At 64.1% G+C, this 57,671-nt stretch carries 49 protein-coding genes; 25 read left to right on the top strand and 24 right to left on the bottom strand.

The genetic code is table 11. The features are described from left to right. Positions 1–22 precede the first annotated feature (22 nt). The 4 genes from NKH63_RS21680 to NKH63_RS21665 all read right to left on the bottom strand — a co-directional run bounded on the left by NKH63_RS21680 (position 23) and on the right by NKH63_RS21665 (position 3,031). Positions 23–703 (bottom strand): GNAT family N-acetyltransferase, encoded by a 681-nt coding sequence (locus NKH63_RS21680; RefSeq protein WP_352918692.1) that lies wholly within the window; start codon positions 701–703, stop codon positions 23–25. Continuing rightward, entirely contained in the window at positions 700–1,143 is a 444-nt protein-coding gene (locus NKH63_RS21675; RefSeq protein WP_352918690.1) for a MarR family winged helix-turn-helix transcriptional regulator, read from the bottom strand. Before NKH63_RS21675 ends, NKH63_RS21680 begins: the two co-directional genes overlap by 4 nt. Before the next feature lie 185 nt (positions 1,144–1,328). After that, entirely contained in the window at positions 1,329–2,090 is a 762-nt protein-coding gene (locus tag NKH63_RS21670) for an ABC transporter permease (protein ID WP_023718882.1), read from the bottom strand. 14 nt (positions 2,091–2,104) lie between these two features. Further along, positions 2,105–3,031 carry an ABC transporter ATP-binding protein gene (locus tag NKH63_RS21665; RefSeq protein WP_023718883.1) on the bottom strand — a complete coding sequence of 309 codons (927 nt, stop codon included), beginning with the start codon at positions 3,029–3,031 and terminating at the stop codon, positions 2,105–2,107. Positions 3,032–3,294: 263 nt separating this feature from the next. On the opposite strand from NKH63_RS21665, the gene NKH63_RS21660 reads away from it, so the two are divergent. The 3 genes from NKH63_RS21660 to NKH63_RS21650 all read left to right on the top strand — a co-directional run bounded on the left by NKH63_RS21660 (position 3,295) and on the right by NKH63_RS21650 (position 8,305). Continuing rightward, positions 3,295–4,668, top strand: a complete 1,374-nt coding sequence (locus NKH63_RS21660; RefSeq protein ID WP_023718884.1) for a cytochrome ubiquinol oxidase subunit I — start codon at positions 3,295–3,297, stop codon at positions 4,666–4,668. Then, positions 4,665–5,669, top strand: a complete 1,005-nt coding sequence (locus NKH63_RS21655) for a cytochrome d ubiquinol oxidase subunit II (RefSeq protein ID WP_352481386.1) — start codon at positions 4,665–4,667, stop codon at positions 5,667–5,669. The genes NKH63_RS21660 and NKH63_RS21655 overlap by 4 nt, the downstream gene beginning before the upstream one ends. A 101-nt stretch (positions 5,670–5,770) precedes the next feature. After that, the gene (locus NKH63_RS21650) at positions 5,771–8,305 is read left to right on the top strand and encodes a mechanosensitive ion channel family protein (protein WP_352815865.1); all 2,535 of its coding nucleotides are present in this window, start codon (positions 5,771–5,773) and stop codon (positions 8,303–8,305) included. 227 nt (positions 8,306–8,532) lie between these two features. Here NKH63_RS21650 and msrA read toward each other — a convergent pair whose 3' ends face one another. From msrA to NKH63_RS21630, 4 genes are all read right to left on the bottom strand, one after another. Continuing rightward, positions 8,533–9,261, bottom strand: coding sequence for a peptide-methionine (S)-S-oxide reductase MsrA (msrA, locus tag NKH63_RS21645; RefSeq protein ID WP_352640360.1), 729 nt, complete (start codon positions 9,259–9,261; stop codon positions 8,533–8,535). 77 nt (positions 9,262–9,338) lie between these two features. Further along, on the bottom strand, positions 9,339–9,647 hold the full coding sequence (locus NKH63_RS21640) for a hypothetical protein (protein WP_352640359.1): 309 nt from the start codon (positions 9,645–9,647) through the stop codon (positions 9,339–9,341). A 79-nt stretch (positions 9,648–9,726) separates the two neighbouring features. Next, positions 9,727–10,437 (bottom strand): DUF1223 domain-containing protein, encoded by a 711-nt coding sequence (locus NKH63_RS21635; RefSeq protein ID WP_352640358.1) that lies wholly within the window; start codon positions 10,435–10,437, stop codon positions 9,727–9,729. A gap of 349 nt (positions 10,438–10,786) precedes the next feature. After that, on the bottom strand, positions 10,787–11,839 hold the full coding sequence (locus tag NKH63_RS21630) for a TadE/TadG family type IV pilus assembly protein (RefSeq protein ID WP_352481391.1): 1,053 nt from the start codon (positions 11,837–11,839) through the stop codon (positions 10,787–10,789). A 156-nt stretch (positions 11,840–11,995) separates the two neighbouring features. Between NKH63_RS21630 and lepA the strand changes: the two genes are divergently transcribed. The 6 genes from lepA to NKH63_RS21600 all read left to right on the top strand — a co-directional run bounded on the left by lepA (position 11,996) and on the right by NKH63_RS21600 (position 21,090). Next, on the top strand, positions 11,996–13,801 hold the full coding sequence (lepA, locus tag NKH63_RS21625) for a translation elongation factor 4 (protein WP_352640357.1): 1,806 nt from the start codon (positions 11,996–11,998) through the stop codon (positions 13,799–13,801). A gap of 173 nt (positions 13,802–13,974) precedes the next feature. Next, entirely contained in the window at positions 13,975–14,499 is a 525-nt protein-coding gene (locus NKH63_RS21620) for a hypothetical protein (RefSeq protein WP_352481393.1), read from the top strand. A gap of 279 nt (positions 14,500–14,778) precedes the next feature. After that, entirely contained in the window at positions 14,779–15,153 is a 375-nt protein-coding gene (locus NKH63_RS21615) for a hypothetical protein (RefSeq protein WP_502896353.1), read from the top strand. 526 nt (positions 15,154–15,679) lie between these two features. Next, a complete protein-coding gene (locus tag NKH63_RS21610) occupies positions 15,680–16,303 on the top strand; it encodes a CDGSH iron-sulfur domain-containing protein (protein ID WP_352640356.1) in 624 nt (207 codons plus the stop codon). A gap of 297 nt (positions 16,304–16,600) precedes the next feature. Then, positions 16,601–18,628, top strand: coding sequence for a hydantoinase/oxoprolinase N-terminal domain-containing protein (locus NKH63_RS21605; RefSeq protein WP_352918688.1), 2,028 nt, complete (start codon positions 16,601–16,603; stop codon positions 18,626–18,628). Between the two features lie 290 nt (positions 18,629–18,918). Continuing rightward, complete coding sequence (locus NKH63_RS21600) at positions 18,919–21,090, top strand: malate synthase G (protein WP_352918686.1); 2,172 nt, start codon at positions 18,919–18,921, stop codon at positions 21,088–21,090. A gap of 201 nt (positions 21,091–21,291) precedes the next feature. On the opposite strand, the gene NKH63_RS21595 is transcribed toward NKH63_RS21600, so the two are convergent. From NKH63_RS21595 to NKH63_RS21570, 6 genes are all read right to left on the bottom strand, one after another. Next, positions 21,292–21,579, bottom strand: a complete 288-nt coding sequence (locus NKH63_RS21595; RefSeq protein ID WP_352515833.1) for a GNAT family N-acetyltransferase — start codon at positions 21,577–21,579, stop codon at positions 21,292–21,294. Further along, a complete protein-coding gene (locus tag NKH63_RS21590; RefSeq protein WP_352495471.1) occupies positions 21,483–21,806 on the bottom strand; it encodes a hypothetical protein in 324 nt (107 codons plus the stop codon). The genes NKH63_RS21595 and NKH63_RS21590 overlap by 97 nt, the downstream gene beginning before the upstream one ends. A gap of 92 nt (positions 21,807–21,898) precedes the next feature. Beyond that, positions 21,899–23,431 carry a YifB family Mg chelatase-like AAA ATPase gene (locus tag NKH63_RS21585; RefSeq protein ID WP_352495454.1) on the bottom strand — a complete coding sequence of 511 codons (1,533 nt, stop codon included), beginning with the start codon at positions 23,429–23,431 and terminating at the stop codon, positions 21,899–21,901. A 160-nt stretch (positions 23,432–23,591) separates the two neighbouring features. Beyond that, entirely contained in the window at positions 23,592–24,533 is a 942-nt protein-coding gene (gene gshB / locus NKH63_RS21580) for a glutathione synthase (RefSeq protein WP_352640352.1), read from the bottom strand. 216 nt (positions 24,534–24,749) lie between these two features. Continuing rightward, positions 24,750–25,124: a GtrA family protein gene (locus NKH63_RS21575; RefSeq protein WP_352918684.1), complete on the bottom strand. Its 375-nt coding sequence runs from the start codon at positions 25,122–25,124 to the stop codon at positions 24,750–24,752. 7 nt (positions 25,125–25,131) lie between these two features. Continuing rightward, a complete protein-coding gene (locus tag NKH63_RS21570; protein WP_352495457.1) occupies positions 25,132–26,139 on the bottom strand; it encodes a glycosyltransferase in 1,008 nt (335 codons plus the stop codon). 130 nt (positions 26,140–26,269) lie between these two features. Between NKH63_RS21570 and NKH63_RS21565 the strand changes: the two genes are divergently transcribed. From NKH63_RS21565 to NKH63_RS21540, 6 genes are all read left to right on the top strand, one after another. After that, complete coding sequence (locus NKH63_RS21565) at positions 26,270–28,156, top strand: GtrA family protein (protein ID WP_352918682.1); 1,887 nt, start codon at positions 26,270–26,272, stop codon at positions 28,154–28,156. Positions 28,157–28,201: 45 nt separating this feature from the next. Beyond that, a complete protein-coding gene (locus tag NKH63_RS21560; protein ID WP_352789065.1) occupies positions 28,202–28,969 on the top strand; it encodes an SDR family NAD(P)-dependent oxidoreductase in 768 nt (255 codons plus the stop codon). Beyond that, entirely contained in the window at positions 28,969–29,919 is a 951-nt protein-coding gene (locus NKH63_RS21555; protein WP_031193988.1) for a 2-dehydro-3-deoxygalactonokinase, read from the top strand. Before NKH63_RS21560 ends, NKH63_RS21555 begins: the two co-directional genes overlap by 1 nt. After that, positions 29,916–30,554, top strand: coding sequence for a 2-dehydro-3-deoxy-6-phosphogalactonate aldolase (locus NKH63_RS21550; RefSeq protein WP_023718905.1), 639 nt, complete (start codon positions 29,916–29,918; stop codon positions 30,552–30,554). The genes NKH63_RS21555 and NKH63_RS21550 overlap by 4 nt, the downstream gene beginning before the upstream one ends. After that, positions 30,554–31,435, top strand: coding sequence for an SMP-30/gluconolactonase/LRE family protein (locus tag NKH63_RS21545; RefSeq protein ID WP_352481401.1), 882 nt, complete (start codon positions 30,554–30,556; stop codon positions 31,433–31,435). The genes NKH63_RS21550 and NKH63_RS21545 overlap by 1 nt, the downstream gene beginning before the upstream one ends. A gap of 159 nt (positions 31,436–31,594) precedes the next feature. Further along, entirely contained in the window at positions 31,595–32,653 is a 1,059-nt protein-coding gene (locus tag NKH63_RS21540; RefSeq protein ID WP_352918680.1) for a D-alanine--D-alanine ligase family protein, read from the top strand. On the opposite strand, the gene NKH63_RS21535 is transcribed toward NKH63_RS21540, so the two are convergent. The 6 genes from NKH63_RS21535 to dnaK all read right to left on the bottom strand — a co-directional run bounded on the left by NKH63_RS21535 (position 32,650) and on the right by dnaK (position 38,310). Continuing rightward, positions 32,650–32,937 (bottom strand): DUF1330 domain-containing protein, encoded by a 288-nt coding sequence (locus NKH63_RS21535; protein WP_023718908.1) that lies wholly within the window; start codon positions 32,935–32,937, stop codon positions 32,650–32,652. The two genes, NKH63_RS21540 and NKH63_RS21535, sit on opposite strands and share 4 nt — an antisense overlap. A gap of 23 nt (positions 32,938–32,960) precedes the next feature. After that, positions 32,961–33,674 (bottom strand): orotidine-5'-phosphate decarboxylase, encoded by a 714-nt coding sequence (gene pyrF, locus NKH63_RS21530; RefSeq protein WP_023718909.1) that lies wholly within the window; start codon positions 33,672–33,674, stop codon positions 32,961–32,963. Then, entirely contained in the window at positions 33,671–34,267 is a 597-nt protein-coding gene (locus tag NKH63_RS21525) for an NADPH-dependent FMN reductase (protein WP_352918678.1), read from the bottom strand. The genes pyrF and NKH63_RS21525 overlap by 4 nt, the downstream gene beginning before the upstream one ends. A gap of 61 nt (positions 34,268–34,328) precedes the next feature. Continuing rightward, complete coding sequence (pmtA, locus tag NKH63_RS21520; RefSeq protein WP_352481404.1) at positions 34,329–34,934, bottom strand: phospholipid N-methyltransferase PmtA; 606 nt, start codon at positions 34,932–34,934, stop codon at positions 34,329–34,331. Between the two features lie 116 nt (positions 34,935–35,050). Further along, a complete protein-coding gene (dnaJ, locus tag NKH63_RS21515; RefSeq protein ID WP_023679852.1) occupies positions 35,051–36,181 on the bottom strand; it encodes a molecular chaperone DnaJ in 1,131 nt (376 codons plus the stop codon). Between the two features lie 212 nt (positions 36,182–36,393). Continuing rightward, positions 36,394–38,310: a molecular chaperone DnaK gene (dnaK, locus tag NKH63_RS21510; protein ID WP_023718912.1), complete on the bottom strand. Its 1,917-nt coding sequence runs from the start codon at positions 38,308–38,310 to the stop codon at positions 36,394–36,396. A 321-nt stretch (positions 38,311–38,631) separates the two neighbouring features. Here dnaK and NKH63_RS21505 point away from each other — a divergent pair, with 321 nt between their 5' ends. The 4 genes from NKH63_RS21505 to NKH63_RS21490 all read left to right on the top strand — a co-directional run bounded on the left by NKH63_RS21505 (position 38,632) and on the right by NKH63_RS21490 (position 47,073). After that, on the top strand, positions 38,632–40,839 hold the full coding sequence (locus NKH63_RS21505; protein WP_502896352.1) for a hypothetical protein: 2,208 nt from the start codon (positions 38,632–38,634) through the stop codon (positions 40,837–40,839). Between the two features lie 10 nt (positions 40,840–40,849). Further along, positions 40,850–44,602 carry a DUF7929 domain-containing protein gene (locus NKH63_RS21500; protein ID WP_352856667.1) on the top strand — a complete coding sequence of 1,251 codons (3,753 nt, stop codon included), beginning with the start codon at positions 40,850–40,852 and terminating at the stop codon, positions 44,600–44,602. 230 nt (positions 44,603–44,832) lie between these two features. Further along, positions 44,833–45,510, top strand: coding sequence for a ribulose-phosphate 3-epimerase (gene rpe / locus NKH63_RS21495; RefSeq protein WP_023718915.1), 678 nt, complete (start codon positions 44,833–44,835; stop codon positions 45,508–45,510). 39 nt (positions 45,511–45,549) lie between these two features. Further along, the gene (locus tag NKH63_RS21490; protein ID WP_352549622.1) at positions 45,550–47,073 is read left to right on the top strand and encodes a malonate--CoA ligase; all 1,524 of its coding nucleotides are present in this window, start codon (positions 45,550–45,552) and stop codon (positions 47,071–47,073) included. A 2-nt stretch (positions 47,074–47,075) separates the two neighbouring features. Here the strand turns inward: NKH63_RS21490 and nagA are convergent, their stop codons facing one another. From nagA to NKH63_RS21470, 4 genes are read right to left on the bottom strand one after another with little or no spacing between them, the layout of a single operon-like run. Further along, on the bottom strand, positions 47,076–48,248 hold the full coding sequence (nagA, locus tag NKH63_RS21485; RefSeq protein ID WP_023718916.1) for an N-acetylglucosamine-6-phosphate deacetylase: 1,173 nt from the start codon (positions 48,246–48,248) through the stop codon (positions 47,076–47,078). Continuing rightward, positions 48,245–49,276 (bottom strand): SIS domain-containing protein, encoded by a 1,032-nt coding sequence (locus NKH63_RS21480; protein WP_352495468.1) that lies wholly within the window; start codon positions 49,274–49,276, stop codon positions 48,245–48,247. Before NKH63_RS21480 ends, nagA begins: the two co-directional genes overlap by 4 nt. Beyond that, complete coding sequence (locus NKH63_RS21475) at positions 49,273–50,055, bottom strand: GntR family transcriptional regulator (RefSeq protein WP_023718918.1); 783 nt, start codon at positions 50,053–50,055, stop codon at positions 49,273–49,275. The genes NKH63_RS21480 and NKH63_RS21475 overlap by 4 nt, the downstream gene beginning before the upstream one ends. Further along, positions 50,052–50,933, bottom strand: coding sequence for a glucosamine kinase nucleotide-binding domain-containing protein (locus NKH63_RS21470; RefSeq protein ID WP_023718919.1), 882 nt, complete (start codon positions 50,931–50,933; stop codon positions 50,052–50,054). The genes NKH63_RS21475 and NKH63_RS21470 overlap by 4 nt, the downstream gene beginning before the upstream one ends. Before the next feature lie 199 nt (positions 50,934–51,132). Between NKH63_RS21470 and NKH63_RS21465 the strand changes: the two genes are divergently transcribed. The 6 genes from NKH63_RS21465 (at position 51,133) to NKH63_RS21440 (ending at position 57,441) form a co-directional block, all read left to right on the top strand. Continuing rightward, entirely contained in the window at positions 51,133–52,092 is a 960-nt protein-coding gene (locus NKH63_RS21465; protein ID WP_352918673.1) for an N-acetylmuramic acid 6-phosphate etherase, read from the top strand. Positions 52,093–52,094: 2 nt separating this feature from the next. After that, entirely contained in the window at positions 52,095–53,354 is a 1,260-nt protein-coding gene (locus NKH63_RS21460) for an ABC transporter substrate-binding protein (RefSeq protein WP_023718921.1), read from the top strand. Between the two features lie 239 nt (positions 53,355–53,593). Further along, the gene (locus NKH63_RS21455; protein ID WP_023718922.1) at positions 53,594–54,517 is read left to right on the top strand and encodes a carbohydrate ABC transporter permease; all 924 of its coding nucleotides are present in this window, start codon (positions 53,594–53,596) and stop codon (positions 54,515–54,517) included. Positions 54,518–54,529: 12 nt separating this feature from the next. Then, positions 54,530–55,369 carry a carbohydrate ABC transporter permease gene (locus tag NKH63_RS21450; RefSeq protein ID WP_023718923.1) on the top strand — a complete coding sequence of 280 codons (840 nt, stop codon included), beginning with the start codon at positions 54,530–54,532 and terminating at the stop codon, positions 55,367–55,369. Next, entirely contained in the window at positions 55,366–56,427 is a 1,062-nt protein-coding gene (locus NKH63_RS21445) for a Gfo/Idh/MocA family protein (protein WP_023718924.1), read from the top strand. Before NKH63_RS21450 ends, NKH63_RS21445 begins: the two co-directional genes overlap by 4 nt. Before the next feature lie 15 nt (positions 56,428–56,442). Next, positions 56,443–57,441, top strand: coding sequence for an ABC transporter ATP-binding protein (locus tag NKH63_RS21440; protein ID WP_023718925.1), 999 nt, complete (start codon positions 56,443–56,445; stop codon positions 57,439–57,441). The last annotated feature ends 230 nt before the right edge of the window (positions 57,442–57,671 follow it).

Genomic DNA, 57,671 nt, shown 5'->3' with positions numbered 1-57,671 from the left:
CTACGCATTATGCGCCGACGAATCATTCGGTGCGCTGAACCACGGCCACATTCATTGTGCTTCGCAACCTGAAGCCAATGGACTCGTAAAGTCTAATGGCCGTGGCGTTGCTGGCATAAGCGTGGAGATAGGGGACTTCGCCGCGCGCCACTATCCGGTTTGCCACGAATATGGACAACAGCTTGCCCAGGCCACCGCCGCGAAATTTCGGATGTGAGCACACTCCGCTGAGTTCGGTATAGCCAGGTTGCTTCATGCGCTCGCCGGCCATTGCTGCAAGTCTGCCCTCGATTTTCACACCCCAAAAATCGCCCAGGCTCAAGGCTTCGAGCGTGAATGGGCCAGGCTTGGTGACCAACGCCAGAGCCAGCATCTCAGCGGCGTCGTCTCGCGTCAGACGTTGCACGCGCCCGTCGGACACGATCTGCAATGGCTGCTCGGCAATCATCTGAACCCCGGCCGCGGTCGAAGTCGCGGAAAGCCCCGTGGGCAGAGCAATGGCGTCCGCTTGAAGCAGGATCACACTCTCGCCCGGGGAGACAAGCTTTTCGAGCGCCCGCAGGCTTTCCGCGTCGTCCGCGCCAGTGGCGGCGAAAGGAACAATCGACGGCCGATATCGCCTGGCGAGGTTGCCACCTTGCGCGAAGGCCTGATGTCGCGTCTGAAGCGCGCTCCAGATCGGGCGGTCAAGCAGGTGTTTCATTGCACGGCATCTCTCGGTTTTGGTGCACGACGGTCGAGAGGAGCCGCGGCGAGGCCGTCCTCGATGGCGGCCAACTGATCGAGAAGCGGCCCCGAAAGATCCGCGCACAGATCCGCGACGGCGTTCTCGATGCGCGGCCAGACCTCGCGCTTTGCGACATCGACCAGCCGCCGGCCGTCCCTGGTGAGGGAGACGATCCTGCGCCGCTGGTCATCGATCGACGGACTGACCTCGAGCAATCCCAACTCGGCGAGAAGCGAGACGCTTCGCGTTACGCCTGGCTGCGCGATGCCAAGGGATTGCGCCAGTTCCCCGACAGGCAGGGGGCCTAGCCTGTCGAGCGCGGCCAGCAGTGGGTACTGGCTCGCCTGAACCGGAACATCCAGCCGGTCGAGCAGGCGCTGCGCCTCCGCTTGCAGTTGCTCGCCTATACGCTTCATCCTGCTGCCCAGGCACAGGAAGCCAAGCGATCGTATGACGTCTTCCACAGGCCAATCCGTCTCACTAGAAACAATAACACGATATATAACAAAACATGAAGGTCAAGGGGCTATCGTCGCAAGGCTGCACTCAGCGCTGTTTCCGTTGATTGATCAGGCTGCTTTGCCTGGCAAGGGCCAGTCGATCAGTTGCGCAGCCGGTAGCCGGTCCTGAAGATCCAGGCGACGATCGCTATGCAGACAAGCAGGAAGACCACCGTCATGCCGAGGCTGACGCCGACCGAAACGTCGGATTTGCCGTAGAAGCTCCAGCGGAAGCCGCTAACCAGGTAGACCACCGGGTTGAACAGCGTCACCGTGCGCCAGATGCCGGGCAGCATGTTGATCGAATAGAAGCTGCCGCCGAGAAAGGTCAGCGGTGTGATGATCAGCAGCGGCACCAGCTGCAGCTGCTCGAAGCTTCTTGCCCAGATGCCGATGATGAAGCCGAACAGGCTGAAGGTCACGGCCGTCAGCACCAGGAAAGCGAGCATCCAGAACGGATGCTCGATCGTCAGCGGCACGAACAGCGAGGCCGTCGCCAGGATGATCAGGCCAAGCACGATCGACTTTGTCGCCGCACCCCCGACATAGGCGATGACGATCTCCAGATAGGACACCGGCGCCGACAGCAATTCGTAGATCGAGCCGACGAATTTCGGGAAGTAGATGGCGAAAGAGGCGTTGGAGATCGACTGCGTCAGCAGCGACAGCATGATCAGCCCCGGCACGATGAAGGCGCCGTAGCTGATGCCGTCGATCTCGGTGATGCGCGAGCCGATGGCCGAGCCGAAGACGACGAAATAGAGCGACGTCGAAATGACCGGCGAAACGATGCTCTGCAGCACAGTGCGAAGGGCGCGCGCCATCTCCACCCGATAGATCGCCCATACCGCATGAAGGTTCATGGCCACGCGCGGGTTCATGCCTGTTTCCTCACCAGATTGACGAAGATCTCCTCGAGCGAGCTGTTTTCCGTATCGATGTCGCGGAACTGGATGCCGGCCGCCTCGAGCTCGCGGATCAGCGAGGCGACGCCCGGCCGTTCGCTCTGGTTGTCATAGGTATAGGTCAGCTGCCCGCCATCGGGCGAAAGCTCCAGCGCGTAGTGCGAAAAAGCATCGGGAACGGTGGCCAACGGGCTTCGCAGTTCCAGCACAAGCCGTTTGCGGCCAAGCTTGCGCATCAGCTCGGCCTTGTCCTCGACCAGCACGATCTCGCCGCGGTTGATGACGCCGACGCGATCGGCCATCGCCTCGGCTTCTTCGATGTAGTGCGTGGTCAGGATGATGGTGACGCCGTCTTCGCGCAGCCGGCGCACCATCGCCCACATGTCCTGGCGCAGCTCGACATCGACGCCGGCGGTCGGTTCGTCGAGGAACAGGATTCGCGGCTCGTGCGACAACGCCTTGGCGATCATCAGCCGGCGTTTCATGCCGCCGGACAGCGTGATCGCCTTGGCGTCCTTCTTGTCCCAGAGCGACAGGTCGCGCAGCACTTTTTCGACGAACGCCTTGTCCGCCGGCTTGCCGAACAGGCCGCGGCTGTAATTGACCGTCGCCCACACGCTCTCGAAGGCATCGATGGTCAGTTCCTGCGGCACCAGCCCGATCAGGCCGCGCGCAGCGCGGTAGTCGCGGTTGATGTCATGGCCGTCGACCGTGACGGTGCCCGACGAGCGGTTGACGATGCCGCAGACGATCGAGATCAGCGTCGTCTTGCCGGCGCCGTTCGGCCCCAGCAGCGCAAATATCTCGCCGCGCACGATATCGAGATTGATCTCCTTCAACGCCTTGAAGCCGGTGGCGTAGGTCTTCGTGACCCCGGAAATCGAGATGATCGGCTGCATGGCTGAAAACGGCTGCTTGAAACAGAGTTGTTGATTTAATCCGCTGAATGTCGGTGCGCAAATCCGGATGTCAATGGCGCTCCTGACAGTTCTGGACATCGAGGTTCGCCGGAATAGGCAACACCCGCCTGGTCGTCCAGCAAAATTCCACGCAAAAGCAGATTAACCGGCACTGCGGCGTTCCGCCTCGCGGCGGGACGCCGCTTTGACCGCCCGGCGCATGAAGCCTATCCTTGTACAAACAAGCAGCAGCTGGAGCCGCCATGGACCCGCTCATCCTGTCGCGCATACAGTTCGGCGCGAACATCTCGTTCCACATCCTGTTCCCGGCGATCACCATCGCGCTCGGCTGGGTGCTGCTGTTCTTCAAGCTCCGCTACAACGCGACAGGCGACTCCGCCTGGATGCGCGCTTATTTCACCTGGGTTAAGGTATTCGCGCTGTCCTTCGCCATGGGCGTGGTTTCCGGCGTCACCATGAGTTTTCAGTTCGGCACCAACTGGCCGGGCTATATGGAGACGGTCGGCAACATCGCCGGCCCGCTGCTGGCTTACGAGATCCTGACGGCCTTTTTCCTCGAGGCGGCGTTCCTCGGCATCATGCTGTTCGGCTTCCGCCGCGTCTCAAACCGCGTCCACACGCTGGCGACGGTGCTGGTAGCCGGCGGCACCACTCTGTCCGCCTTCTGGATCATCGCCCTCAATTCGTGGATGCAGACGCCGGCCGGCTTCGAAATTCGCGATGGTGTTGCGCACGCCACCGACTGGTGGGCCGTTGTCTTCAATCCGTCCATGCCCTACCGGCTCGTTCATATGCTGCTTGCTTCGGGGCTGACCGTCTCGTTCCTGATCGCTGGCCTGTCGGCGCTGCGCTATCTCTACGGCGATCGCTCGGAATCGATGTGGAAGGCGCTGCGCACCGGTGTCTTCGCCGCCGCGATCCTGATCCCGATCCAGATCTTTGCCGGCGACCAGCACGGCCTCAACACGCTTGAACATCAGCCGCAGAAGATCGCCGCCATGGAGGCCAACTGGAACACCGGTCCCAACGTGCCGCTGGTGCTGTTTGCGCTTCCCGACGAAGCGGCCAAGGAGAACAGGTTCGAGCTCACCATTCCCGACGGCGCCAGCCTCATCCTCAGGCACAGCGCCGGCGGCATCGTACCGGGGCTGAACGATTATGCCGGCAACCATCCTCCGGTGTTTCCGGTGTTCTGGGGCTTTCGCATCATGGTCGGCACCGGCCTGTTGATGCTCGTCGTCTCCTGGTCGGCGGCCTTCTTCCTCAAGCGTCGCCACAGCCTGCCTAAGCCGCTGGCGCTGGTCATGGTGCCGATGGCACTGTCCGGCTGGCTGGCGACGCTGGCCGGCTGGTACACCACCGAGATCGGCCGCCAGCCCTGGCTGGTCACCGGCGTGCTGCGTACCGCCGATGCTGTCGGCCCGGTCGCCGGCAGCCATGTCGCGCTGTCGCTCGCGGTCTATCTCATCCTCTACGTGCTGCTGCTGATCGCCTATCTCGGCGTGTTGGTGCATCTGGCATTGAAGGCGGCGAAGGATGGTGACACCTCGCCGCTGCCGGGCGTCATGAACAGGCCGCTGTCGCAGCCGGTTGCGCAACCGGGAGAAACATCATGAGCTTCGACTGGCCGACCCTGTTGCCTCTGATCTTCGCCGGCCTGATGGGCCTAGCCATCCTGATCTACGTCATCCTCGACGGCTTCGATCTCGGCATCGGCATCCTGTTCGCCGCAGCCGAAGACACCGAACAGGATACGATGATCGCCGCCATCGGCCCGTTCTGGGACGCCAACGAGACCTGGCTGGTGCTGGCGGTCGGCCTGCTGCTGGTCGCCTTCCCATTGGCGCACGGCACCATCCTGACCGCGCTCTACATTCCGGTTTTCGTGCTGCTGGTCGGCTTGATCCTGCGCGGCGTCGCCTTCGATTTCCGCGCCAAAGTGCCGGCCGGCAGGAAGCACCGCTGGAACCGCATCTTCTTCCTCGGTTCGGTCATCGCGTCGCTGGCGCAGGGCTATATGCTCGGCGTCTATGTGCTCGGCCTCGACGTCGGCCCTGGCGGCATGGCTTTCGGGGCGCTGGTGGCGCTCTGCCTTGCCGCCGCCTACGCGGCGATGGGCGCGGCCTGGGTCATCTACAAGACGGAAGGCGACTTGCAGAAGAAAGCGGTGCTGTGGCTGCGCACGGCACTGGTGCTGACCGCGCTCGGCATGGTTGCAGTATCACTGGCCACGCCCTTTGCCAGCGCGCGCATCTTCGACAAATGGTTCGTCTGGCCGGCCATGCTCTATTTGTCGCCGTTGCCGATCCTGTCGGCAGTGCTGTTCCTGTGGCTGTGGCGCCAGACCTTTCATCTGCCGAAGCCCGACGATCGCCACGCGCTGCTCCCGTTCCTGACATTGGCCGCGATCTTCACGCTTGGCTTTGCCGGGCTCGCCTGGTCGTTCTACCCCTTCGTCGTGCCCGACCGGCTGACCATCTGGCAGGCTGCTTCGGCACCCGAAAGCCTGGCCGTCATCCTGGTCGGGACAGTCGTCGTGCTGCCGATCATCATCTTCTATTCGTTCTTTGCCTACCGCGTGTTCGGCGGCAAGGCGACGGATCTGACCTATGACTGACCGGCTTCGCCGGCGCCGGCCGAAACAGAATATTCATCTTCAAGCGGAATAACCTTCTCTGGCCGGCCCAGCAGAATCGCCGGCAGAAGAAGGGCAACAGAATGACCCCCTTTTTTGCGGCGAGACAGGATCGGCTGTTGCTGATGCTGATCCGGACGGTCGCGCTGGTCGGCGCACTCGCGCTTGCAGGCCTGCTGCCGGCCATGCCGCAGGCGCATGCGCAGGACGCGGCCAGCTGGACCGGCGTGTGGGACACGAAATGGCGCGGCGGCGGCGCCCAGATCAAGTTCGAGCAGACCGGCGCCGACGTAAAGGGCGTCTACCCGCTTTACAGCGGCCGTATCGAGGCGAAGGCCGAAGGCGACAAGCTTGTCGGCCACTGGTTCGAAGGCGACCGCCAGGGCGCCTTCACCTTCGTCCAGTCGCCTGACGGCGAAAGCTTCATGGGCCGTTTCGATGTCGCCACCGCCGAATGGTGGACAGGCGTGCGCGTCAGCGCCGTCGAGGACGTCCGTGTCGACCAGTCGAGCCCGATGAGCACCATGCGCTCGTTCCTGCAGACGATGAACGAGAGCGGCGCCGACAACGTGCCGCGCGCGACCGGCGGCGGCATGGGTCTTGCCGGTCTGGCAGCGGGCCTCGTCGACGTCACCGAGGCCGACCGCGGCGGCCTCAACATGCCCGATTACACCAAGCTCCTGTTCACCGTCATCGACAACGCGACGTTCCGCCTGTGGAGCCTGCCGCATGATACGATTGCCGGCGACGAGGTGACGGCGACGCTCCCGCAATATGGCACCAGGGTTTCCTTCGATCTCACCTTTCGCCGCAAGAATGGCGAGTGGTCTATCGTCGGGCCGCCACTTGGCCAGCTTCAGGCCAAGCTCGCCGAATTCCAGGAAGCGCGTGGCGAAGCCGTCGACATGGTCGACGATCCGAGCAGGCTCGCCTCGCCACGCGATACGTTCAAGGTACTGTTGAGCGGCCTCACCGAGGCCGGCGATCCGGCACAGGCGGCGCTCGACCTGCGCAACTACAGTCAGGCGGTGCGCGGCGACGAGGCGTTCCTGCTCGAGCGCTATCTCAAAAAGGTCATCGACCGCATCGGCTATGTCTACTGGCAGGAGATCCCCGACGACCCGAAGAGCAACACCCCCTTCATCTATTTCGAGCATCCCGCCGGCAACATCGTCATCGGCCCGGTCGAGACCGAGAAGGGCAAGATCTGGCAGTTCACGCCCGAGACGCTCGCCCACATCCGCGCGCTCTACGCCGACGTGGAAGACGTGCCGGTGGCGCCGGAGTTCGCTGCCTTCGCCAGCACCGACCCGTTCTTCATCGCCCGTGGCCTCGCCCGCGAGATCAGCCCCGGCCTGCTCACCCGCGCCGGACCGATGGAGCACTGGCAGTGGTGGATGCTCGGCCTTGCCGCAGTGGCCGGCATCGTTTTCGGCTTCATCGCCAATGCGCTGATTTCCTTGATTGTGCGAAGGACGGACAGCTCGGCCTTCTTCCGCATCGTCGAATGGGCGGTGCGTTCGATCGTGCTTGGGTTCTTCCTGCTGTTGACGCTGCGCCCGCTCGGTCTGCCGCAAGTGGTCGCCGCCCCGGTCAAGGCAATCGCCTGGAGCCTGATCGTGATCGGTGCCGTGCCGGTGGTCTGGCACCTGATCGGCAAGGTCGCCGAACACTATCGTGGACTGTGGCAAGTGCCCGGCTACCACGACACGCTGATTTCGCTGTCCACCGGCGTCGCGCGCGTCGCCGTGCTGGTCGTCGCCTTCCTGCTGTTGGCCGAAGTGCTCGCCATTCCCTACGAAGGCGTCATTGCTGGTCTCGGCATCGGCGGTCTGGCGGTGGCGCTGGCGGCGCAGCCGACGCTGCAGAACTTCCTCTCCGGCCTGACGCTCTATGCCGATCGGCCGGTCAGCGTCGGCGACTTCTGCAAGTTCGGCGACCAGTCCGGCACGATCGAGCATATCGGCATGCGCTCGACACGCATCCGGTCGCTCGACCGCACGATAATCTCGGTGCCGAATTCGGATTTCGCCGGCATGCAGATCGAGAACTACGCGCATCGCGACCGCACCCGGTTCGCGACGACGCTGCAGCTGCGCTACGAGACGACGCCCGATCAGCTGCGTTACGTCCTGGCCGAGTTGCGCAAGCTGCTGATCGCCCATCCGCGCGTCATCGACGAGCCATGCCGCGTGCGCTTTGCCGGCTTCGGCGCCTATTCGCTCGACATCGACGTGTTCACCTACGTCAAAACCGCCGACGTGGCCGAATTCCAAGCCATCCGCGAGGACATCCTGTTGTCCATGATCAACATCATGGATGATGCCGGCGCGCAGTTCGCCTTCCCTTCGTCACTGGAATACAGAGCCACCGATCTTGCGGTCGACGACGAAAAACGCATCGCCGCGGAGAAAAGGGTCAGCGATTGGCGCGAGGCGGAAAACCTGCCTTTCCCCGAGTTCAGCCAGATCGACAAATTTGCCCTCAACAACACGCTTGCCTACCCGCCTCGGGGCTCGGCGCATTATCGTGAGACAGAGCCCGACCCGGACTCGGCCGAGGCAAAGGCGACACTGGAGAAAGTGCGTTGGAGCCTGCCCTGGAAAAAGGGGAGGTAGTTTCGAGACGTTGGCGGGACAGCACCCCCCTCTGGCCTGCCGGCCATCTCCCCCGCAAGGGGGGAGATTAGCAGTTTCAGCGCTCCGCTCGTCCTGAACGTTGGAGATTTGGCGAAGGTCGAGGTGATAGCCGATCTCCCCCTTGCGGGGGAGATGTCCGGCAGGACAGAGGGGGGTGCGAAGGATCGCCGACGCTTATTCTCCGTCGCGCCCGCCGGCGCAAAAAATCAGCTCTTGTTGGCGGCCAGCACCAGCACCGGCTTTTCGCTGTAGAGATTGGGGAACAGCCGCTCCAGATTCTCGACCTTGGGCAGATCATTGTAGACGATATAGGGATAGGTCGGGTTGAGCGTCAGGAAGTCCTGGTGATAGTCCTCGGCCGGATAGAAGGTCTTGCCGGTCTCCAGCGTCGTCACGATCGGCTTTGCAAACACCTTGGCCCTGTCGAGCTGGGCGATGTAGCTTTCGGCGATCTTTTTCTGCGTGTCGTTTTCGGCAAAAATCGTCGAGCGGTACTGGGTGCCGCTGTCCGGCCCCTGGTAGTTCAGTTGCGTCGGATTGTGCGCGACCGAGAAATACACTTGCAGCAGCTGGCCATAGGTGACTTTGGACGGCTGATAGGTGATCTCGACGGATTCGGCGTGGCCCGTCCGGCTGGTACCGACCATTTCATAGACGGCCGTGTCCTTGTCGCCGCCGGCATAGCCGGAGACCGCGCTGGTTACGCCGTTGACGTGCTGGAACACGCCTTGGACGCCCCAGAAGCAGCCGCCGGCGAAGACCGCCTTTTCGGTCCCGGCGGTGGCCTTCTCGTCCATTGCCGGCGGCGGGATCACCACCGCGTCTTCGGCCGAGACTGCCGGCGTCTGCCAGAACACGGCAGCGGCGGCCGTGAGAATGAGCGCGGCAAGTGCTGTTTTTGCGAAAATCGACGATCGTTTCAGGGCTCCGGTCATGTCTGATCTCCCATGATGCTGGTGTGGATTATACGACGGATAGATCCGCCGGGCTCTCACATTGCTGTGCGCATCGCCTATTTGGCCGGAGCCATGGCATCGCAGGCCTTGGTCGCCTCTGCCTTCTTCATGGCGTCCGTCTCGGCGGCGGCCTTGTCCATGCAGTCGGCCCTCATCGGATCGCCCGCCTTCATCGCAGTTGTGGCCATTGCATCAGGCGCCATGGCGCCGGCCGGCTTCATGGCATCGGTTGCCGGCTTCATGGCGTTTGTCGCCATGGCGTTCGCCGGCTTCATCGCATCTTCGGCCCGCGCCGCGCCTCCGGCGAACAGCGCCGTCGAGCAAAGTGCGAGGGCGAGTGCCGCCAGGGTCAGGTGATTGGTCATGGTGGTCTCCTTGGGTTATGGCAGGGTTGATCGCATGCGGCGGCGCCGCTGCGGCATTGCGCAAATTTCGGAACGGGTTCTAATTCGCAGCGGCACCGAGGATCGGCCCGCCGCCCGGCACCTGGACCAGCACCGCGGTGCTGAGGCCGCCCGTCGTCGCCGGCAGCGGCAGCGCGGTGGCGTCGCCGGTCCAACTGCCCAGCCTGGTCAGCGAATGCACGACATTGGCGTGCGGCAGCGTGCGGCCGGTGTTTTCGCCGCGCGCCACCGGCACCTCGATGACGCCCTTGCCGTAACGCACCAGCCAGACATCGGCCTTGCCGCCGGGCACCGGACCGGCGCCGATGCTGACCTTTCCACCGGCGAGCGACAGCGAAGGTCCATCGGCGTGGCCGCCGCTCGAAATCAGCTGCTCGATCTCGCCCGGCCTGGCGCCGACCGCATCGGCCTTGCCGTTGACCACCACTTGCGGCGTGAACGGGCCGGAACGGCCGAGCGACGGTTCATAGCGGACCTGGCGCTGCGTGAATTCTTCTTTGCCGAATGTGTCCTTCCAACCGAGATAATCCCAGTAGGTGACGTTGAAGGACAGCGCCAGCACGCCGGGCCGGTCCTTGACCTTGATCAGATTGGCGTTGGCCGGCGGGCAGGACGAGCAGCCCTGGCTGGTGAACAGCTCGACGACGGTCAGCGTCTGGCCGGCAGCCGCGCTGGTTGCCGAAAACCCGATTGCCGAAAACAGTGCCAGGGAAAGCCCGACAAGGGCCGTGCTGCGTTTCGATCCGGTCATCGCTGTCCTCATGTGCGGTTCCATGTCCAAACTTCGCCGCCGACGCACGGTTCGTTACAGCATCACCGCTTCGTGATTGAGAAGAAGTCCAAGTTTTTTCGTCTTAGGGATTGGCGAGAGCCGAGGCGACATCCGATCTCCCCCCTTGTGGGGGAGATGTCCGGCAGGACAGAGGGGGGCGCCACCGAGCGTCATCCTACGTGGACGCCGAGTAACGCCAACTCGATGCTAGGATGGGCCAAGCGGATTGGAGGTTGCCAGATTGCAAATTACGAGAGCCGCGGGACAGCGCCCCCTCTGGCCTGCCGGCCATCTCCCCCACACGGGGGGAGATCGGCACTTGGCCCGGCTATTGTGTAAGCACGGTCTCCGAAGGCCGCTTGTTGAAGGCGCACTTGCCGGTCACCGTGTAGAAGAAGTCGGCATTCGAAATGGCTGCCGGTACGGGATTGCCGCCATCTTCCCAAGCCTGTTTGCTGCTCTGGCCGCATGGCACGAGCGTGAAGATATCGACGGTTTCTCCGTTCGCAATTTCGACGCCGTCGGCGTAAAGCCGGTTCGATGTCGCCGGATCGTTCGATTTGAGCACGGATGGATTGCCGGACGGCACATCCATCCGCAGGTACAGCTGGTCCATCTGGCTGACGTCGATCACCGCACCAGCACTCGTCGCGGGATACATCGTGCTGACGCAGGTGGTTGCGTATTTCCTGCCGTATGAGTCGGTCTGGGTGATCGTGGTGCTGGGCAAGCCGTAGAAGCTGAGCACCGTGGCGGTCGTGCATACTTGCTGCTGGACCAGCGTGGTCGTCGTTCCGTTGATCGTATACACGCTGGCTGTGCCGTAGCCCTTAGGGTCGCCATAACCGTTGTATGTGTAGTCGATCTTCATCAGCTTGTTAGCCAGCGTGTCACCAAACTTGGTGCCATAGAGCGTCATCGTTTTGTTCCAATAGCCCGAGATCTTATCGACTTTGAACGTGGCCTCCACCAATGCCGGCCGCTTTGTCACCGCGGACGCGACGCCGACCTGCACCGTGTTGATCTTGACGATCTGCATGAAACTCGTCGGCATGGCGAAGCCAGCCGAAGCCTTGATGCTGGCAGCGCCGTCGGTAGCGACGACGAAGCTGTCGAGCTTGGCCGTGCCTTGCCCGCCATTGGCCAGGTATGCCTCCTGCAGCTTCACCTGGCGGTCCGCCAACGTCGTGGTCGTCTCCAGCGTCGTGATCGACAGCGACGCGGCATCGAGCGCGTTCTGCATCGAGGCCCTGGTTGAAACCGCCGAGGTATAGTCGATGGAAAAACCCAATGCGGCAACCATCGGCATAAGCAAGATGGCGAGCATTGGCGCGAACGAGCCGCTCACCGAGTTGAGAAATTTGCGTGCGGACAGCGGCATTCCGATCCCCCGAAACGGCGATAGACCGGTGGGCTATCACGCCGGGCGCAAACTATGCTCTAATCTCATGGATCAAAGTTTAACGACTTTGGCCCCGCCGCCGCTCCCGCGCCCCGCCGCTTGCCCATGCAGCGTGCCCCTGCTAAAGCGCGCCGCATGACCACGCCGATCAAAAACATCCGCAATTTCTCCATCGTTGCCCATATCGACCACGGCAAATCCACGCTTGCCGACCGGCTGATCCAGTCGACCGGCGGGCTGGAGCTGCGCGACATGAAGGAGCAGGTGCTGGACTCGATGGACATCGAGCGCGAGCGCGGCATCACCATCAAGGCGCAGACGGTGCGGCTGAAATACCGCGCCAACAATGGCGAGGATTATATCCTCAACCTGATCGACACGCCCGGTCATGTCGACTTCGCTTATGAAGTGTCGCGCTCGCTTGCCGCCTGCGAGGGCTCGCTGCTGGTCGTCGATGCCTCGCAAGGGGTCGAGGCGCAGACGCTGGCCAATGTCTACCAGGCCATCGACAACAACCACGAGATCGTCGTGGTGCTGAACAAGGTCGACCTGCCCGCCGCCGAGCCCGAGCGCATCCGCGAGCAGGTCGAGGAGGTGATCGGTATCGACGCCTCCAACGCCGTGCTGATCTCGGCCAAGACCGGGCTAGGCATTCCCGATGTGCTCGAGGCGATCGTCAACGATCTGCCGCCGCCGCGCGAGGGCGACATCACGGCTCCATTGAAGGCGATGCTGGTCGACTCCTGGTACGACGCCTATCTCGGCGTCATCGTGCTGGTCCGCATCATCGACGGCGTGCTGAAGAAGGGCCAGACCATCCGCATGATGGGCACCGGCGCCAGATACCTGGTCGAGCGCACCGGCGTCTTCACGCCCGCCCGCATCAATGTCGATGAGCTCGGCCCCGGCGAGTTCGGTTTCTTCACCGGCTCGATCAAGGAGGTTGCCGATACCCGCGTCGGCGACACCATCACCGAAGACAAGCGCCCGACGGCACAAGCCCTGCCCGGCTTCAAGCCGGCGCAGCCGGTGGTGTTCTGCGGCCTGTTCCCCGTCGACGCCGCCGATTTCGAAGACCTGCGCGCCGCCGTCGGCAAACTGCGCCTCAATGACGCGTCCTTCTCCTTTGAAATGGAAACCAGCGCCGCGCTCGGCTTCGGGTATCGCTGCGGCTTCCTCGGCCTCTTGCATCTCGAAATCATCCAGGAGCGGCTGGAGCGCGAGTTCAACCTCGACCTCATCGCCACCGCGCCCAGCGTCGTCTACCGCCTGCTGTTGAACGACGGCACGGTCAAGGAACTCCACAACCCGGCCGACATGCCCGACGTGGTCAAGATCTCCGCCATCGAGGAGCCATGGATCCGCGCCACCATCCTCACCCCCGACGACTATCTCGGCGGCATCCTGAAGCTATGCCAGGACCGGCGCGGCATCCAGGCCGACCTGTCCTATGTCGGCAAGCGCGCCATGCTGATATACGATTTGCCGCTCAACGAGGTGGTCTTCGACTTCTACGATCGTCTGAAGTCGATCTCCAAGGGCTACGCCTCCTTCGACTATCATTTGACCGACTACAAGGAAGGCGACCTGGTGAAAATGTCGATCCTGGTCAATGAGGAGCCGGTCGACGCGCTGTCGATGCTGGTCCACCGCACGGCGGCGGAAAAGCGCGGCCGCCAGATGTGCGAGAAGCTGAAGGAGCTGATCCCGCACCATCTGTTCAAAATCCCGATCCAGGCGGCGATCGGCGGCAAGGTCATCGCCCGCGAAACGATCTCGGCGCTGCGCAAGGACGTCACCGCCAAATGCTACGGCGGCGACGTCTCGCGCAAGCGCAAGCTGCTCGACAAGCAGAAAGAGGGCAAGAAGCGGATGCGCCAGTTCGGCAAGGTGGATATCCCGCAGGAGGCGTTTATCCAGGCGCTGAAGATGGGCGATTGAACGGGGTTACGCCCATTTCCCCCGTGGCCGGGCTGTTCCCAATTTCGAGCTGACCGAACCGCCTCCCGATGCGATTAAATATGCGCCGGCCAATGCCCTTCGCTTTAGGCAGCGGGCCGCCATTGGAGAAGGTCCCGTCTTGAAGTATCCTTGAGCTTGGAAGGGAGGTCCCGATGCGTCCCGCCAGCCCTGCTATCTCCGACACGATCGCCGCGATCGGCCTTGCCATCGGCGGCGCGATGGGCCTCGTCGGCACCTTCGTCGAGAGCGCGTCCCTTCGCGAAACACTCTGGACGATCGACGGCGTCGCACTGGTGGTAGCAACCGCGCTGCTGACGATGAAATATCAGCGGCTGGGCAATGACTGCGTGGCGGCCGGATTTCTGACCTTTCTCGCCGGCGAGAGCCTGCTGCTCGCCGGCAATGCGGCGGGGCTTGAGGCCAGCGTGCCCTCCTATGTCGGCGGTATCTCGCTCTGGGCGGCGGCGCTGGTCATGGTCAGCGCGCCGAAAACCTTCGCCCTGTGGATGCGGCTCACCGCTGTCGTGGCGGCTGTGCTGTTTGTCGTCTCAGTGGGCCTGATCCTCTGGGGCACCCCTTTGCTGCCGACCTCGGCGCCGCTGCCCGCTGCCGGATATCCCTTCCTGGTGCTCACATTCATCGGCTGGATATGGACCCTGCTGAAGCCCGATCGTTGAGCCCGTCGGACCGCCCCTCTCCGGCAGCTTCGCGGCCACCTCTCCCCCACCATGTGGGGGCGAGGAACCCAGGTCTTGTGAGGCTTCGGCGATTGGCGGTTTCCTCGCCCCACGAAGTGGGGAGAGGTGGTTTGCGAAGCAAACCGGAGAGGGTTCTTCCTTGGCAGCCTCGCGCGTCTTGCGACGCAAATGCCGCAATCACCTCTTCCACCCTTCAACCCGCCATGCCATGTTCCCCCGCGCGGCCGAGCAGGCCGTTTCATTCCGGGGGGAATCATCATGTTGTCTTACGCTTTCGCGCGCCGCGTTGCCGCTGCGCTGTTCATCGTCGGATTGTTTGCGCCCGTCGCGCATGCCGGCGATGTCACGTTCGAGATCAAGAACAGCCATCCCAACGCCATGCGCGTCGAACTGTACAGCCAGGACCGCGACCACGTCTGGCCGGGCAACAATCAGGATTATTATCTCAACGACGGCGAGACCAAGTCGATCCCGCTGTCCTGCAATGACGGCGAATCGATCTGCTACGGCGCCTGGGTCGATGGTGACGAGAATACCTATTGGGGTGTCGGCCCCGCCAACGCGGAAAAATGCGACGATTGCTGCTACACCTGCAGTGGCGGCGAGACCGAGGAAATCGATCTGGTTCCGTGAACTGTCTCCCTTTTGTTCGAGGGCTATTGCACACCGGCAAGCGCCCCCTCACCCGGATTGCCAACCGAATTGCGAAGGGCAATTCGGGGCAATCCGACCTCTCCCCGAGGGGAGAGGAGTCGCCTGCACTGGCGCCAGCCTCTTCTCCCCTCGGGGAGAAGGTGGCCGCGAAGCGGCCGGATGAGGGGGACTCCTGTATGCGATTGCCTCACCCTTGTGGGCCAGGTGGTCGTACAGAGGCCATAGCAGCGGAGCGCTGTCCCGCCAGCGTCGGCCGGCAACGCCGGGATTCAAAGCTGAAACAAAAAACCCGCCTCGGTGGGGCGGGTCGTTGGAGCCAATTGGCACCATAGTCAAATTAGTAGCATAGCTGCCGGCACAAAGCAAGAACAAAATGTAGTGCTGCGAGCAAAAAATGCGAATTCCCTTCCCGCCGCGCCCGAGGTCGGCCCTCACGAGGTGGAGAATGCTGCCTTGACGTCGTCCTGGCCGTCGCCATAGCGTAGTCCGAGAGGAGATCCCACCCATGGCAGTGGTCGAAGGCGAAAACATAGAGATCGGCTTTTCGGGAAAACGTTGCATCCATTCGCGCAACTGCGTGCTTGGCGATCCGCGTGTCTTCGTGCCCAATGCGCCCGGGCAGTGGATCCACCCCGAGGCGGCCAGCGTCGAGAAGATCGTGGCGCTCGCCGAAGCCTGCCCGTCCGGCGCCATCACCTATGTCCGCAAGGATGGCGGGCCGCAGGAACAGCCGCCGGTGGTCAACACCGTGCGCATCAGGGAAAACGGCCCGCTGGCCGTCCATGCCGAGATCGTGCTGGGCGGCGAAACGTTTTTCCGCGCCACGCTGTGCCGCTGCGGCGCTTCGGAAAACAAGCCGTTCTGCGACGGCAGCCACGCCAAGGCAGGCTTCACCGCCACCGGCGAGCCGCCGTTGAAGGATACGCCGGCGCTGGAAGCGCGGGATGGCCCGCTGACCGTCACGCCGACCACCAATGGCCCGCTCAAGCTGGAGGGCAATGTCGAAATCGTCACCGGCACCGGCCACACGGTCGACCGCACACAACGTACCTTCCTCTGCCGCTGCGGCCACTCCGCCAACAAGCCGTTCTGCGATGGCAGCCACAAGCGCGTGGGGTTTGTCGGGTAATTGCCAAGGTTGCGATCCGTCACACCCCCCTCTGTCCTGCCGGACATCTCCCCCTCAAGGGGGGAGATTGGCAGCTTCGCCGGCGGCCACCCTGTTTGCAGCGTTGAAAATTTGCGAGAGCGTGGGTGACACCCAATCTCCCCCCTTGAGAGGGAGATGTCCGGCAGGACAGAGGGGGGTGCTGTCCCGCCGGCATTGGGCGAGCCTGCAGCGTGTTCGCCCGTGGCCCAGCCATCGCGGCTTTATCGATCGGCCGGTATCCGCTAAGGGGCGGAGACGAATTCTCCGGACCCGCCAATGACCGCCAAGCTCAAACCCTCCCCCCTGTTCCTCGGCATAGACACCGGCGGCACCTACACCGACGCGGTGCTGTGGTCGGAGGCCGGCGGCCCCGGCGGAAAAGTGCTGGCCAAGGCCAAGGCGCTGACAACGCGCCATGACCTGGCGGTCGGCATATCGGGCGCGGTCGATGCGGTGCTGCAAAAAGCCGGCACCGACCCTGCAGCGATAAAACTGGTGTCGATGTCAACGACGCTCGCCACCAATGCGCTGGTCGAGGGCCAAGGCGGCCGCGTCGCGTTGGTGATGATCGGCTTTGCCGAAGGCGACCTTGCCCGCGACGGGCTGAAGGCGGCGCTCGGCACCGATCCCGTGGTGTTCGGCGCCGGGGGCCACGATGTCCATGGCAACGCGGCAAAACTCGATCTGTCCGGGCTGGAGGCAGCTTTGCCGGAATTGGAAAAGTCGGTGTCCGGCTTTGCCGTCTGCGCCTACTTCGCCACGCGCAATCCGGCGCATGAGCTTGCCGCCCGCGACCTGATCCGCGACAGGACCGGCCTGCCGGTCACCGCCAGCCACGAGCTGTCGGCCAAGCTCGGCGGCCCGCGCCGGGCACTGACGACCTTGCTCAACGCCCGGCTGATCTCGATGATCGACCGGCTGGTCGCGGCAACCGAAGGTTTTTTGGCCGCGCGCAACATCGCTGCCCCCCTGATGGTGGTGCGCGGCGACGGCGCGCTGGTCTCGGCCGCCTTTGCCCGCCAGCGGCCGATCGAAACGATCCTGTCCGGCCCGGCCGCCAGCCTTGTCGGCGCCCGCCACATGACCGGCCTCGACAATGCGGTGGTCTCCGACATCGGCGGCACCACCACCGACGTCGCCGTGCTCGACAAGGGCCGGCCGCGGCTCGATCCGGAAGGCGCGACCGTCGGCGGCTTCCGCACCATGGTCGAGGCCGTCGCCATGCGCACTTTTGGCCTCGGCGGCGATTCCGAAGTGGCACTGGAGGACGGCGCGCTCAGCCCGAAAATCCTGCTCGGGCCGCGCCGCCTGGTGCCGCTGGCGCTGGCCGGCATGGTGCATGGCGACGCCGTCACATCAGAACTGGAACGCCAGCTGCGCGCACCTAATCCCGGCCGCATGGATGGCCGCCTCGCGGTGCGCACCGGCGTGCCGGAGCGGCTCGCGGCCGGACTGACCGGTGCCGAAGCCAAGCTTTACGAGCTGATCGGTGCCGTGCCGCAGGCTCTCGACAGATTGCTGACTTCGAATGCCCAGAACGCCACCTTGAACCGGCTGGTGTCGCGCGGGCTGGTGCATGTCGCCGGCTTCACGCCGTCAGATGCCGCGCATGTGCTGGGCAGGCAGGCCAATTGGGATCCGGCCGCGGCGCGTCTGGGTGCCGAGCTGTTCGCGCGCAGGCGTGACGGCCGCGGCCAGTTCATCGCCGCCTCGCCGGAGGCGATCTCGGAACGGGTGCTGACCACGCTGACCCGCCTGTCGGCGGAAGTCATCCTCGAGACCGCCTTCGCCGAGGATGGGCTGGATGGCGCGGCGACCGTCGCCCACGCGCTGGTCCAGCGCGCCGTCGACGCCCATCCCGGCATCGCCCGGCTCAGCGTCGCGCTCGACCGTCCGGTCATCGGCCTCGGCGCCTCGGCGCCGTTGCACTATGCCGGCCTGGCCGAGCTGGTCGGCAATGACTGCGTGGTGCCTGAGGATACCGATGTGGCCAATGCGCTCGGCGCCGTCGTCGGCCAGGTCCGGGTTTCGGCCGAGGCGCGGGTCAGCCAGCCCAAGGAAGGGCTGTTCCGTGTCGCCTCAGGCGAAAGCGTGCGCGATTTCAACGACGAGGCGGCGGCGATCGCCGCGGCGGAGAGAGATGTGCGCGCTATTGCCGCCGGGCGGGCGAAGGACGCCGGCACCGACAGCGCCGAGATCGAAATCGCCAGCGAGTTCCGCGTCTCCACCGTCGAGGGCCAGCGCATGTTCATCGAGGCGCATGTCGTGGCGGTCGCGTCGGGCAGGCCAAGGATGGCGGTGTGATTAGCCGATCTCCCCCCTCGAGGGGGAGATGTCCGGCAGGACAGAGGGGGGCGCTGTCCCGCCAACGTCTCAGTCTTTCGCGGTAACACCTCAGACTTGCGGCTGGTCGTAAATGGCAAGGTCGGCGATCCTTCACGCCCCCCTCTGCCCTGCCGGGCATCTCACCCACAAGTGGGGAGATTGGCAGCTCCTGCAACGGCGAAAACGCCCTACCTTCACCTATGCCGAATTGACCCTGCAACCGCGACATGCCAAAGGCCCGGCCTAGCCTTTCGTCTGGAGAAGCCCTGATGACCGATCGCGTCGAGATCGCCGGATTGCGGATTGCCCGCGAGCTTCATGATTTTGTCGTGAACGAGGCGTTGCCGGGCACCGGCATTGAAGCGGAGGCATTCTGGAGCGGTTTTTCGGCGATCGTCCATGATCTCTCGCCAAAAAACCGGGCGCTGCTCGAAAAACGCGATGCCATGCAGGACAAGCTCGACCGCTGGTACCGCGACAATGGCGCGCCCGTCGACATGGAGGCCTACAAGAGCTTCCTCCGCGAGATCGGCTATCTCCTGCCCGAGGGGCCGGCCTTCAGCGTGACGACCGAAAATGTGGACCCGGAAATCGCGCTGGTCGCCGGGCCGCAGTTGGTGGTGCCGGTGATGAATGCGCGTTATGCGCTGAATGCCGCCAATGCGCGCTGGGGCTCACTGTATGATGCGCTCTACGGCACCGACGCCATCCCGGAGACGGACGGCGCCGAGCGAGGCAACAAATTCAATCCGGCGCGCGGCGCCAAGGTCGTCGCCTGGGCGAAAAGCTTCTTCGACGAGGCGGTGCCGCTCACGACAGGCAAATGGGCCGGCGTGAACGGGCTTTCGGTCGCCAACGGCATGTTGCGGCTGGGCGAGGGCGGCGGCGCCACCACGCTTGCCGACCCCAAGCAGTTTGCCGGCTATCGCGGCGATGCCGCCGACCCCGAAGCCGTCTTGCTGGTCAGGAATGGCTTGCACATCGAAATCGCCATCGACCGCAACAACCAGATCGGCCGCACCGATCCGGCCGGCATTGCCGATGTCGTGCTGGAATCGGCGCTGACAACCATCCAGGACTGCGAGGATTCGGTGGCGGCCGTCGATGCCGAGGATAAGGTGCTGGTCTACCGCAACTGGCTCGGCCTGATGAAGGGCGACCTGGCGGAAGAGATCACCAAGGCCGGCAAGAGCTTTGTCCGGAGGCTCAACCCCGACCGCGCCTATACCGCGCCCGATGGCGGCACGCTGACCGTGCCCGGCCGCTCGCTGATGCTGGTCAGGAATGTCGGCCACCTCATGACCAATCCGGCGATATCGGACCGCGACGGCAACGAGGTGCCGGAAGGCATCATGGATGCGGCGATGACGGCGCTGATCGCGCTGCACGATGTTGGCCCCAACGGGCGCCGCGCCAATTCTCGCGCCGGCTCGATGTACATCGTGAAGCCCAAGATGCATGGCCCCGACGAAGTCGCCTTCGCCGTCGAGATTTTCGACCGCGTCGAGGCGCTGCTCGGCATGGCGAAAAACACCATCAAGATGGGCATCATGGACGAGGAGCGGCGCACCACCGTCAACCTCAAGGAGGCGATCCGCGCCGCCAGGGACCGCGTCGTCTTTATCAACACCGGCTTCCTCGATCGCACCGGCGACGAGATCCACACCTCGATGGAAGCCGGCCCGATGATCCGCAAGGGCGACATGAAGCAGGCCGCCTGGATTGCCGCCTATGAAGCCTGGAACGTCGATACCGGCCTGGAATGCGGGTTGGCCGGCCACGCCCAGATCGGCAAGGGCATGTGGGCGATGCCCGACCTGATGGCGGCGATGCTCAAGGAAAAGATCGCGCATCCCAAGGCCGGCGCCAACACCGCCTGGGTGCCGTCGCCGACGGCGGCAACCCTGCACGCCACGCACTACCACAAGGTCGACCTCCACGCCGTGCAGAAGGCGCTGAAAAGCCGGCCCAAGGCCAGGCTCGACGACATCTTGTCGGTGCCGGTAGCAAGGCGGCCGAACTGGTCGCCTGAAGACATCCAGAAGGAGCTAGACAACAACGCGCAAGGCATTCTGGGCTATGTCGTGCGCTGGATCGACCAGGGCGTTGGCTGCTCGAAAGTGCCTGACATAAACGACGTCGGCCTGATGGAGGACCGCGCCACGCTGCGCATCTCCTCGCAGCACATCGCCAATTGGCTGCATCACGGCGTCTGCACGCCCGATCAGGTCATGGAAACGATGAAACGCATGGCGGCGATCGTCGACCGCCAGAACGAAGGCGATCCACTCTACCGGCCGATGGCACCGGACTTCGACAAGTCCATCGCGTTTCTTGCTGCCTGCGACCTCGTCTTCAAGGGCCGCGTCCAGCCCAACGGCTACACCGAGCCGGTCCTTCACGCGCGGCGGCTGGAACTGAAGGCGAAGCAAGGCGCCTGAAGCGAAGGCGCGGGAGCCGGCGTCCCCCTCCCCTTGAGGGCAGGGTGACCCGAAGGGCGGGGAGGGGTCCTGCATGAAGTGCGCCAACGCCCATTCTGACGATGCGCCTCAGGAAGAGGATCATCGGGGCCCAGGTTCGATTTCCAAAAATAGGGCAAGTCGAGGGACGCCGCGTCCTCCACACCGCGGCTGCCTCTAACCTCACGCGGGCGAGATCGAGCACGACATGAAAATATCGGTATGTCTGACCGGCTCCGGGGTTTCACGGAAGGGCGGGCAGGGCCTGAAGCCGAACGACTCATACACGGCAATGGCGTTTTTCATGTAGAACGTCGTGTGGATCAATACCGTCCGGATTCGGCCTTTCCGGATCTCCGCCAGCGCGGCCCCCATCAGCGCCCGGCCGATTCCTTTTCCGCGAAACGACGCGTCGACAAAAAACTTGTGAATCTCCGCCGTATGGTCGTCGAACTGGTCAAGGCGAGGCAGCCCGCCGGTAGGTTCTCCGATCGCGCGATAAACGCCATGGCATCTGGCGCGCCGAACTTCGCTGCCAGCGAACTGCCGCTCCTTTCGGGGTGGAAGATGGTCCTCACGTCCTCCTCCGAGACGCCGTAAGGCTGCACGGCGTCGACATCCCATTGTGCAAGCTTGCGGCAAAGCCCGGCCATGGTCTCGAAGTCTTCGGCACTGCGTGCCGGCGAAACAGAAATCATCCCCGCCTCAGCCCCGGTTAGGTGCATGACCGTAACATATGCGATCATCGGGCGCGAACCCGCAACCGTACTTCCAGCGAGCAGCAGAAGCACTACGCCGCCTGTGCCATCCGCTCCGAGCTCATGCGGTAGGAAATCGCCTCGGCCAGATGGATGCGGCCGACCGTTTCGCTGGCCTCGAGATCGGCCAGCGTCCGCGCCACCTTCAAGACGCGGTGGTAGGCTCTTGCCGAAAAGCCGAGCTTTTCGCTGGCGTCCCTCAGTAGCGACAGGCCGGCGGCATCGGGCATGGCGATCTCCTCGATAACGGACGGTGAGCAATGCGCGTTGGTGGTGGCGGAGGTCGCGCCGAGCCGTTCGAAACGCTCACGCTGGATCATACGGGCACGAGCGACGCGCAGTGCTACCGCCGCGCTTTTCTCCGCCCGGTCCGGCCGGATCAGATCGCTGGCCGAAACCGCCGGTACCTCGATCCTGAGATCGATGCGATCGAGCAGCGGGCCGGAAATGCGCGCCTGGTAGTCGGTGCGGCAGCGGTCGCCGCGCAGGCAGCGATAGCCTGGCTCGCCGGCCATGCCGCAGCGGCACGGGTTCATCGCCGCGACCAGCTGGATGCGCGCCGGATAGGTGACGCGATGGTTGGCGCGCGCGATCATGCAGTCGCCGGTCTCCAGCGGCTGGCGCAGCGCATCGAGCGCCTGCGGCGAGAATTCGGGAAACTCGTCGAGGAACAGCACGCCGTGATGGGCAAGCGAGGCCTCGCCCGGCCGCACGCGCAAGCCGCCGCCGACCATCGCCGCCATCGAGGCCGAATGATGCGGCGCGCGGAACGGCCGCCGGTCGGTGAGCTTTCCTTCGCCGAGTTCGCCGGCCACCGACGCGATCATCGAGACTTCGAGCAATTCCTTCGGCGCAAGCGGCGGCAGGATCGACGGCAGCCGCTGCGCCAGCATCGATTTGCCGGACCCGGGCGGACCGACCATCAGCAGATTGTGGCCGCCGGCTGCCGCCACCTCCAGCGCCCGCTTGGCGGTCTCTTGCCCCTTGATGTCGGCAAGGTCGGGCAGGTCGCGCGCCGAAGCATGGATGCCGGCTTCCGGCCGCGACAGGACCTGCGTGCCGCGAAAATGATTGGCGATGGCGATCAGGCTGCGTGGCGCCAATATGTCGAAATCCTTGCCGGCCCACGCCGCTTCCGGCCCGCAGGCGAACGGGCAGATCAGGCCCTTGCCTTCGGCATTGGCGCCGATCGCCGCCGGCAGCGCGCCGGCCACCGCGGCAATGGTGCCGTCGAGCGATAATTCGCCAAGCACGACATAGCCGGCCAGCATGTCGCCCGGAATGGCGCCGAGTGCCGCCATCAAACCGAGCGCGATCGGCAGATCGTAATGGCTGCCCTCCTTGGGCAGGTCGGCAGGCGCCAGATTGACGGTGACCTTCTTCGACGGCATCGACAGGCCGGATGCATGCAGCGCCGCCTGCACCCGCTCGCGGCTTTCGGCTACAGCCTTGTCGGCCAGGCCGACGATGTGCATGTTGACCTTGCCCGGCGCGATCATCACCTGCACGTCGACCGGCACGGCCTCGATGCCCTGGAAAGCAACCGTGCGAACCCGCGCCACCATGTCTTCACCCCGGCTGCAGGCTTGCCCCAAGCCCTTGCGATCATGCCGCGAACGGCGTCACCGGAGACAACCACAGATTTCCGGCGAAGGCAAGAACATTTGGGGAACGGCTGAACGCAGCGGCTCCAATGGGTTGCAACGCGGCCGCTCCGAAGCGAGACTAGTTACGCTTGCCCTCCACCGCATCCCAGAACAGGCTGGCGATGTCGGCGCCGCCGAAGCGCTTCACTTCGCGTATGCCGGTCGGTGAGGTCACGTTGATCTCGGTCATGTAGTCGCCGATGACGTCGATGCCGACGAGGATGAAGCCGCGCTCCCTCAGCCACGGGCCGATGCGGGCACAGATCTCGCGTTCGCGCTCTGTCAGCTCGGTCTTTTCGGCGCGGCCGCCGACATGCATGTTGGAGCGCGAATCGTGCTCGGCCGGCACGCGGTTGATGGCGCCGACCGGCTCGCCGTCAATCAGGATGATGCGTTTGTCGCCGGCGCGCACCTCCTTGAGGTAGCGCTGCACGATGTAGGGTTCGCGGAACATCTGGCCGAACATTTCGAGCAGCGAGGCGAGGTTGCGGTCGGCCTCGTGCAGGTGGAAGATGCCGGCGCCGCCATTGCCGTAGAGCGGCTTGACGATGATGTCGCCAAACTCCTTGCGGAAGGCGGCGACTTCGAGCGGATCCTTGGTGATCAGCGTGTCCGGCATCAGGTCGGGAAATTCGGTGACGAAGATCTTTTCCGGGCTGTTGCGCACCCAGGCCGGGTCGTTGACCACCAGCGTCTTCGGATGGATGCGCTCGAGGATATGCGTGGTGGTGATGTAGTTCATGTCGAAGGGCGGATCCTGCCGCAAAAGGATGACGTCCATCTCCGAAAGATCGGTACGGATTTCTTCGCCCAGTGAATAATGGCTGCCCTTCTCGTCGCGGACCTGCATCGCCTCGATGCGGGCAAACACCTTGCCGTCGCGCAGCGACAGCCGGTCGGGCGTGTAGTGGAACAGCTGGTGGCCGCGCCGCTGCGCTTCCAGCGACAGCGCAAACGACGTGTCGCCGGCAATCGACACGGTGGAGATGTGGTCCATCTGGACGGCGACTTTCAGGGGCATGGCAGCTCTCCGGCGCACTTGCAGCGATCCACTTGGATGCACAAAGTACGCTCCAACACTTTTGAATCCATGCATCGTGCTGTCCGAAAATCGATTCCGATTTTCGCGCCGATGCATCGACGACAGCGATATAAGGAAATCGGCGGCTTCTGCCAATCGGCCAAGGTCATGATGAGGCTGCGCTTCGTTTGGCGCAGATCCCAATGCGATGTGCCGTCAGCGATCGAAGACCAGCTTGGAATAGCCGAGGAAGGACAGCGCCATGGCAATCAGCGAGGCGACCGCAAGGGCGATGAGCGGCGACACCGTCGGCCGCGCGAACAGGATGGCGCAATAGACGAGATAATTGACGACGCTGGTGGCAATGCCGACGCCGCCATAGCGTGCGCCCTCTTGCGCGATGCCGCGGCTGGAAGGCGAAAACGTCAGATGGCGGTTGATCAACCAGGTGACGGACAGGGCAAAACCGATCGAAATGATGCGAGCCGCGAATGGTCCGAGCGGCGCTATCGTCAGCACCAGCCAAAGCGCCGCCGCATCGGCGACGAAGCCGACGCCGCCGGCGAAAATGAAGCGGGCGAGGCGTCCCATTCAGGCTCTAGGCCGCGCGCGGGGTCTTGCCCGGTCCGGCCTTCAAAGTCGCGAGGGCGCTTGCACGTTCACGTTCGACGCGACCGGAAGGCATCGACAGATAGAAGATGCGCTTCTGCTCGGCCCGGCCGCGCGACACCGAATCGAGGATTACCCCGGTCACCGCCGCCAGCATCGACAGCAGCAGCAGCCCGACCGACAGCACCCAGGTCGGCATGCGCGGCACAAGCCCGGTTTCGGCGAACTCGATCAGCACCGGCGCCATCAGGAACAGGCTCGATGCCAGGAAGAACACCGAAAAAGCGCCGAAGAAACGCAGCGGCTGTGTCTCCTTCATCAGCATGGCGAACATCCACAGGATCTTCGCGCCGTCGCGAAAGGTCGACAGCTTCGACGAGGAGCCTTCCGGCCGGCGGCCATAGTCGAGCCCGATCTCGCTCACCGGCAATTTGAGCTGCGAGGCGTGCACCGACATTTCGGTCTCGATCTCGAAACCGCCGGAAACGGCGGGAAAGCTCTTGACGAAGCGCCTGGTGAAGGCGCGGTACCCCGAGAAGATATCGGTAAAGTCCGAGCCGAACAGCCGCTTGTAGAGGCTGTTGAAGATGCGGTTGCCGAAGGCATGGCCAGTCCTGCCGGCATCGTCGGCGACGCCGCGCCTGGTGCCCACCACCATGTCGGAGCGCTCGGTCAGCAGCGCGTTGATCAGTTGCGGCGCGTCCTCCGGCGCATAGGTGCCGTCGCCGTCGGCCATCAGATAGATGTCGGCCTCGATGTCGGCGAACATGCGGCGCACGACATTGCCTTTGCCCTGGCGCGGCTCGCGCACCACGATGGCGCCGGCGGCGCGGGCTCGGAGCGCCGTCAGATCGCGCGAATTGTTGTCGTAGACATATATCGCGGCGGCAGGCAGCGTCTCGCGAAAGCGCCGCACCACTTCGCCGATCGTCAGCTCCTCATTGTAGCAAGGCAGGAGCACGGCGATGCTCGGCTCATGGCGCACTTCTTGTGGCATTTTCGTCTCCGGATGCCCTGTGAGGTCCCTGACCGCTCAAACGCCGGCCTCGCTCGGGGCGGCTTTACTATTTATTGAAGCTGTTAAGGCTAGGTTTAAACCGCCCCGTATTCCTTCCAAAGGTCCTGATATGAGCACAGCCGACGATGGCGCCTCCATTTGGAGGTCCGATATCGCGCTGGCGCTGCTTGCCACGCTGCTGGCGCTTGCCGTCAATGCCTTTGCCGGTTTCCCGGAACTGACCAATGCCGGCGGCGACAACGACAATCTGCTGCGCCTTGTCGAAGTTCGCGACATGCTGGCCGGCCAAAGCTGGTTCGATCTGCACCAGTACAGGATGGGCCTGGAAGGCGGCTTCGTCATGCACTGGTCGCGGCTGGTCGATGCGCCGATCGCCGCCATCACGGCCGTGTCGGCCCTGACCGGGAGCACGGTCTTTGCCGAGAATTTTGCGCAAGTGCTGTGGCCGGCGCTGCTCTTTTGCCTGACCGTGTTTTTCACCGCTCGCACCGCGCGCAGCTTTGCCGGTGACGGCGCCGTGCTGCCCGCTGTCGTCGTCGGCGCCGCCGCACTGCACTTCCTCGGCATTTTTTCGCCTGGCGCGCTCGATCACCACAATGTCCAGCTGACGCTGAGCATGGCCAGCCTGAGCCTTCTGCTTGAAGCGCCGTTGCGCAGGCCGGCGGCACTACTCTCCGGCCTGTGCGCCGGATTGATGCTGGCCGTCGGCATGGAAACCGCGCCTTATGTCGCCACCATCGGCGCCTCTGTCGCCACGCTGTTTGCCCTCGACGCCGATGGCGAGAGGCCGATTGCCAGGGATTTCGGCCTCGGCTTTGCCGGCGTGTCCGCTCTCGTCTTTGTCGCCACCATCGCACCGTCCGCCTGGGGTCAGGCGCAATGCGACGCCTTCTCGACCGTGCAGTTCGTCGTCGCAGCGATTGCCGGAACCGGCCTTGCGGCGATAGCGTCGGTCGAGCCCGCTGGCCGCACGCGCCAACGGCGCATCGCCTCGCTTGGCCTGCTTGCCCTGATATTGGCCGCAGTCGTCGTCTTTTTGTTCCCGCAATGCCTGGCAGCGCCCTATGCCAACCTCGATCCGCGCCTCAAGGAGCTATGGCTTGATCACATCGACGAGGCGCAATCGCTGTTCAAGCTTCTCGCTGAAGATCCGGCCGGGGTGGTGGCGCGCTATGCTACGCCGCTCATCGCGCTCGTGCTGATGGCGCTTCGCCTTGGCCGTGGCGGCTGGCGGCGGCAGGACAGCCTTGTCGGCACGCTGCTTGTCGTGGCCTTCATCGTCAGTGCCTGGCAGGTGCGCGGTTCGACATTCTCGATCGCCTTCGCCGTCATCCCGCTTGCTGCCTGGATTGCCAAATGGCGTCAACGGGCCGAGGCCAGCCCGTCGCGCGGCGTGGCGCTGCGCATGGCCGCCGTCTGGCTGGTTTCGGTGAATGCCGTCTGGACTGGGGCTGCCGCGGCGACCTCGGTCGCCTTCGAGGACAGCAATACCGCCGCCGATAATGGCGACGGCGCCGATGTCGCTTGCCAGCGCATGGCCTCCTTTGCGGCGCTTGGCCGCCTGCCCGGCACCACGGTGCTGGCAATTTCCAATCTCGGATCGCCGATCCTGGCCTATTCCGGACACCGCGTCTTCGCCGGGCCTTATCATCGCAACGTCGCCGGCAACCTGCTGGCGCTCGATGCCTTCCTTGGGTCCGATGCCGATGCCAGGACAATCCTGGCGGATCATCACGTCGGCCTCGTCGCATTGTGCCCCGGCAGCCCCGAAAGCAAGCTCCTCGCCGCCAAGGCGCCGGCAGGTTTTCTCGCCGGGTTGATGCGCGGCAGCGTACCGGAATGGCTTGAGCCGGTTGCCGGGACCAGCGGAGCCGCCGTCGAATTGTACCACGTCCGGCTGGGCGGCCGATCGATCGGGGGCGCGTGCGGCCTTTTGTCGGACATAAGTCCCGACTATCCACTCTTTCGCCCTTGCCCGCCCGACATGGCTGGATAGGATGCGCGCCGGTCAGACCGAGATCGTTGGACCGGGAGAGAATTCATGATGCCATCGGCACACTTTGCCGACCTCGAAGGCGCTTCGGTGCTGATCACCGGTGGCGGCTCCGGCATTGGAGCCGCCTTGACCGAGGGATTTATCCGCCAGGGGGCAAAGGTCGCCTTTATCGATATCGCCGACCGTCCGAGCCTGGCGCTGGCCGATCGGTTAGACAAGGAGCTCGGCCGGCGGCCGCTCTATCTCAAGACCGATATACGCGATATCGAGGCATTGCGGTTATCAGTTGCCAAAGCCGCCGAGGCGCATGGCGACGTGACCGTGCTGGTCAACAATGCCGCGCAGGATGACCGTCATGCCGTCGAAGACGTCACGGTCGAGTTCTGGGACAACAATCATGCCATCAACCTGCGCCCGCATTTCTTCAGCGCACAGGCGGTGGCGCCGGGCATGAAGCGGGCCGGTGGCGGCTCGATCATCAATTTCACCTCGACCTCGTTTCTCATCAACCATCCCGATATGCCGGCCTATACCGCCGCCAAGGCCGGCATCGTCGGCCTCACCAAGGGTCTTGCCGGCAAGCTCGGCGTCGACGGCATTCGCGTCAACGCAATCGCGCCCGGCTGGGTGATCACCGAGCGACAGAGAAAGCTCTGGGTCACCGAACAGGCGCTCGCCGCCCACGTCGCCAAGCAGTGCATCAAAGAGGTGATGCAGCCGGAAGACGTTGTCGGCACCGTGCTGTTCCTGGCGTCGGATGCTTCACGCATGCTGACCGCGCAGATGCTGATCGTCGACGGGGGGTTCCTGTGATCTCATCGAGCAAGGCCCCTTCTGTCGCGGCCGTCGACTGGGGCACCACCCGGATGAGGGTGTGGCTGCTCGACGGCGCCGGCAAGGTTCTCGCCGAGCGGCGCGGCGATGACGGGCTGATCACCGCCCAGGCTAAAGGATTTTCGTCCGTTCTCGAAGGGCATCTGGCTGCCATGGGTGCCCCCGAGGCGCTGCCGGTCATCATTTGCGGGATGGCCGGTTCGCGCCAGGGCTGGCTGGAGGCGCCCTATGTCAGCGTGCCGGCGCCGATCGGCGCTATCCTCGCCGGCGCTGCCCGCATCCCCGGCCAGCGCCGCGACATCCGCATCGTGCCCGGCCTTGCCCAACGCCTTGCCGATGCGCCTGACGTCATGCGCGGCGAGGAAACGCAGCTTGCCGGCGCCGGTTTGCCGGCACAGGGACGCCACCTCGTCTGCATGCCCGGCACCCATTCGAAATGGGTGCTGGTCGAGGACGGTTCCATTGCCGGCTTCGGCACCTGGCCGACCGGCGAGCTGTTTTCGGTGCTGGCTGCGCACTCGATCCTGCGCCATTCGCTGGGCGAGCCGCCGCAGCCGGTTGCCGCCGAAAGTCCGTTTTTCCGGGACTGGTGCCTGAAGGCGTTGGCCGAGGGCGGTGACATCGTTTCAAGACTGTTCTCGATCCGCGCCGCCAGCCTGTTGCAGGACCTGAAGCCCGAAGATGCCGCAGCCTCTCTGTCCGGCCTGCTGATCGGCGGCGAGATCGCTTCGGCAAATAGCCGCTATGGGGCAAGCGCCGTGCCCGTCGTGCTGATCGCATCGGGCGCACTCGGCAGGCTCTATGCCGAGGCGCTCGGCCTTGCCGGGCTCGCTTTCAGGGCGGTCGACGCCGATGAGGCGGTGCGTGCCGGCCTTGCCGAAGCCGCGCGCGAAAATGGCATGATCGCCAAAAATGGAGTTGCCGCATGACCGAAACCGCACCTTTTCCAAAGCTCAAGCGGGGTCTGGTCGCGATCCTGCGTGGCCTCAAGCCAAGCGAGGCGGTGGCGATCGGCCAGGCGATCTTCGGCGCCGGCATCGAAGCAATCGAGGTGCCGCTCAACTCGCCCGAGCCTTTTGTTTCCATCGCCAGTATTGTCGAAGCGCTTCCTCCGACGGCGCTGGTCGGCGCCGGCACGGTGCTCACCGCCGCCGATGTCGACGGTCTGCACAAGGCCGGCGGGCGGCTGCTGGTCAGCCCCAATATCGATGCCGAGGTCATGGGCCGTGCCATGCAGTACGGCATGGTGACGATGCCCGGCGTGTTCACGCCGACCGAGGCATTTCAAGCAATCCGGCTCGGCGCCTCGGCATTGAAATTCTTCCCGGCGAGCGTGCTTGGCGCGGCGGGCATTTCGGCGATGCGCGCGGTGCTGCCAGCCAGTGTGCTGGTCGGCGCCGTCGGCGGCGTTTCGGACAAGGACTTTGCCGGCTACAAAGCGGCCGGCGTCACCGTCTTCGGTCTTGGCTCCAGCCTGTTCAAGCCGGGCATGAGCATCGACGAAGTGGCAGCACGGGCGAAGGCTGCGGTCGTGGCCTGGGACGCGGCGTTTGGAGCGGCATGATGAGCGAGACCATCGTTTCGGTTTTTTCCGACCATGTCTGCCAACTCGGCGAGGGGCCAAGCTATGACCCTGCCACGGACACGCTCTATTGGTTCGACATCGTCAACGGCCAGCTCCTGGAACAGCGCTTGTCCGGCGGTGCGGTCAAAATCCACGAGCTCGGTCAGATGGCCAGCGCCATCGCCATCGTCGACGACCAACGCCAGCTGATCGCCACCGAGACCGGCCTGCATGTCCGCGATGTCGCGACCGGCAAGCTGACGCTGCACACGCCGATCGAGGCCGATAATACGGTCACCCGCTCGAACGATTCCCGCGTTCACCCTTGCGGCGCCCTCTGGGTCGGCACCATGGGTAAGGGCGAGGAGAAGGCCGCCGGTTCTATCTACTGGTTCTTCAAGGGCGAGCTGCGCCGGCTCTATGCGGATCTCACGGTGCCCAATTCGATCTGCTTTTCCGAAGATGGGACCATCGCCCATTATACCGACACCAGCACCGGGCTGTTGATGCGCGTCGGCTGCGATCCTGCGACCGGCCTGCCGGTTGGCGAACCGAAGGTCTTCGTCGATCACCGTTCGGCCAAGGGCTATATCGATGGTTCGGTGCTCGACCGCGACGGCATATTGTGGAACGCTTGCTGGGGCGGCAGCGTCGTCGAAGCCTATGGACCCGACGGCAAGCTTGTCCGTTCGGTGGCGATGCCGGCGACGCAGCCGTCCTGTCCGGCTTTTGTCGGCAGGAATGCCGACCGGATCGCGGTCACCTCCGCCTGGTCCGGCAAGAGCGAGAAGCAGCGCCTGCTCGACCCGCAAGCCGGCATGACGTTTATGCTCGACATTCCAGTCAATGGTCGCTTCGAGCCGCGCGTGCTGATTGGCTAGACCATGGTCCCGAACCTTTGGTTCGGAAAAGATCATGGTCAAACAAGAAGATGGTGCGCTTGCTGTCGTGCAGGCGTCCGATCAACGTCGGTTCCGCGCAAGCCGAATGCGTTCCCCGTGCGATGGTAGGCAATCGTGCTGCCAGGAGCCGTTCCACCCATGTCAAGCCGCAAGCCGAAGCTGATCCTTGTCTACGAGCCGGAAAAGGCCTGCTTCGATCGGCTGGTCGCCGATAACCACGTGCCGGAGCGTGCCGTCGAAATCGCCTCCTATCTGGCGCAATCGACCGACATCGCTGCTGAATTCGACGCACTTGCCGCCGCTTGCCAGAAGCGCGGCTTGTCGTTTGCGCCGGTGACACTCGACGACGCCGCAAGCGTTCTCGCCGGCGAGGACCCGAAGACCACGCTCGTCTGGACACTGACCGACGGCATCGCCTATTTCCGCGGCGGCGCGGCACCAGCTCTGGCACGGCTGAACGGCCTGAAGGCGATCGGCGCCGACGATGCGCTTTTTGCGCTCTGTCAGGATAAGTTCCGTTCCGGCGCCGTGCTCGGCGCGCTTGGCTTGCCGGTGCCGCGGGCGGGCCTTGCCCGTGACGGAGCCTGGCTGGTCGCGCCGCCGGACTCGCCCGCCGGCTGGTTCGTCAAGCCGAACCGGCTCGGCGCCAAGATCGGCATCTGGCCGGATTCGCGCTGCCACGATCTCGGCCACGCGCTGGAGCTTAGCCGGCGCGTCTTCGCCGCCTATCGCGACGATGTCGTGGTCCAGCCCTATGTCGCCGGCCGCAACGCGCGCGCCAGTTTTCTCGGATTGAAGCCGGATACCGGCGCCGAGGCGATCGGCATCGCCCTTGTCGATTCGGGCAGCGATTTCCAGACCATGCAGGACAGCCTGGCGCTTTACGGCGATACCGGTGTAGCGGCGAAAGCCGCGGGAAATTACGCTGAGCCGTTGCTGCTTCCCGTTGGCGCCAGCCAGCCTCGAGCCGATGCAAGAATTCGTCGCATCGCCGAAAGCCTGATGGTCGGGCTTGGCCTGCGGGATGTGTTTTCCATCGACTTCCGGGTCGAAGCCGACGACAGCGTGCACCTCATCGAGTTCGAGGTCTGCCCCGGCCTGCCCTGCTTCGATTTCCGCGATTACTGTCGCCGGCAATGGGGCCTGAGCCTCGCCGATGCGATGGCTGAAACCGCGACGAACCGACTTCTCGCCTAAATCCCCTCGACCAGAACGATTTCGCCGTCAGCCACCTTCTGGCGGATCGCGACCGCGCGCTGGTATTCGGGCGAGTGGTAGCAGTCATGCGCCGCCGCAAGCGACGGAAACTCGATGATCACATTGCGGTCGCGGCCCGGCCCCTCGGCCTTCTCATGCGCGCCGCCGCGCGCCAGGAACTTGGCGCCGAAGCGGTCGAAGGCCAGCTTGGCGGCTGCGACATAGTCCTTGTAGCCTTCCGCATCGCGCACGTCGACGCGAGCGATCCAGTATCCCTTGGGCATCGGTTTATCCTGGTTTTTGGTCCTTATGCCGAGCGCATTTCATCGAGGATGGCTTCAGCTGCCGCCCGCCGGTCGGCCGCGCCGACGATCGGCCGGCCGACCACGAGGTGGCTGGAGCCGTTGCGGATCGCCTGCGCCGGCGTCACCACCCGCTTCTGGTCGCCATGGTCGCTGCCCGTGGGCCGGATCCCCGGCGTCACGACGGCCAGGTCGGGGCCGACGATGCGGCGCACCGCCTCGGCTTCCTCGGCCGAGCAGACGATGCCGCCCATGCCGGCATGTAGCGCCTGCTCGGAGCGCCTCAGCACCAGCGTATGCGGATCATATTCATAGCCGGCGTCGATCACGTCCTGCTCGTCCATCGAGGTCAGCACGGTGACCCCGAGCAGGCAAAGGTCGCTGCCCTTCGCAGCCTCGACCGCCGCCTTCATCGTCTTCGGATAGGCATGGATGGTCAGCATGCTCATGCCCATCCTGACGATGTTGTCGACCCCCTTGGCCACCGTGTTGTCGATGTCGAGCAGCTTCATGTCGAGAAAGATCCTGGTGCCGCCGCTGGCCAGCTCGCGGGCGAAGTCGAGCCCGCCGGCAAAGGCGAGCTGGTAACCGATCTTGTAGAAGGAGACGATCCCGTCGAGCTCGCGCACCGCTTTCTCGGCTTCCTTCAGCGTCGGCAGGTCGAGGCCGACGATCAGCCTTTCCTGCATCGTGTCGGCATGCGCGGCGTCCGGGATCATGCCTCGATCCGCGTCGACAGCATGCGCGAGGTTTCGATCAGCGTTCGGCATAGGTGCTCCATCGATTGGCGTAGTCTCTCGTCCCTGAGGTTGCCCTCGTCGTCGAAGGCGTTGCCGCCCTCCGGCACCGAGCATTCCGGTGTCACCACCTCCATCCGGCAGCGCACCAGAACGGCGCGCAGATGGTTGATGCAGCGTATCCCGCCGAAGGGTCCGTTGGAAGACGAGCAGAGGCCGGCAACCTTGCCGGCAAGCGGCCTGAACGTCCGGCCGCCATCCTTGCGCAGCTGGCTCACCCAGTCGATGGTGTTCTTGAGCAGCGGTGGAATGGAGCCGTTATATTCGGGCGTCGCGATCAGCAGCCCGTCATGGGCGGCGATCATCCGGCCGAGCTTGACGGCGTTTTCGGGAATGCCTTCTTCCTTTTCCAGATCCTGGTCGAGGATCGGCAACGGATAGTCGGCGAGCGAGATGCGGGTCACCTCCGCGCCCTGCATGGCAAGTTCCTTCTGCGCCACGTCGGCGGTCCTGCCGCTATAGGCGCCGCTGCGCACCGAACCGGCGACGACGAGAATTTTCGGGATCACAGCCATGGGGTCTGCCTTGTCACCCGATGGGTATAAGACAAGTGCTATTCAAACCCAACGCTGCAATTCAGGCGGCCCCGCGTCGGTAGATCCAAAGCTGCGTCGGCGGAATGTTGCGGATGACGAAATGGAAATGCTCGACCGTATAGTCGCCGCGGCCCGGCGGGATCGGCGACAGCGGCCCGTAAGTCAGCTGCACGATCGGCCGGCCCGCCGGGATGCGGTCGAGCAGGCTCTCGACATAGGCGATGCGCTGGGCGACCGGGAAGTTGAGCAGCGGCACGCCCGATATCACCGAATCGAAGACCAGATCGCGCTTGTCGCCGAGCGTCGCGTCGAGATTGAAGGCGTCGCCCTCGATGACGTTGACGCCTGGATAAAGCTGGCGCAGATGGCGCACGAAATCAGTGGAATATTCGACCGCGTAGAGATTTTCAGGCTTTATGCCCTGAGCGAGGATGGCGCGCGTGATGACGCCTGTGCCAGGCCCGACCTCGAGCACCGGCAGGCCGGATTTCGGATTGACGATCGAGGCCATCTTGCGCGCGGTGATGGAACTGGTCGGGACGATCGAACCGACCGCCTTCGGCTTGTCGATCCAGCCCTTGAAGAACTTCAGTTCGTCGTCGAACTTTTCCGCCAGCGTCTTTCGCAGTCCGGGACTACGCGTCATCGAAAGTCCTCCTCAACGCTCCCTCGCATGCTACTTAGCAGCTACGAGGTGCAAGACAAGGCGAATCCCCGGATAAGGTGTTGATGACGCTCGGGAAGCGTTTCCAGGGATCAGCTTCAATGCTCGCCGAACGTTTCGAAAAAGTCCTTCATGCGGGCGAAAAATCCGCTCGACTGGGGCGAATTGTCCTTTGAGGAAAGCTGCTCGAATTCCTCCAGCAATTCGCGCTGGCGGCGCGAAAGGTTCTGCGGCGTCTCGACCACGGTCTGGATGTAGAGGTCGCCGATATTGGGCTGGCGCAGCACCGGCATGCCCTTGCCCTTGAGGCGGAACTGGCGGCCGTTCTGGGTGCCTTCCGGCACCTTCACCTTCGTCTGGGTGCCGTCCAATGTCGTCACCTCGAACGAGCCGCCAAGTGCTGCCGTCGTCATCGAGATCGGCACCTTGCAATAAAGATCGGCGCCGTCGCGCTGGAAGAACTCGTGCGGCTTGACCGCGAGGAAGATGTAGAGATCGCCCGATGGGCCGCCGCGCAGGCCGGCCTCGCCCTCATTGGCAAGCCGGATGCGGGTGCCGTCCTCGATCCCGGCAGGGATGTTGACCGACAGCGAGCGCTCCTCGGTGACGCGGCCCTGGCCGGCGCATTTCGGACATGGATCCTTGATGGTCTGGCCGCGCCCCTGGCATTGCGGGCAGGTGCGCTCGATCGAGAAGAACCCTTGCGTGGCGCGCACCTTGCCGTGGCCGTTGCACATCGAGCAGGTGACGGGCTGGGTGCCGGGCTTGGCGCCGCTGCCCGAGCATTCCGAGCAGGAGATCGATGCCGGCACGCGGATCTGCGCGGTCTTGCCGGAAAATGCCTCTTCCAGCGTGATTTCCATATTATAGCGCAGGTCGGCGCCGCGCTCGCGACCGCCGGACGAGCGACGCTGGCGCCCGCCCATCATGTCGCCGAAAATGTCCTCGAAAATGTCGGCGAAGCCGCCGGCGCCAAAGCCTTGCGCCCCGCCATTCATGCCGCCGTGCTCGAAGGCGGCGTGGCCGAAGCGATCGTAGGCGGCGCGCTTCTGCGGGTCCTTCAGCGTTTCGTAGGCTTCGTTGATTTCCTTGAATTTGTGCTCGCAGGCATGGTCGCCTGGGTTGCGGTCGGGATGGAACTGCATGGCCAGCTTGCGGAAAGCGCTCTTGAGCTCCTTCTCGTCGGCGCCTTTTTGCACGCCCAGCGTTTCGTAAAAATCAGCTTTCATGTTTTCCCGCAGTCCGGATAGTCAACGTCTTGAAGTATCGTTGCGTCGTTTGCCGGCACGCTGTTCCGATTTAGGTGTGATGGAGCCGGGATGCCAGTGTCTACGAGGCTTTGTCCGCATTTTTTCGGGTAGCTCGGCGTTTTTCCGGCAAAGGGTTGCAAAAAAGCCCGGCTGTGCGCCGGGCTTTTTGCTTACCTGTACCGTCAGGCGGTTCAGGCCGACTTCTTCTTCTCGTCGTCTTCGTCGATTTCCTCGAAATCGGCATCGACCACATCGCTGTCCTTGGCGGCATCAGCCTTGGCGTCGGCCTCGGCGGCTTCCTTCTGCGAAGCCTCGTACATCGCCTGGCCGAGCTTCATCGAGACTTCGGCGAGCGTCTGCGTCTTGGCCTCGATCTCGGTCACATCATCGCCTTCGGCAGCGGTCTTCAACGCCGCGATCGCATCGGCAATCGCCGTGCGGTCGGTCTCCGAGACCTTATCGCCATAGTCCTTCAGCGACTTCTCCGAGGAATGCACCAGAGCCTCGGCCTGGTTGCGGGCCTCGACCAGTGCGCGACGTTTCTTGTCGACTTCGGCATTGGCCTCGGCATCCTTGACCATCTTCTCGATGTCAGCGTCCGAAAGGCCGCCAGACGCCTGGATGCGGATCTGGTGCTCCTTGCCGGTGCCCTTATCCTTGGCCGAAACGTTGACGATGCCGTTCGCGTCGATGTCGAACGTGACCTCGATCTGCGGCACGCCACGCGGCGCAGGCGGGATGCCGACCAGGTCGAACTGGCCGAGCGCCTTGTTGTCGGCGGCCATTTCACGCTCACCCTGGAAGACGCGGATGGTCACCGCCGACTGCGAATCCTCAGCCGTCGAGAACACCTGGCTCTTCTTCGTCGGAATCGTCGTGTTGCGCTCGATCAGCCGGGTGAATACGCCGCCCAGCGTCTCGATGCCGAGCGACAGCGGCGTCACGTCGAGCAACAGCACGTCCTTGACGTCGCCCTGCAGCACGCCGGCCTGGATGGCAGCGCCAAGTGCGACGACCTCATCCGGGTTGACGCCCTTGTGCGGTTCCTTGCCGAAGAACTGCTTCACGATCTCCTGTATCTTGGGCATACGGGTCATGCCGCCGACCAGAACGACCTCGTCGATCTCAGCGGCCTTGAGGCCGGCATCCTTGAGCGCCGCCTTGCAGGGCTCGATGGTGCGCTGGACGAGATCTTCGACAAGGCTCTCGAACTTCGCACGCGTCAGCTTCAGCGTCAGGTGCTTGGGGCCGCTGGCATCGGCGGTGATGAAGGGCAGGTTGATCTCGGTCTGCGTGGTGGACGACAGCTCGATCTTGGCCTTTTCAGCCGCTTCCTTGAGGCGCTGCAGGGCGAGCTTGTCATTCCGCAGGTCGATACCCTGTTCCTTCTTGAACTCGGCCGCCAGGTATTCGACCAGACGCATGTCGAAATCCTCGCCGCCGAGGAAGGTGTCGCCATTGGTCGACTTCACCTCGAACACGCCGTCGCCGATTTCGAGCACCGAAATGTCGAACGTGCCGCCGCCAAGGTCATAGACGGCAATCGTCTTGCCTTCCTTCTTGTCCAAGCCATAGGCAAGTGCTGCCGCCGTCGGCTCGTTGATGATGCGCAGCACTTCCAGGCCGGCGATCTTGCCTGCATCCTTGGTGGCTTGGCGCTGGGCGTCGTTGAAATAGGCCGGAACGGTGATGACCGCCTTCTCGACCTTTTCGCCGAGATAGGCTTCCGCCGTTTCCTTCATCTTCTGCAGGATCATCGCCGAGATCTGGCTGGGCGACTGGTTCTTGCCGCCGGCCTCGACCCAGGCATCGCCATTGTCGCCCTTGACGATCTTGTAGGGGACAAGCTTCTTGTCCTTCTCCGTCACCGGATCGTCATAGCGGCGGCCGATCAGGCGCTTGACCGCGAAAATGGTGTTTTCAGGATTGGTGACCGCCTGGCGCTTGGCCGGCTGGCCGACGAGGCGCTCGCCGTCGCTGTTGATGGCGACGATCGAAGGGGTCGTGCGCGCGCCTTCCGCATTCTCGATGACCTTGGATTCCTTGCCGTCCATGATGGCGACACAGGAGTTGGTTGTTCCCAGATCGATACCGATTACTTTTGCCATTTCTCTAATCTCTCCGCTAAGCAGGCTCTCAGGACCCGTACAGGCGTTCCGACGAAAGCCCCTGTTCACAAGAAATTCCGCTCCGGCAACCGGCATTCGGCGCTGGACGGCTTGGCGCGTATATAAGAACAGGCTGCGTGGCGCGCAAGCATTCTGCGCAAGGCGTTCACCATTCATCGCGGTTGATCGGATTCGGGACCGGCAGGCCCGTATTTTCCGGCCGTGATCCAGCCGGCCCGGCCCCGGTCCATGAACCTTTCCGCCTCACCTCGCGACTGACGCTCAGGTGCCGCGTGGTGCGGCCCCGGAAAGGAAAGCCCCATGACCACAGATCCAGAGGCTCGATGGTCTCCGGGAACAGCAGGAACTCAGCGCGACAGTCGCCTTCGGGACCGGGTCGATGCGCTGGGCTTTCCGCTGGTTCCGTTGACCCTGCGCGGACGCCGGCGTATCATGACGGTGAGGAAAGCAGACAATTCGATCAGGGATGAACGTGCCGGAACGCCGCGCCTTGCCCTGATTTGCGCGCCGAGACCGGATGTTTCTCCCATGACCTGTGGGGGGAGATCCATGTCTTGCGACCATGGCGCGTCCGTGCGCTCTCGTGCCGGCCATTTGCGCCGCGCAATCCAGGCTGCCAGCGGATTATCGGCCTTGGCACTCGCCGCTGGGCTCTGGCTCGGCGGCTCGGCACAGGCCCAGGAAACCCAGATCATCTATCCCGGCTCGATGGCAGTGACCGGATTCTCTGGCACCATCATCCCCAATTTCGAGGAAGGCCTGCCGCCGGGCGTCGATCCGGTCGACGAGACCTTCATCGACACGGCGCGCGCAACCTTGCGCGTCTTCGACGTTTCAAGGCTGGGCGGGCCGGCGTCTGGCCAATTGGTCTTCACCCCGCCACCCTTCGAGGTCACGGCCGAGCAAATCGGCCAGGTGTTCGGCATCACTTATGACGACGGCGTGCGCGACGGCGTTCCCTCGGCCATTCCAAACCTCTATGCCGGCGCCACCTCGCTGCACGGCATCCGCATCGTCACACCAGACGGCGACGCCGACGGCCGGCCGGAGCGGCAGCGCCGCGGCACGGCTGACGCGGTCTTCATGGACGGCCAGTTCGGCACCGAAAACGGCGGCGGCCCCGGAACGATCTGGAAGATCGATGGCATCACCGGCGCCGTCTCGAAATTCGCCGATATCGACGCCAATAGCGGTCCCGGCATCGGCGACGTCACTTTCGACAATATCCACCGCCAGTTCTTCGCCAGCGATCTCGACACCGGCCTTATCCACCGCATCGACGCCAATGGCGCGCTAGTCGACACGTTCGACCACGGCGTCGCCGGCCGCCCGGCGCACGGGCTGCCCCCAGTCGCCGACGACGGCTCGGTGATGGACATCCAGGGTGCTGCCTTCGACAGCGAGGACCCCGATAGCTGGGGCTACACACAGGACGAGCGCCGCGTCTGGTCGGTCGCCTATCGTGGCGGCCGGCTCTATTACTCGGTCGGGGAAAAGGCGGAGATCTGGTCGGTGGGCATTGCCGGCGACGGCAGCTTCGGCGACCCGCGCTGGGAGCTGACCGTCAAGGCCGACAAGGATTACGCGGTCACCGACATCGCCTTTGACAACAAGGGCTTCATGTATCTGGCTCAGCGCGGCCCGGTGGAAAACCGCTACGACTACAGCCAGTTCGCCGATTCCGGCAAGGGTGAGGTCATCCGCTACTGGCGCGAAAATCCGGACGATCCGGCAACGGAATCGGTGTGGGTGGAAGTGCCGCAGGAATATGCGGTCGGCTTCCCGCAAGACAACCGGCAGTCGGCCGGCGGCCTCGACCTGCAATATGGCTACGATTCCGAAGGCAATCTCGATACCGGCATCTGCACCGACACGCTGGTCGATACCGGCGACAAGTTGCGCGACAACCCGGCGCTCGCCGAACAGCTCGCAGCCGGGGGGCCGCTTGCCGTGCACGGCGTGCAGATCACGCCGACGGCGCTGGTCAGGCCGGCCAACGTGCCGCCTTTCGGCTCGTGGTTCGTCGATTTCGACACTTATTTCGAAGACCCGGAAGTGGAAGGCCATGTCGGCGACGTCGAGGTCTGGCGCCCCTGCGAAGGCCGTGCCGGCTATTACGAGCAGGTGCCGGGCGGCTATCTGCCACCGTTCTATCCGCCGGACTTCCCGCCCCCCGGCAATCTGCCTCCTTGCCTTGATGTCGAGGATGTCGAGTATTTCTGCACGCCCTCCGGCCTCGAGGCCGATCTCTATCTTCATGACCATACCGGCTTCGGCGGCGATTCGATCAAGGCTCTGTCCAGGACGCCTGGCGTCGGGGTGACTTCGCCCCTGTCGCATGCGCCCGGCGCGCCATTCACGATCGGTATCACCGGCCATTATCCTGGCGACAGGGTCGATGTCGGGCTCTTCTTCTACAGGCAGTCCGACCGCGACAAGGGTGGCTACTACCCTTGCTGCAAGATGACCTTGCCGCTCAGAACCCCAGCCGTCAGCTGCGAACCGTGAGAAGGGGAAGATGAGCAATCTTGCACAGTCCCCGCTTGCGACGAGCAGCCAATCAACCGGCAAACAATCATTCGTCATGGAGACCATCATGAAACCCCTGTCACTCGCCAGGCGCGGCGCGCGCTGGCTGATGGCGGCCGGTATCGCGGTCGCCATGCTGAGCCCGCTGCAAGGCTTCGCTGAAGACCTTGCTCCGGCCAAGGCCAAGCCTGCCGATGCAGGCACTGTCATTCCAGATCCCAAGCTCGATTTCGACAATCCTCGCATCGTCAACCCGGAGCCGGGCCGGATCGTGCCCTTCTTCACCAAGAAAGGCGGCCAGAGAGGCTGCGACTATGTCGTATACTCGCTGAGCTTTGGCTTGCGCGGCAATCCGCAGGGTTTTGCCGGCCCGGGCCTCGCGGCCATGCTGAAAAAGGTCAGGCTCGACTTCAGGGACCAACTCCCGCACGGCCTGCGGATTGTCGGCGTGCATGTGACCGGCGACGGCACCGACGCATCCGGCGGACCGCTGCCCGGCGCTGCGATCAGCAGCTCGGCTGGCCCGGACGATACGGCGACGGTGTCCGATTTCCGGATTTCCGCCAGCGACCTCGACGGCATCGGCGCTGCGAACGAGCGCGCCATCACCTTCCAGATCACCGCCAAGATCGACCATGCGGCGTTTCCGTCGCCGGCAATCGTCGATAACCAGGGGCTGATCAAGGTGAGCCGCGGCGACCGCGGTGCTGGCGTCGAAATTCCGTCGCAGGACCCGGGCAAGCCGGACGACGGCAACTATCTCACGGGTGCAAAGACGTCGATCAAGATCGACGTCACCGAGTGCAACCCACCGCCTCCACCTCCTGGCAATCGTGAATGCTTCAAGGTGGAGCGAGGCACGGTCGATTGCGTGCCCGGCGGCGGCGCCTTCATCTACCATATGCCGGTCGGCCCAGAGATGGCTGGCAAATGGGTGCGGCTTTCGACGACGACACCCGGCATCACAATCATTCCCGACACCCAATTGGTGCCGGCCGGCGGCGGTGTGCTCAACTGGAAGATCGTCGGTGCTTCACCCGGCGACGTTATCCACATCATCGTCACCGGTATCGAAACCTATGCCGGCCCGAAGGAGGGCTGGGGCCTGTGCTGCACGCAGACCGTCGACATCGTCATCCCGCGTGACCAGAGGTGCCCGCCGAAGGACAAGGAACCGGATCTGAAAGTCGAAAAGCGTGCCGACGTGCAACGTTGCACGATGGCGGGCGGCTGCGACTTCACCATCAGGGTCACCAATGTCGGCGATGCGCCCTACCACGGCAAGATCGTGCTCGACGAAGTCACCCTGCCGGCCGGCTCCACCCTCGATTCAGGGCCGAACCCGCCTTGGGTCTGCGCGCCTGGAATCACCCCGATGATTTGCACTCATCCGGTGACCACGCTCAATCCGGGCGCCTCAGTCGACCTCAAGCTTGGCTTCAAGCCGGCCGCAGGCTGGCAAGGCAGCGTTTTGCGCAACTGCGCCACCTACAATTACGGCGCCAGCGGCAAGCCGCTTTTCGGCAGCCAGCTAAACGACCGCGGCTGTGCGTCGATCCCGGTCTGCCGCCGTGGCGATCGTGACCGCGACTGCCGGCCACCGGTGGAGAAGAAGGTCGACCTGATCCTGAAGAAGCGCGCCCGCACCGAATTCTGTTCGGCCGATGGCGTCTGCACCTTCGTGATCGACATCATCAACAATGGCAGCGTCCCCTACAATGGGCCGCTGACGGTCGTCGATAGCTATCCGGGCGGCGCGCCGGCATCCTCGACCTTCGGCCCGACGCCGCCATGGACGTGCGGACCGAACGGTTCCGGCAAGTTCCGCTGCGACAATCCCGGCATCGCGCTTATGCCGGGCGCCTCGACGCCGATCTTCGTCAGGGCGGTGATGCCGGCCAACTTCCGGCCCGATAGTGTCGAGAACTGCGCCGAGGTGAAGGCCATTCCCGGTGAGAACGACATCACCAACAACAGGGCCTGCGCCAAGGAACGCATCCGTCATCCGAATGGCGGGCAGCCGGCCATGCGCATCACCAAGGTGTGCAATGGCTCGCTGGCCGGTGCTGCGGTCGTTTCCTGCCGCATTACCGTCATCAGCCTCGGCGCCACAGCCCCGACCGGTCCGGTGCGGGTCAACGATGCCGCGACGCTGATAGCCGGCGGAGCGCCGGTCCAGATCCAGAGCGTCACCCCAGACGGCGCGGAATGGGCTTGCGGACCGGTTCCGGCCAATGCGCTGTCGTGCCAGATTCCCGGCGCCGTTATGACGCCTGGAACCAGCCGCCATTTCGACGTGACGGTTGCTGCGAACGGCGAATTCGAGAACTGCGCACGCGGCTCCTACGGCCCGGCTCCGGGAGACGATATCGTCTATCCGATCGGCCAGGCCTGCGCCAAGGGCGGCGGTGCCTCGACCATCCGGGTCGAGAAGACCGGCGACGCCGAGTGCAAGCCCGGCCAGCCCTGCTCGTTCGAGATCACCATCACGAACGATGGGACGAGCGCCTTCTCCGGTCCGGTTCGCATCGGCGATGCGATCGGCGTCGAAGGCCTCGGCCGGCTGGAAGGCGTTGCGATCACCTCGATCGATCCGCCCTTCGGCTGCTCGCCGGAGCCGGCAACCTTGCCTCTGTCCTGCATCGCCCAACTGACGCTCGGCGCCGGGGAAAGCCATGTGCACAATGTGACCGTGATCATTCCCGACGATGGCCGTCTGACCAATCTGCAGGGCACTGTCAACGGCCAGAACTGCGTCGGCGTGCTGTCTCCGAACACGTCGGTGCAAGGCGGTGGCGACGTGTTGTCTCGTGGTGCCGCCAATGTGCAGGGCGATCGCGGCAAGGCCTATGCCTGCCATCCCTTCATCATCACGCATGAGGTGAAGAAGGAATGCTCGCAAGGCTTTGTCATGAACGACGCCGGCAACTGCGTCTGCCCGCCAGGCACGACCTTCCGTAACGGCCAATGCTCATCCGGCGGCGGCACGGTCATCGTGCCGAAGCCAAAACCTTGCGTTCTCCTCAAAGGCCAGATCCGTACCGAGGACGGACGCTGCGTCTGCCCGCGCGGGACCGAGCTGGAGAACGGCGCTTGCGTGGGCAACAAGCCGCAGCCCGAGCAATGCACCATTCGTGGTCAGATCCACAACGCCAACGGCGAGTGCGTCTGCCCGCGGGGCACGGAAGTCAGGGGTAATGTCTGCCGGCCAATCCAGCCAAAGCCCAAACAGTGCACCATTCGGGGCCAGATCCATAACGCCGCTGGCGATTGCATCTGCCCGAGAGGCACGGAAGTCAGGGGCAATGCCTGCCGGCCAATTCGGCCGCAGCCCAAGCAGTGCACGATCCGTGGTCAGATCCACGACGCCAACGGCGATTGCGTCTGCCCCCGGGGCACGGAACTGCAGGGCAATGCCTGCAGGCGCAAGAAGCCGGTTGTGGTGGAGTGCCCGATACCTGGCCAGATCCACAACAAGCGCGGCGCCTGCGTCTGTCCGCGTGGGACAGAGCTGCGCGACGGCGCCTGCCGCAAACCACGGCTGGAATGCGCACCGGGCGCGCGGCCGATCAATGGCCAGTGCCAGCCGATCATCAAGCGGCGCTGCCCTATCGGAACGGTCGGACGATATCCGGACTGCGTCCCGGTCCGCAGGAAATCGACGCTTGAGCCGAACCTGCTGCTGAATCCGAATGTTCCTCAGCAGGTCGTGCCAAGGCGCAAGCCGCAGCCGGAGCAATAGGATACGGCGCGGGAAATCCAGAACTTCAAACAGTGACCGTACTCGTCACCCAATACCCGCCGGAGCGATCCGGCGGGGTTTTTCTTCAGCGGGCAGATGAGAAGGCAGCGCAAACCTGAAGCCGCTGCATCGGCGGAAGGACAAACCGGCTTCCACTTTCCGGACTCATGGTCTAGGCAGTCGATACAGACAGAGGGTCCGCAAACCGGGGCGTACGGGAAGGCCGCATCATGAGCAAAAAAACCCTGATCGCGCCATCGGTGCTTGCTTCCGATTTCTCGAAGCTCGGCGACGAGGTCGAGGCGGTGACGGCCGCCGGCGCCGACTGGATCCACCTCGACGTCATGGACGGGCATTTCGTCCCGAACATCACGTTTGGGCCACCGGTGATCAAGGCGATCCGCAACCGCACCGAGGCGTTTTTCGACTGCCATCTGATGATCGCGCCGGCCGACCCCTATCTGGCCGCCTTCGCCGAGGCCGGCTGCGACGGCATCACGGTGCACGCCGAAGCCGGGCCACATCTCGACCGCTCGCTGCAGACGATCAAAAACCTTGGCAAGAAGGCCGGCGTGTCACTCAACCCGGCGACACCGGAAACGATGATCGAATACGTGCTCGACCGGCTTGATCTGGTCCTGATCATGACGGTCAATCCGGGGTTCGGCGGCCAGGCTTTCATTCCAGCGATCGTCGACAAGGTGAAGCGGGTGAAGGCGCTGATCGGCAACCGGCCGATCCGGATCGAGATCGACGGCGGCATTTCGCCTGAAACTGCGCCCCTTGTCACCGCGGCCGGCGCCAGCGTGCTGGTCGCCGGCGCGGCTATCTTCAAGGGCGGCAGCGTCGACGCCTACCGGGCAAACATCGAGGCAATCAGGGCAGCGGCGGACAAGGCGGCCGGCTGACCGCTGCCGTCCGGCCGGACCAGCCGCTCGGGGGGAAATATGAGCAACCATCTGTTCGATGCTTTCCGTGCCCGGATGCCCGCGCCCGAACGCCTTTTGATGGAGACAGAGGATGGGCGCTCGATCAGCTATGGCGAGACGCTGGCGCGCTCCGCTCAACTGGCGCATGCGCTGTCGCAGCTGGGCGTCGAAGCCGGCGACCGCGTCGCCGTTCAGGTCGAGAAGAGCCCGGAGGCCATTTTCCTTTATCTCGCCTGCCTGCGTGCCGGCGCGATCTTCCTGCCGCTCAATACCGCCTATACGCTGACCGAGCTCGACTATTTCTTCAGGGATGCCGAGCCGCGACTGGTCGTCTGCGACCCGGCGCGAGCGGGCGAGATCGGCGCTTTGGCGCAGACCTCGGGCGCTGCGGTCGCGACACTCGGCAGCAAGGGCGAGGGTTCGTTGACTGATCGAGCCTCTGAGGCGGCCGTGGACTTCCACGATGTGGCGCGCGGACCGGACGACCTTGCCGCGATCCTCTACACGTCCGGCACCACCGGCCGTTCGAAAGGCGCCATGCTCAGCCACGAAAACCTCGCCTCGAATGCGCGGGTGCTGGTCGACCTCTGGCGCTTCACTGCCGCAGACGTGCTGATTCACGCGCTGCCGGTTTTCCACACGCATGGCCTTTTCGTCGCCACCAATGTCGTCCTGATGGCCGGCGCCTCGATGCTGTTCGAAACCAAATTCGACCCGACCCGCATCGTCTCGCTACTGCCGCGCGCCACCGCGCTGATGGGCGTGCCGACCTTCTACGTCCGCCTGCTGCAGCAGGACGGTTTGAACCGGCAAGCGGCGAAAAACATCCGGGTGTTCATTTCCGGCTCGGCACCGCTTTTGGCCGAGACGCACAGAGCGTGGCGCGAGCGCACCGGCCACGCCATCCTCGAGCGCTACGGCATGACCGAGACCAACATGAACACGTCGAACCCGTACGAGGGCGAGCGGCGTGCCGGCACGGTCGGCTTCCCTTTGCCCGGCGTCTGCCTGCGCATCTCCGATCCCGATGGCGGCGAAACACTTGCCCGGGGCGAGGTCGGCATGATCGAGGTCAAGGGCCCGAACGTCTTTTGCGGCTACTGGCGCATGCCGGAAAAGACCAGGGCGGAATTCCGCGACGACGGCTACTTCATCACCGGCGATCTCGGGCTGATCGATGCCGACGGCTATGTCCACATCGTCGGCCGCGGCAAGGACCTGATCATTTCCGGCGGCTACAATATCTACCCGAAGGAAGTGGAGAGCGAGATCGACGCTCTTGCCGGTGTTGCCGAAAGCGCTGTCATCGGCGTTGTCCATCCGGATTTCGGCGAGGGTGTCACGGCGATCGTGGTGAGGGCGCCGGGCTCGACGATCAGCGCCGCCGCGATCATCGAGGCCATCGCTGGGCACCTCGCCAGGTACAAGCATCCGAAACAGGTGATCTTCGTCGACGAACTGCCGCGCAACACGATGGGCAAGGTGCAGAAGAACCTGCTGCGCGAAGCCTACAAAGACCTCTATACGTCCAAAGCCGGCTAACCCTAACAAGCAGGGCTGGCTGCAAAAACCCTGGCGCCGTCGATCCAGACGCTTTTCATGTCCAGATCGTCCGACAACGAAACGATGTTGGCGGCGGTTCCCCTGGCGAAGCGCCCGAGCCGGTGCGACTGGCCGATCGCCTGCGCCGGATAGAGCGAGGCCATGCGCAAGGCTTCGTCGAGGTCGAGACCGACCACGCGATGCACGAAGCGCACCGCGGAAATCATGTCGAGATCCGCGCCCGCCAGCGTGCCGTCGGCAAGTGTCAGCCTGCCATCCTTGCGGTGGATGGTGCGACCGTTCAGCGTGAACGAGGTCATGTCGGTGCCGATCGTCGCCATGGCGTCGGTGACGAGCAGGATCTTGCCCGGCCCCTGCTTGGCGCGCAAGGCGATGGCCATGGTGGCCGGATCGACATGGATACCGTCGGCGATGATGCCGGCATAGAATGTGCCGGTATCGATTGCCGCGCCCGCCAGCCCCGGCTCGCGATTGCCGATCTGGCTCATCGCGTTGAAAAGATGGGTGACCACCGTTGCGCCGGCCTCGGAAAAGGTGCGGGCCGTGGCATAGTCGGTATCGGAATGGCCGATGCTGACGATGACGCCGGCATTGCTGAGCGCCGATACCTGGTCGGGCTCGACGGATTCGGGCGCCACCGTAGTCAGCAGCACCGGCAGGTTTTTCCGCGTCGCGATCAGCATCGCCTGGTCGGGATCTAGCATCGGCCGGATCAAGGCCGGGTCATGTGCGCCCTTGCGGGCGATCGACAGATGCGGGCCTTCGAGATGCAGGCCTAGGAAGCCCGGCACCTTCCGTTGTGCGGCCTCTGCTCCGGCGGCAACCGCCGCGGCGGTGATCTCGGACGTGTCGGTGATCAGCGTCGGCAATAGCGCCGTCGTGCCGAAGGGCGCGTGCGCCCGGCAGATGGTCTCGATCGAGGGGACGTCGGGATGGTCGTTGAGCATGACGCCGCCACCGCCATTGACCTGCAAATCCACGAAACCCGGAACCAGCATACCGCCGCCGGTCTCGATAGGCGCAACACCGGATGGGACGGCGCCGGCGGCAACGATGGCCTCGACGAGGCCGTCGCGCACGACAAGCGCCGCATTGTCGTGCCAGTCATCGCCATCGAATATCCGGGCGCCGGTCAGCGCAAAGCGATCGCTCATAGCGTTTCCGTCACCTTGCGCAGATTGGGCGGCGTGTCTGGGTCGAGGCCGCGATGGCGGGCAAAAGCCTCGACGAAACCATAGAACGACACGATCAGTGTCAGCGGGTCGGTCAGCGGATGACCGGTGGCGACATGCGGCAGAGGCTGCGCCTTCTTTGCCTTGTCCGAAGTCACAAAGACAGCGGCGCCCTTGCCGGCCAGGCTGTCGGCGGCCTCGGCGACGGATGGTTCGGACGCATCGCGGGCAGCCAGCGCCAGCACTGGGAAGCCGGGACCGACTAGCGCCAGCGGGCCGTGCATGACTTCGGCGGCACTATAGGCTTCCGCATGCATGGCGCAGGTTTCCTTGAATTTCAGCGCCGCCTCGTTGGCGATCGCCGCCGACGGGCCCCGGCCAAGGATGAACAGCGAGTTCGGCGTCTCGAGTGCCCCGGCCAGCGCCATCCAGTCGCAAGCGATCGCCTTCCGAAAATGCTCCGGCAAGCGGGCAAGTGCTGCCAGAAGTTTGTCGTCGCCGGTGCAATGCGCCATCAGAGCGAGCCCTGCGACCGCCGAATTGACGAAGGTCTTCGTCGCTGCGACGCTGCGCTCCGGTCCGGCAAGGATGTCGATCGCGTAGTCCGAAGCCCGCGCGAGCGGCGAATCGGCGGTGTTGGTGATGGCGACGGTCAGCGAACCGCCGGCCCGCGCCGCTCGCGCCATCGCAACGATGTCCGGGCTCTTGCCCGACTGCGAGATCGCCAGGCAGGCCGAGCCGCCCAGCTTCAGCTTGGCGCCATAGATCGAGGCGATCGACGGGCCGACCGATGCGACCGCCAGCCCGGCGGTCAGCTCCACGGCATATTTCATGAAGGTCGCGGCATGGTCGGACGAGCCGCGCGCCACTGTGACGATGAAATTCGGATCGCGCTCGCGAATGCCGCGCCCGGCTTCCGTCAGCACCGCGGCCGAGCCGTCGAGCAGGCGGGCGGTGGCCTCGGGGATCTCCTCGATCTCGCGCCGCATATGGGTCATTGTTGCGGTCATGGCCTGCCCTCTTCGCCCGGCCCGCTCAGCCGGAGTTCGGCGACAAAATCATAAGCGTCGCCCCTGTAGATGGAGCGGGTGAACTCGATCACCTTGCCGCTCGCCAGATAGGAGATACGCTCGATGTGCAGGCCGGCAATGCCCGGCGGCACTTCCAGCAGATGCGCGTCGCCATCGCCGAGATTGGTGGCGGAAATGCGCTGCACCGCCCGCACCGGCCTGTTGCCGGTCTTTTCCAGCGCCGCGTAGAGCGACGAACCGATCGCCGCCGGATCGGGCAGCACGCTTGTCGATAGTGAGGCGCGCTCGATCGCCAGCGGCGTGTCGTTGGCAATGCGCAGGCGCGCGACGCGCGCCACCAATTCGTTCGACGCCAGGCCGAGCACCATCATCTCGTCGGGCGATGGCGGATAGAGGCCGCGGTCGAGCCAGGCCGAACGCACCGCCATGCCGCGCCGTGCCATGTCCTCGGTAAACGAGGTCAGCATCGACAGGGACTGCTCGACGCGCTCCATGCGCGGCGCAACGAAGGTGCCGGAACCATGACGCTGGACGAGGATGCCGCCCTTGACCAGGTCCTGCACCGCCTTGCGCACGGTGACGCGCGAAATATCGGCCTTGCTGGCGATGTCGCGCTCGGAAGGCAGCGCATCGCCCGGTCCGATCAGCCCGCGTTTGACGGCGTCCTCGATGCTTTTCCTCAGCTGCAGATAGAGTGGCGCGCCACTCTGCGACGATTGTCTCAGCGCCGCGAAAATCTGGTCGGCGGCGTCGCTCATCGCGCCGCCTCCGCCGCCTTCGTAAAAATCCGAACCGCCATCTGAACCGCGCCGCCCAGCGCGTCGTCGAGCGGCGGCTTCAGCAGCGCCCGGTAGCGCGCCGACAGGCGCGGCGCGTAAAGCGGCGCCAGGCCGCCGAGCAGGCAAAGCGGATCGTCGCCACCAAGGTCGAGCACGCCAAGTGCTGCCTCGACATCGGCCACCGCCTTGTCGAGGATCCAGATAGCGACGACGTCGCCTTTTTCGGCATGTTCGAACACCTTGGGTGCGAAGCCGCCGAAATCGCCGGGCTTGGCATTGGTGGTGAATTCGACCACATCCTCGGGATTGTTGCGGAAGATGGCGAGCATGGCCTGCGTCAGTGGCGATCCTTCGCGGATGCCGTCATAGGCGAGCAGCGTCTGCTCGAGCAGGTCGCGGCCGATGCGGGCGCCGCTGCCCTGGTCGCCGACCTGGAACCCCCAGCCGCCGATGGCACGCGATCGGCCGTTCTTGCGCGCCATATAGGCGGTGCCGGTGCCGAGTATGGCCATGGCGCCGTCACCAGAGCCGACCGCGCCTTCCAGCGCGATCTCGGCGTCGGTCTCGACACGGCTGATGCGGAACGGCAAGATCGCTTCGAGCTGCTGCCTGTAGGTGCCGACATTGGCGCCGGCTAGGCCGAGAATGGCCGGAGTTTGCGGGATCAGTCCGGGATCTCTGCCCGCGGCGACAAAGGCCTGCTGCGCCGCGTCGACGATGTTGGCCCTGGCGCCGGTGAGATCGGTTCGGATGTTGGCGGCGCCGCTTTTGGCGCGGCCGAGGACGCTGCCATCGGCCGTCGCAAGGGCCGCCCTGCAGCTGGTGCCGCCGCCATCGATGCCGAGCACGAATTTCACGCGATTTCTCCTCCAGACGGATAATACCAATAAAATACCAATAGCCAAGGATTAATTTCCGTTTCAAAAAAGTTAAGGCGTAGTTTGTTGGAAAATCAGCTGATTTCGTCCGCAAGCCTGCGCCACCGCAAGGATTTGATTAATGCGTGTGGACAAGTGGTATTTTTTTGGTATGGTTTTCTCGATTGGAGGAAAGCGGATGGCCGAAACGCGCACCGAAGCGCTTCACCACAATGCCGAGGGACTGGATATCCAGGCCCCGGAAGCCGTCCTTTCCTCTTTGGCCAACGCGCAGATCGAGGCCGCCAAGGCCGTTCACGGCGCCATTCCTGCCATTGCCGCGGCAGCCGAAATCATCGCAAGCAGACTGAAAAGCGGCGGCAAGCTCGCCTATGCGGCCGCCGGCAGCTCGGGCCTGATGGCATTGGCCGATGCGCTGGAGCTGCCGGGCACTTTCGGCATCCAGCGCGACCGTATCGCCATCCTGATCGCTGGCGGCGACGAAGCTTTCAAGACACTGGCCGGCGGGCCGGAGGATGACACTGACGAAGCTTCGGCAGCGGTCGCCGCCGCCGGCGTTGGCAAGGGCGACTGCCTGATCGCCGTCTCGGCCAGCGGCTCGACGCCTTATGCTGTCAGGGCGATCGAGGATGCCAGGCGCCGCGGCGCGGCGACCATTGCTGTCGCCAACAACGGGGATGCGCTGCTGCTGCGGCTGGCCGACATCGCCATCCTGCTCGAAACGCCGCCCGAGCTGATTGCCGGCTCGACGCGCATGGGCGCCGGCACCGCCCAGAAGATCGCACTCAACATGCTGTCGACGCTGGCAGCCATCCATCTCGGCCATGTCCATGATGGCTACATGGTCAACCTCACGGCCGACAACATCAAGCTGCGCGACCGCGCCGCACGCATCGTTGCCGCCGTCAGCGGGCGCGACAAGGACGAGGCGGCGCGCCTGCTCGATAAGAGCAGCGGCGTCGTCAAGACCGCTATTCTGCTCGCCGCCGGCGCCGCCAGCGCCGATGCGGCCGAGAAGATACTGGAAGGGACCGGCCACAAGCTGCGGCCAGCCCTTTCCGCGATCGAGGGGAGCAAGGGGCGCAATGCCTCCGTTCTCATCAAAACCGAACCTGAAAAAGGTCAACAGGGAGACTGAGCATGACAACGAAGCTACTGACGGCACTTCTTCTCGGCACCAGCATTCTCGGCACCGCCGGGGTGGCTTATGCCGACGACGTAACGCTCAACATCGAAAGCTGGCGCGGCGACGACCTTGCCATCTGGAAGGACAAGCTGATCCCGGCTTTCGAGGCCAAGAACCCCGGCATCAAGGTGGTGTTCGCACCGTCGGCGCCGACCGAATATGACGCCGCCCTCGGCGCCAAGCTCGCCGCCGGCTCGGCCGGCGACCTGATCACCTGCCGCCCGTTCGACAAATCGCTGGAACTCTTCAAGAAGGGCAATCTCGCCGATATCTCGACGCTGCCCGGCATGGAGAACTTCTCCGATGTTGCCAAGGCCGCCTGGCAGACCGACGACGGCAAGTCGAGCTTCTGCGTGCCGATGGCCTCGGTCATCCATGGCTTCATCTACAACAAGGACGCCTTCGACAAGCTCGGCATCAAGGTGCCGACGACCAATGAGGAGTTCTACGCTGCGCTCGACAAGATCAAGGCCGACGGCACCTACATCCCGATGGCGATGGGCACCAAGGATCTCTGGGAAGCCGCGACCATGGGCTACCAGAACATCGGCCCGAATTACTGGAAGGGCGAGGAAGGCCGCCTGGCGCTGATCAAGGGCGAGCAGAAGCTGACCGATCCGCAGTGGGTCGAGCCCTACAAGGAACTGGCCAAGTGGAAGGACTATCTCGGCGACGGCTTCGAGGCGCAGACCTATCCGGACAGCCAGAACCTGTTCACGCTCGGCCGCGCCGCCATCTACCCGGCCGGCTCGTGGGAAATTGGCCTGTTCAACACGCAGGCGCAATTCAAGATGGGCGCCTTCCCGCCGCCGGTGCAGAAGGCCGGCGACACCTGCTACATCTCCGACCACACCGATATCGGCATGGGCCTCAATGCGGCCTCGAAGAACGCGGATGCGGCCAAGACCTTCCTGTCCTGGGTGGCCTCGCCGGATTTCGCTACCATCTACGCCAACGCGCTGCCCGGCTTCTTCAGCCTGAACAACACGCCGGTGAAGATGGAAGACCCGCTGGCCCAGGAATTCGTCTCTTGGCGCGGCAAGTGCAAGTCGACGATCCGCTCGACCTACCAGATCCTGTCGCGCGGCACGCCGAACCTCGAAAACGAGACGTGGGTTGAATCGGCCAACGTCATCAACGGCACCGACACGCCGGAAGCTGCCGCCAAGAAGCTGCAGGACGGCCTCGACAGCTGGTACAAGCCGGCGAAGTAAGGCGCGGCGAAGCGATATCTCCCCCCTCGAAGGGGAGATGTCGCCAAAGGCGACAGAGGAGGTCGGTCGAGGCAGGCGGCAGCTTGATCGTTGCTGGAAAGCGCGGTCGAACGACGATGGCGCGCTGCCTCGGCCGACCCCACCCGCCTCGCTTCGCGAGGCACCCTCCCCTCGAGGGGGAGGGAGGCGCCGTGGCTTTTGACGGCAATAGCAAGACCTGATCGGCGGGGACCGAACGCATGGCCGCAGCACCGAAAAGACCGTTCCGCTGGCATATCGGCGTTTTCCTGGCACCGGCGTTGCTGGTCTACACGGCGATCATGATCTTGCCGCTGGCCGGCACGCTGCAGCTGTCGCTGTTCCGCAACATCAACCAGTCGCAGGTGTTCGTCGGACTGGAAAATTTCCGCATGCTGTTCGGTGATCCCAACTGGTCGGTCAATTTCTGGAACGCGCTGCGGAACAATGTCTGGTTCTTCATCATCCACATGCTGGTGCAGAACCCGATCGGCGTCCTTTTGGCAGCACTTCTGTCCAGCCCCCGATTGCGGTTTTCCGCCTTCTACCGCACGGCAATCTTCGTGCCGACGATCCTGTCCTTCGTCATCGTCGGCTTCGCCTGGAAGCTGATACTGTCGCCGCTATGGGGCGTGGCGCCGCATATGATGGACCTTGTCGGCCTGAAAAGCCTGTTCACGCCCTGGCTCGGCAAGGCGCAATATGCACTGACCGCGCTCAGCCTGATCTCAGTGTGGCAGTTCGTCGGCATCCCGATGATGCTGATCTATGCGGCACTGCTGTCCATCCCCGAAGAGGTGATCGAGGCCGCCGAATGCGACGGCATCACCGGCATGGCGCAATTCTGGAAGATCAAGCTGCCGCTCATCCTGCCGTCGATCGGCATTATCTCGATCCTGACCTTTGTCGGCAATTTCAACGCTTTCGACCTGATCTACACGGCGCAAGGCGCCTTGGCCGGGCCGAACTATTCGACCGATATCCTCGGCACCTTCCTCTACCGCGCCTTCTTCGGTTTCCAGCTGCAGGTCGGCGACCCCAATATGGGCGCGGCGATCGCCACGATGATGTTCCTGATCATCCTCGGCGGCGTCTGCGTCTACCTATTCCTCGTGCAGACGCGCTTGCGTCGCTACCAGTTTTAGGGGAGCGTGACCATGAGCACCGCAACCCGTTCGCTGCCCCGCACCATCGGCGCGCATGCGATCCTTCTGACCTACACCGCGATCGCGCTGTTTCCGGTGATCCTCGTGATCATGAATTCGTTCAAATCACGTGCCGGTATCTTCGGCGCGCCGCTGACGCCGCCGACGCCAGGGACCTTCGACTTGATCGGCTACACCACGGTGATCGGCCAGGGCGACTTCATCCACTATTTCCAGAATAGCCTTGTCGTCACCGTCGCCTCGCTGTTCTTCGTGCTTCTGTTCGGCGCCATGGCGGCTTTCGCGCTGTCGGAATACCGCTTCCGCGGCAATTCGCTGATGGGGCTTTACCTGGCGCTCGGCATCATGATCCCGATCCGCCTCGGCACCGTCGCCATCCTGCAGCTGATGGTGGCGAGCGGGCTGGTCAACACGCTGACGGCGCTGATCCTGGTCTACACGGCGCAAGGCCTGCCGCTCGCCGTCTTCATCCTGTCGGAATTCATGAAGCAAGTCTCCGACGATCTGAAGAATGCCGGCAGGATCGACGGCCTGTCCGAATACACCATCTTCTTCCGGCTGGTGCTGCCGCTTGTGCGGCCATCGATGGCGACGGTCGCGGTCTTCACCATGATCCCGATCTGGAACGACCTGTGGTTCCCGCTGATCCTGGCGCCGTCGGAGGAGACCAAGACGGTGACGCTCGGCGCGCAGCTGTTCCTCGGCCAGTTTGTCACCAACTGGAACGCCATTCTGGCCGCACTGTCGCTGGCGATCATGCCGGTGCTGATCCTCTACGTCATCTTCTCGCGGCAGCTGATCCGCGGCATCACTTCGGGAGCGGTCAAGTGAGTTCGCAAACACCCCTTCGCGTCGTCGTCGCCGGGCTCGGCAATATGGGGCGCAGCCATGCGCTGGCCTATCACACCAACCCGGGCTTCCAGATTACCGCACTGGTCAACCGCTCGGATGTGCCGCTGCCGGAAGGGCTTTCGAGCTATGGCATCCGGCGTTCATTCGACGAGGCGCTGCGTGATGAACGGCCTGACGTCGCCTGCATCGCCACCTATTCCGACAGCCATGCCGATTATGCGGTCAAGGCATTCGAGGCTGGCTGCCACGTCTTTGTCGAAAAGCCGCTGGCAACGACGGTCGCGGACGCAGAACGCGTCGTAGCCGCGGCCAAGGCCAACGGCAAGAAACTGGTGATCGGCTACATCCTGCGCCACCACCCGTCCTGGATCAGGCTGATCGCCGAGGCGCGGAAGCTCGGCGGCCCGTACGTGTTCCGCATGAATCTCAACCAGCAATCCTCCGGACACAGCTGGGAGACGCACAAGCAGCTGATGCAAACGACGTCGCCGATCGTCGACTGCGGCGTGCATTATCTCGACGTGATGCTGCAGATCACCGACGCCAGGCCGGTCGAGGTGCGCGGTATGGGGCTGCGGCTGAGCGACGAGATTGCGCCCACGATGTACAATTACGGCCACCTGCAGGTGCTGTTCGACGACGGTTCGGTCGGCTGGTACGAGGCCGGCTGGGGGCCGATGATTTCGGAGACGGCTTTCTTCGTCAAAGACGTGATCTCGCCCAACGGCTGCGTGTCGATCGTCATGAAGGAGGGCGTCAGGTCCGACGACATCGACACCCACACCAAGACCTCGACCATCCGCCTGCACAGTGCTGCAACCGGCGCGGACGGCAAGTTCGCCAAACCGGACGAGATGCTGTCGATGGAAGGCGAGCCCGGCCATCAGGACCTCTGTGACCTCGAACAGGCGTTTGTGCTGAAGGCGATCCGCGAGGACCTCGATCTTGGCCGCCACATGGACGACGCGGTGAAGTCGCTCGCCGTCTGCCTTGCCGCCGACGAGAGCGTGCGCAGCGGCCTCGCCGTGAAACTCTAGAACAGGGACGAAGCCGTGGGCTCGCTGAACATCGAGAACGTGAAAAAGGCCTTCGGGCCGGTCGAGGTGCTGAAGGGCATCAACCTCGAGGTGACGGATGGCGAGTTCGTCGTCTTCGTCGGTCCATCCGGCTGCGGAAAGTCGACGCTGCTCAGGGTCATTGCCGGGCTGGAGGACTCGACCTCGGGCCGCGTGGTCATCGACGGGGCGGACGTTTCCGCCACGCCGCCGGCCAAGCGCGGCATCGCCATGGTGTTCCAGACCTATGCGCTCTACCCGCATCTGACGGTGAAGAACAATATGGGCCTCGGCCTCAAGCAGGCGGGCACGCCGGCGGCCGAGATCGACCGCCGCATCGGCATCGCCTCGTCGATGCTGTCGCTGGAGCCCTACCTCGAAAGGCGCCCGGCCGAATTGTCCGGCGGCCAGCGTCAACGCGTCGCCATCGGCCGCGCCGTGGTGCGCGAACCCAAGCTTTTTCTGTTCGACGAGCCGCTGTCGAACCTCGATGCCGCACTGCGCGTCAACACCAGGCTGGAGATCGCCCAGCTGCACCGTCGGCTGAAGGCGACGATGATCTATGTCACCCACGACCAGGTCGAGGCGATGACGCTGGCCGACAAGATTGTGGTCCTCAACGCAGGCAAGATCGAGCAGATCGGCGGCCCGATGGAGCTTTACAATTCGCCGGCAAATGAATTCGTCGCCGGCTTCATCGGCTCACCGAAGATGAATTTCGTCGACGGCACCAGGCTTGGCGAAACGGCAAAGACCATCGGCGTCCGGCCCGAACATTTGACCGTCGATCCCAAATCCGGCGCCTGGAAAGGCACGGTCGTGCATGCCGAGCACCTCGGCGCCGACACCAACCTCTATCTCGACTGCGAGAAGGCCGGCTTGATCACCGTGCGCATTTTTGGCGTCTACAATGCCGAACCCGGCACCACGCTCTATGCGACGCCGGATCCGGTAAAGACCTATCGGTTTGGAGCGGATGGCAAGGTGATGAAGTAGCGCCCCTCTTCCTTCTCCCCTTGCGGGAGAAGGTGGCCGAGCGAAGCTCGGTCAGATGAGAGGTGCTAGACGGAATGAGGCGTTGGAGTTCCTTCCAACACCCCTCAATCGTCTCGGCGCTGCGCGCCGATCCACCTTCTCCCCTCTGTGGGCCTGTTGCGTAATTCGCTGATTGTGATTCTCTGAGGTGGACGGTCTGAGGGAATCGCGATGGCAGTGAAGCAGACGGG

The organism is Mesorhizobium sp. M0960, from assembly GCF_040319055.1.
Classification (GTDB): domain Bacteria; phylum Pseudomonadota; class Alphaproteobacteria; order Rhizobiales; family Rhizobiaceae; genus Mesorhizobium.
This window is presented reverse-complemented; position numbering and strand designations above follow the sequence as displayed.

What these genes read in the sequence shown, in the direction of transcription:
- msrA (WP_352640360.1), bottom strand. Translation starts at nt 9,261, where the DNA reads ATGACCGGAGCCCTGAAACGATCGTCGATTTTCGCAAAAACAGCACTT.
- NKH63_RS21540 (WP_352918680.1), top strand. Translation starts at nt 31,595, where the DNA reads ATGTCAAGCCGCAAGCCGAAGCTGATCCTTGTCTACGAGCCGGAAAAG.
- NKH63_RS21560 (WP_352789065.1), top strand. Translation starts at nt 28,202, where the DNA reads ATGATGCCATCGGCACACTTTGCCGACCTCGAAGGCGCTTCGGTGCTG.
- NKH63_RS21455 (WP_023718922.1), top strand. Translation starts at nt 53,594, where the DNA reads ATGGCCGCAGCACCGAAAAGACCGTTCCGCTGGCATATCGGCGTTTTC.
- NKH63_RS21650 (WP_352815865.1), top strand. Translation starts at nt 5,771, where the DNA reads ATGACCCCCTTTTTTGCGGCGAGACAGGATCGGCTGTTGCTGATGCTG.
- NKH63_RS21460 (WP_023718921.1), top strand. Translation starts at nt 52,095, where the DNA reads ATGACAACGAAGCTACTGACGGCACTTCTTCTCGGCACCAGCATTCTC.
- NKH63_RS21500 (WP_352856667.1), top strand. Translation starts at nt 40,850, where the DNA reads ATGAGCAATCTTGCACAGTCCCCGCTTGCGACGAGCAGCCAATCAACC.
- NKH63_RS21600 (WP_352918686.1), top strand. Translation starts at nt 18,919, where the DNA reads ATGACCGATCGCGTCGAGATCGCCGGATTGCGGATTGCCCGCGAGCTT.
- dnaJ (WP_023679852.1), bottom strand. Translation starts at nt 36,181, where the DNA reads ATGAAAGCTGATTTTTACGAAACGCTGGGCGTGCAAAAAGGCGCCGAC.
- NKH63_RS21665 (WP_023718883.1), bottom strand. Translation starts at nt 3,031, where the DNA reads ATGCAGCCGATCATCTCGATTTCCGGGGTCACGAAGACCTACGCCACC.
- NKH63_RS21585 (WP_352495454.1), bottom strand. Translation starts at nt 23,431, where the DNA reads ATGGTGGCGCGGGTTCGCACGGTTGCTTTCCAGGGCATCGAGGCCGTG.
- NKH63_RS21630 (WP_352481391.1), bottom strand. Translation starts at nt 11,839, where the DNA reads ATGCCGCTGTCCGCACGCAAATTTCTCAACTCGGTGAGCGGCTCGTTC.
- dnaK (WP_023718912.1), bottom strand. Translation starts at nt 38,310, where the DNA reads ATGGCAAAAGTAATCGGTATCGATCTGGGAACAACCAACTCCTGTGTC.
- NKH63_RS21550 (WP_023718905.1), top strand. Translation starts at nt 29,916, where the DNA reads ATGACCGAAACCGCACCTTTTCCAAAGCTCAAGCGGGGTCTGGTCGCG.
- NKH63_RS21545 (WP_352481401.1), top strand. Translation starts at nt 30,554, where the DNA reads ATGAGCGAGACCATCGTTTCGGTTTTTTCCGACCATGTCTGCCAACTC.
- NKH63_RS21670 (WP_023718882.1), bottom strand. Translation starts at nt 2,090, where the DNA reads ATGAACCTTCATGCGGTATGGGCGATCTATCGGGTGGAGATGGCGCGC.
- rpe (WP_023718915.1), top strand. Translation starts at nt 44,833, where the DNA reads ATGAGCAAAAAAACCCTGATCGCGCCATCGGTGCTTGCTTCCGATTTC.
- NKH63_RS21525 (WP_352918678.1), bottom strand. Translation starts at nt 34,267, where the DNA reads ATGGCTGTGATCCCGAAAATTCTCGTCGTCGCCGGTTCGGTGCGCAGC.
- NKH63_RS21610 (WP_352640356.1), top strand. Translation starts at nt 15,680, where the DNA reads ATGGCAGTGGTCGAAGGCGAAAACATAGAGATCGGCTTTTCGGGAAAA.
- NKH63_RS21615 (WP_502896353.1), top strand. Translation starts at nt 14,779, where the DNA reads ATGTTGTCTTACGCTTTCGCGCGCCGCGTTGCCGCTGCGCTGTTCATC.
- lepA (WP_352640357.1), top strand. Translation starts at nt 11,996, where the DNA reads ATGACCACGCCGATCAAAAACATCCGCAATTTCTCCATCGTTGCCCAT.
- NKH63_RS21680 (WP_352918692.1), bottom strand. Translation starts at nt 703, where the DNA reads ATGAAACACCTGCTTGACCGCCCGATCTGGAGCGCGCTTCAGACGCGA.
- NKH63_RS21450 (WP_023718923.1), top strand. Translation starts at nt 54,530, where the DNA reads ATGAGCACCGCAACCCGTTCGCTGCCCCGCACCATCGGCGCGCATGCG.
- NKH63_RS21635 (WP_352640358.1), bottom strand. Translation starts at nt 10,437, where the DNA reads ATGACCGGATCGAAACGCAGCACGGCCCTTGTCGGGCTTTCCCTGGCA.
- pmtA (WP_352481404.1), bottom strand. Translation starts at nt 34,934, where the DNA reads ATGACGCGTAGTCCCGGACTGCGAAAGACGCTGGCGGAAAAGTTCGAC.
- NKH63_RS21480 (WP_352495468.1), bottom strand. Translation starts at nt 49,276, where the DNA reads ATGACCGCAACAATGACCCATATGCGGCGCGAGATCGAGGAGATCCCC.
- NKH63_RS21605 (WP_352918688.1), top strand. Translation starts at nt 16,601, where the DNA reads ATGACCGCCAAGCTCAAACCCTCCCCCCTGTTCCTCGGCATAGACACC.
- NKH63_RS21675 (WP_352918690.1), bottom strand. Translation starts at nt 1,143, where the DNA reads ATGAAGCGTATAGGCGAGCAACTGCAAGCGGAGGCGCAGCGCCTGCTC.
- NKH63_RS21640 (WP_352640359.1), bottom strand. Translation starts at nt 9,647, where the DNA reads ATGACCAATCACCTGACCCTGGCGGCACTCGCCCTCGCACTTTGCTCG.
- NKH63_RS21465 (WP_352918673.1), top strand. Translation starts at nt 51,133, where the DNA reads ATGGCCGAAACGCGCACCGAAGCGCTTCACCACAATGCCGAGGGACTG.
- NKH63_RS21505 (WP_502896352.1), top strand. Translation starts at nt 38,632, where the DNA reads ATGACCACAGATCCAGAGGCTCGATGGTCTCCGGGAACAGCAGGAACT.
- gshB (WP_352640352.1), bottom strand. Translation starts at nt 24,533, where the DNA reads ATGCCCCTGAAAGTCGCCGTCCAGATGGACCACATCTCCACCGTGTCG.
- NKH63_RS21475 (WP_023718918.1), bottom strand. Translation starts at nt 50,055, where the DNA reads ATGAGCGACGCCGCCGACCAGATTTTCGCGGCGCTGAGACAATCGTCG.
- NKH63_RS21535 (WP_023718908.1), bottom strand. Translation starts at nt 32,937, where the DNA reads ATGCCCAAGGGATACTGGATCGCTCGCGTCGACGTGCGCGATGCGGAA.
- NKH63_RS21570 (WP_352495457.1), bottom strand. Translation starts at nt 26,139, where the DNA reads ATGCCACAAGAAGTGCGCCATGAGCCGAGCATCGCCGTGCTCCTGCCT.
- NKH63_RS21660 (WP_023718884.1), top strand. Translation starts at nt 3,295, where the DNA reads ATGGACCCGCTCATCCTGTCGCGCATACAGTTCGGCGCGAACATCTCG.
- NKH63_RS21575 (WP_352918684.1), bottom strand. Translation starts at nt 25,124, where the DNA reads ATGGGACGCCTCGCCCGCTTCATTTTCGCCGGCGGCGTCGGCTTCGTC.
- pyrF (WP_023718909.1), bottom strand. Translation starts at nt 33,674, where the DNA reads ATGATCCCGGACGCCGCGCATGCCGACACGATGCAGGAAAGGCTGATC.
- NKH63_RS21490 (WP_352549622.1), top strand. Translation starts at nt 45,550, where the DNA reads ATGAGCAACCATCTGTTCGATGCTTTCCGTGCCCGGATGCCCGCGCCC.
- NKH63_RS21565 (WP_352918682.1), top strand. Translation starts at nt 26,270, where the DNA reads ATGAGCACAGCCGACGATGGCGCCTCCATTTGGAGGTCCGATATCGCG.
- nagA (WP_023718916.1), bottom strand. Translation starts at nt 48,248, where the DNA reads ATGAGCGATCGCTTTGCGCTGACCGGCGCCCGGATATTCGATGGCGAT.
- NKH63_RS21620 (WP_352481393.1), top strand. Translation starts at nt 13,975, where the DNA reads ATGCGTCCCGCCAGCCCTGCTATCTCCGACACGATCGCCGCGATCGGC.
- NKH63_RS21590 (WP_352495471.1), bottom strand. Translation starts at nt 21,806, where the DNA reads ATGATTTCTGTTTCGCCGGCACGCAGTGCCGAAGACTTCGAGACCATG.
- NKH63_RS21655 (WP_352481386.1), top strand. Translation starts at nt 4,665, where the DNA reads ATGAGCTTCGACTGGCCGACCCTGTTGCCTCTGATCTTCGCCGGCCTG.